The sequence below is a fragment of the Streptomyces sp. NPDC030143 genome (assembly GCF_055573695.1).
Genome location: NZ_JBVIAY010000009.1, coordinates 67,692 through 122,068 on the forward strand (window position 1 = coordinate 67,692; position 54,377 = coordinate 122,068).

The 54,377-nt window shown below is 73.6% G+C and carries 54 protein-coding genes and 1 pseudogene (1 of these 55 only partly in view); 25 read left to right on the plus strand and 30 right to left on the minus strand.

From position 1 onward, the window contains the following. A protein-coding gene (locus ACZ4YY_RS17645) for a cholesterol oxidase substrate-binding domain-containing protein (protein WP_468290370.1) crosses the window boundary here: on the plus strand, window positions 1-1,540 show its 3' portion. It extends 182 nt beyond the left edge of the window; only the last 1,540 of its 1,722 coding nucleotides appear in the window; its start codon lies off the left edge, out of view; it ends in the stop codon at window positions 1,538-1,540. 137 nt (window positions 1,541-1,677) lie between these two features. On the opposite strand, the gene ACZ4YY_RS17650 is transcribed toward ACZ4YY_RS17645, so the two are convergent. Continuing rightward, a complete protein-coding gene (locus ACZ4YY_RS17650) occupies window positions 1,678-2,889 on the minus strand; it encodes an FAD-dependent monooxygenase (RefSeq protein ID WP_468290373.1) in 1,212 nt (403 codons plus the stop codon). Window positions 2,890-3,242: 353 nt separating this feature from the next. Between ACZ4YY_RS17650 and melC1 the strand changes: the two genes are divergently transcribed. The 3 genes from melC1 (at window position 3,243) to ACZ4YY_RS17665 (ending at window position 5,047) form a co-directional block, all read left to right on the plus strand. Then, window positions 3,243-3,659, plus strand: coding sequence for an apotyrosinase chaperone MelC1 (melC1, locus tag ACZ4YY_RS17655; protein ID WP_468290377.1), 417 nt, complete (start codon window positions 3,243-3,245; stop codon window positions 3,657-3,659). 33 nt (window positions 3,660-3,692) lie between these two features. Next, window positions 3,693-4,517, plus strand: a complete 825-nt coding sequence (gene melC2 / locus ACZ4YY_RS17660; protein ID WP_468290380.1) for a tyrosinase MelC2 — start codon at window positions 3,693-3,695, stop codon at window positions 4,515-4,517. Between the two features lie 77 nt (window positions 4,518-4,594). Further along, window positions 4,595-5,047, plus strand: a complete 453-nt coding sequence (locus ACZ4YY_RS17665; protein WP_468290383.1) for an SRPBCC family protein — start codon at window positions 4,595-4,597, stop codon at window positions 5,045-5,047. A gap of 27 nt (window positions 5,048-5,074) precedes the next feature. Here ACZ4YY_RS17665 and ACZ4YY_RS17670 read toward each other — a convergent pair whose 3' ends face one another. The 3 genes from ACZ4YY_RS17670 to ACZ4YY_RS17680 form a co-directional block, all read right to left on the minus strand. Then, window positions 5,075-5,785: a ribonuclease H family protein gene (locus ACZ4YY_RS17670; protein ID WP_468290385.1), complete on the minus strand. Its 711-nt coding sequence runs from the start codon at window positions 5,783-5,785 to the stop codon at window positions 5,075-5,077. A gap of 49 nt (window positions 5,786-5,834) precedes the next feature. Then, window positions 5,835-6,632 carry a VOC family protein gene (locus ACZ4YY_RS17675; protein WP_468290387.1) on the minus strand — a complete coding sequence of 266 codons (798 nt, stop codon included), beginning with the start codon at window positions 6,630-6,632 and terminating at the stop codon, window positions 5,835-5,837. Between the two features lie 126 nt (window positions 6,633-6,758). Beyond that, on the minus strand, window positions 6,759-7,241 hold the full coding sequence (locus tag ACZ4YY_RS17680) for a VOC family protein (RefSeq protein ID WP_468290390.1): 483 nt from the start codon (window positions 7,239-7,241) through the stop codon (window positions 6,759-6,761). 123 nt (window positions 7,242-7,364) lie between these two features. Here ACZ4YY_RS17680 and ACZ4YY_RS17685 point away from each other — a divergent pair, with 123 nt between their 5' ends. The 3 genes from ACZ4YY_RS17685 to ACZ4YY_RS17695 all read left to right on the plus strand — a co-directional run bounded on the left by ACZ4YY_RS17685 (window position 7,365) and on the right by ACZ4YY_RS17695 (window position 9,945). After that, window positions 7,365-8,573, plus strand: coding sequence for an epoxide hydrolase family protein (locus ACZ4YY_RS17685; protein ID WP_468290393.1), 1,209 nt, complete (start codon window positions 7,365-7,367; stop codon window positions 8,571-8,573). A 114-nt stretch (window positions 8,574-8,687) separates the two neighbouring features. Beyond that, complete coding sequence (locus ACZ4YY_RS17690; protein ID WP_468290396.1) at window positions 8,688-9,341, plus strand: ATP-dependent Clp protease proteolytic subunit; 654 nt, start codon at window positions 8,688-8,690, stop codon at window positions 9,339-9,341. 1 nt (window position 9,342) lies between these two features. Beyond that, a complete protein-coding gene (locus tag ACZ4YY_RS17695) occupies window positions 9,343-9,945 on the plus strand; it encodes a ClpP family protease (RefSeq protein ID WP_468290399.1) in 603 nt (200 codons plus the stop codon). 176 nt (window positions 9,946-10,121) lie between these two features. On the opposite strand, the gene ACZ4YY_RS17700 is transcribed toward ACZ4YY_RS17695, so the two are convergent. Beyond that, window positions 10,122-10,532 carry a helix-turn-helix domain-containing protein gene (locus ACZ4YY_RS17700; protein WP_468290402.1) on the minus strand — a complete coding sequence of 137 codons (411 nt, stop codon included), beginning with the start codon at window positions 10,530-10,532 and terminating at the stop codon, window positions 10,122-10,124. 165 nt (window positions 10,533-10,697) lie between these two features. Here ACZ4YY_RS17700 and ACZ4YY_RS17705 point away from each other — a divergent pair, with 165 nt between their 5' ends. Next, window positions 10,698-11,477, plus strand: a complete 780-nt coding sequence (locus ACZ4YY_RS17705) for a class I SAM-dependent methyltransferase (protein ID WP_468290404.1) — start codon at window positions 10,698-10,700, stop codon at window positions 11,475-11,477. A gap of 129 nt (window positions 11,478-11,606) precedes the next feature. Next, entirely contained in the window at window positions 11,607-12,491 is an 885-nt protein-coding gene (locus ACZ4YY_RS17710; protein WP_468290407.1) for an RNA polymerase sigma factor SigF, read from the plus strand. Between the two features lie 36 nt (window positions 12,492-12,527). Here the strand turns inward: ACZ4YY_RS17710 and ACZ4YY_RS17715 are convergent, their stop codons facing one another. Both ACZ4YY_RS17715 and ACZ4YY_RS17720 read right to left on the minus strand, forming a co-directional pair. Further along, window positions 12,528-12,995: an ATP-binding protein gene (locus ACZ4YY_RS17715; RefSeq protein WP_468290410.1), complete on the minus strand. Its 468-nt coding sequence runs from the start codon at window positions 12,993-12,995 to the stop codon at window positions 12,528-12,530. A 108-nt stretch (window positions 12,996-13,103) separates the two neighbouring features. Beyond that, the gene (locus ACZ4YY_RS17720) at window positions 13,104-14,348 is read right to left on the minus strand and encodes a DUF6777 domain-containing protein (RefSeq protein WP_468290413.1); all 1,245 of its coding nucleotides are present in this window, start codon (window positions 14,346-14,348) and stop codon (window positions 13,104-13,106) included. Between the two features lie 213 nt (window positions 14,349-14,561). On the opposite strand from ACZ4YY_RS17720, the gene ACZ4YY_RS17725 reads away from it, so the two are divergent. Next, window positions 14,562-15,797, plus strand: coding sequence for a streptophobe family protein (locus ACZ4YY_RS17725; RefSeq protein ID WP_468290925.1), 1,236 nt, complete (start codon window positions 14,562-14,564; stop codon window positions 15,795-15,797). Between the two features lie 140 nt (window positions 15,798-15,937). On the opposite strand, the gene ACZ4YY_RS17730 is transcribed toward ACZ4YY_RS17725, so the two are convergent. From ACZ4YY_RS17730 to ACZ4YY_RS17745, 4 genes are all read right to left on the minus strand, one after another. Next, window positions 15,938-16,939, minus strand: coding sequence for a serine/threonine-protein kinase (locus ACZ4YY_RS17730; protein WP_468290415.1), 1,002 nt, complete (start codon window positions 16,937-16,939; stop codon window positions 15,938-15,940). Next, window positions 16,939-17,484 carry a hypothetical protein gene (locus tag ACZ4YY_RS17735; protein ID WP_468290418.1) on the minus strand — a complete coding sequence of 182 codons (546 nt, stop codon included), beginning with the start codon at window positions 17,482-17,484 and terminating at the stop codon, window positions 16,939-16,941. The genes ACZ4YY_RS17730 and ACZ4YY_RS17735 overlap by 1 nt, the downstream gene beginning before the upstream one ends. A gap of 8 nt (window positions 17,485-17,492) precedes the next feature. Then, window positions 17,493-19,853 carry an FHA domain-containing protein gene (locus tag ACZ4YY_RS17740; protein ID WP_468290421.1) on the minus strand — a complete coding sequence of 787 codons (2,361 nt, stop codon included), beginning with the start codon at window positions 19,851-19,853 and terminating at the stop codon, window positions 17,493-17,495. Between the two features lie 72 nt (window positions 19,854-19,925). Continuing rightward, entirely contained in the window at window positions 19,926-20,336 is a 411-nt protein-coding gene (locus tag ACZ4YY_RS17745) for a hypothetical protein (RefSeq protein ID WP_468290424.1), read from the minus strand. Window positions 20,337-20,627: 291 nt separating this feature from the next. Here ACZ4YY_RS17745 and ACZ4YY_RS17750 point away from each other — a divergent pair, with 291 nt between their 5' ends. Further along, window positions 20,628-20,768, plus strand: a complete 141-nt coding sequence (locus ACZ4YY_RS17750) for a hypothetical protein (protein ID WP_468290427.1) — start codon at window positions 20,628-20,630, stop codon at window positions 20,766-20,768. A gap of 111 nt (window positions 20,769-20,879) precedes the next feature. Here ACZ4YY_RS17750 and mgrA read toward each other — a convergent pair whose 3' ends face one another. Further along, complete coding sequence (mgrA, locus tag ACZ4YY_RS17755) at window positions 20,880-21,872, minus strand: L-glyceraldehyde 3-phosphate reductase (RefSeq protein ID WP_468290429.1); 993 nt, start codon at window positions 21,870-21,872, stop codon at window positions 20,880-20,882. A 125-nt stretch (window positions 21,873-21,997) separates the two neighbouring features. On the opposite strand from mgrA, the gene ACZ4YY_RS17760 reads away from it, so the two are divergent. Together ACZ4YY_RS17760 and ACZ4YY_RS17765 are read left to right on the plus strand one after the other, a co-directional pair. Next, window positions 21,998-22,879, plus strand: a complete 882-nt coding sequence (locus ACZ4YY_RS17760; protein ID WP_468290432.1) for a LysR family transcriptional regulator — start codon at window positions 21,998-22,000, stop codon at window positions 22,877-22,879. 25 nt (window positions 22,880-22,904) lie between these two features. Then, complete coding sequence (locus tag ACZ4YY_RS17765) at window positions 22,905-23,420, plus strand: mycothiol transferase (RefSeq protein ID WP_468290435.1); 516 nt, start codon at window positions 22,905-22,907, stop codon at window positions 23,418-23,420. Here the strand turns inward: ACZ4YY_RS17765 and ACZ4YY_RS17770 are convergent. Together ACZ4YY_RS17770 and ACZ4YY_RS17775 are read right to left on the minus strand one after the other, a co-directional pair. After that, on the minus strand, window positions 23,402-24,472 hold the full coding sequence (locus ACZ4YY_RS17770; protein ID WP_468290438.1) for an adenosine deaminase: 1,071 nt from the start codon (window positions 24,470-24,472) through the stop codon (window positions 23,402-23,404). The genes ACZ4YY_RS17765 and ACZ4YY_RS17770 overlap by 19 nt on opposite strands. Before the next feature lie 38 nt (window positions 24,473-24,510). Further along, complete coding sequence (locus ACZ4YY_RS17775; RefSeq protein WP_468290441.1) at window positions 24,511-24,906, minus strand: VOC family protein; 396 nt, start codon at window positions 24,904-24,906, stop codon at window positions 24,511-24,513. A gap of 303 nt (window positions 24,907-25,209) precedes the next feature. On the opposite strand from ACZ4YY_RS17775, the gene ACZ4YY_RS17780 reads away from it, so the two are divergent. Further along, complete coding sequence (locus ACZ4YY_RS17780) at window positions 25,210-25,668, plus strand: pyridoxamine 5'-phosphate oxidase family protein (RefSeq protein WP_468290443.1); 459 nt, start codon at window positions 25,210-25,212, stop codon at window positions 25,666-25,668. 36 nt (window positions 25,669-25,704) lie between these two features. Here ACZ4YY_RS17780 and ACZ4YY_RS17785 read toward each other — a convergent pair whose 3' ends face one another. Beyond that, window positions 25,705-26,637, minus strand: a complete 933-nt coding sequence (locus ACZ4YY_RS17785) for an aldo/keto reductase (RefSeq protein WP_468290446.1) — start codon at window positions 26,635-26,637, stop codon at window positions 25,705-25,707. A 402-nt stretch (window positions 26,638-27,039) separates the two neighbouring features. After that, window positions 27,040-28,395, minus strand: coding sequence for an aldehyde dehydrogenase family protein (locus ACZ4YY_RS17790; RefSeq protein ID WP_468290448.1), 1,356 nt, complete (start codon window positions 28,393-28,395; stop codon window positions 27,040-27,042). 225 nt (window positions 28,396-28,620) lie between these two features. Here ACZ4YY_RS17790 and ACZ4YY_RS17795 point away from each other — a divergent pair, with 225 nt between their 5' ends. Beyond that, window positions 28,621-29,649: an acyl-CoA dehydrogenase family protein gene (locus tag ACZ4YY_RS17795; protein ID WP_468290450.1), complete on the plus strand. Its 1,029-nt coding sequence runs from the start codon at window positions 28,621-28,623 to the stop codon at window positions 29,647-29,649. On the opposite strand, the gene ACZ4YY_RS17800 is transcribed toward ACZ4YY_RS17795, so the two are convergent. The 6 genes and pseudogenes from ACZ4YY_RS17800 to ACZ4YY_RS17825 all read right to left on the minus strand — a co-directional run. Next, a complete protein-coding gene (locus ACZ4YY_RS17800; RefSeq protein ID WP_468290452.1) occupies window positions 29,630-30,706 on the minus strand; it encodes a hypothetical protein in 1,077 nt (358 codons plus the stop codon). The two genes, ACZ4YY_RS17795 and ACZ4YY_RS17800, sit on opposite strands and share 20 nt — an antisense overlap. Before the next feature lie 154 nt (window positions 30,707-30,860). Further along, a complete protein-coding gene (locus ACZ4YY_RS17805; RefSeq protein ID WP_468290455.1) occupies window positions 30,861-31,301 on the minus strand; it encodes a peptidoglycan-binding protein in 441 nt (146 codons plus the stop codon). Window positions 31,302-32,033: 732 nt separating this feature from the next. Beyond that, complete coding sequence (gene ssuE, locus ACZ4YY_RS17810; protein ID WP_468290457.1) at window positions 32,034-32,588, minus strand: NADPH-dependent FMN reductase; 555 nt, start codon at window positions 32,586-32,588, stop codon at window positions 32,034-32,036. A 234-nt stretch (window positions 32,589-32,822) separates the two neighbouring features. After that, a complete protein-coding gene (locus ACZ4YY_RS17815; protein ID WP_468290928.1) occupies window positions 32,823-32,906 on the minus strand; it encodes a putative leader peptide in 84 nt (27 codons plus the stop codon). A 240-nt stretch (window positions 32,907-33,146) separates the two neighbouring features. Further along, a complete protein-coding gene (locus ACZ4YY_RS17820; protein ID WP_468290459.1) occupies window positions 33,147-33,314 on the minus strand; it encodes a hypothetical protein in 168 nt (55 codons plus the stop codon). A 128-nt stretch (window positions 33,315-33,442) separates the two neighbouring features. Then, window positions 33,443-33,767, minus strand: a pseudogene (locus tag ACZ4YY_RS17825) (hypothetical protein); the annotation flags it as partial. Between the two features lie 117 nt (window positions 33,768-33,884). On the opposite strand from ACZ4YY_RS17825, the gene ACZ4YY_RS17830 reads away from it, so the two are divergent. Continuing rightward, window positions 33,885-35,411, plus strand: a complete 1,527-nt coding sequence (locus ACZ4YY_RS17830) for an SDR family oxidoreductase (protein ID WP_468290462.1) — start codon at window positions 33,885-33,887, stop codon at window positions 35,409-35,411. A gap of 146 nt (window positions 35,412-35,557) precedes the next feature. Continuing rightward, a complete protein-coding gene (locus ACZ4YY_RS17835) occupies window positions 35,558-36,940 on the plus strand; it encodes a cryptochrome/photolyase family protein (RefSeq protein WP_468290466.1) in 1,383 nt (460 codons plus the stop codon). A 271-nt stretch (window positions 36,941-37,211) separates the two neighbouring features. Here ACZ4YY_RS17835 and ACZ4YY_RS17840 read toward each other — a convergent pair whose 3' ends face one another. After that, complete coding sequence (locus ACZ4YY_RS17840; RefSeq protein WP_468290469.1) at window positions 37,212-38,021, minus strand: SGNH/GDSL hydrolase family protein; 810 nt, start codon at window positions 38,019-38,021, stop codon at window positions 37,212-37,214. An 85-nt stretch (window positions 38,022-38,106) separates the two neighbouring features. After that, window positions 38,107-39,048, minus strand: a complete 942-nt coding sequence (locus ACZ4YY_RS17845; protein WP_468290931.1) for a LysR family transcriptional regulator — start codon at window positions 39,046-39,048, stop codon at window positions 38,107-38,109. A gap of 97 nt (window positions 39,049-39,145) precedes the next feature. On the opposite strand from ACZ4YY_RS17845, the gene ACZ4YY_RS17850 reads away from it, so the two are divergent. Further along, window positions 39,146-39,841, plus strand: coding sequence for a type 1 glutamine amidotransferase domain-containing protein (locus ACZ4YY_RS17850; protein WP_468290471.1), 696 nt, complete (start codon window positions 39,146-39,148; stop codon window positions 39,839-39,841). Between the two features lie 316 nt (window positions 39,842-40,157). On the opposite strand, the gene ACZ4YY_RS17855 is transcribed toward ACZ4YY_RS17850, so the two are convergent. Continuing rightward, entirely contained in the window at window positions 40,158-41,165 is a 1,008-nt protein-coding gene (locus ACZ4YY_RS17855) for a MerR family transcriptional regulator (protein ID WP_468290474.1), read from the minus strand. A gap of 354 nt (window positions 41,166-41,519) precedes the next feature. Here ACZ4YY_RS17855 and ACZ4YY_RS17860 point away from each other — a divergent pair, with 354 nt between their 5' ends. The 3 genes from ACZ4YY_RS17860 (at window position 41,520) to ACZ4YY_RS17870 (ending at window position 43,091) form a co-directional block, all read left to right on the plus strand. Beyond that, complete coding sequence (locus ACZ4YY_RS17860; protein ID WP_468290477.1) at window positions 41,520-41,960, plus strand: SPW repeat protein; 441 nt, start codon at window positions 41,520-41,522, stop codon at window positions 41,958-41,960. Window positions 41,961-42,070: 110 nt separating this feature from the next. Beyond that, window positions 42,071-42,655, plus strand: a complete 585-nt coding sequence (locus tag ACZ4YY_RS17865; protein ID WP_468290480.1) for a GNAT family N-acetyltransferase — start codon at window positions 42,071-42,073, stop codon at window positions 42,653-42,655. Window positions 42,656-42,698: 43 nt separating this feature from the next. Beyond that, the gene (locus ACZ4YY_RS17870) at window positions 42,699-43,091 is read left to right on the plus strand and encodes a nucleoside/nucleotide kinase family protein (protein WP_468290483.1); all 393 of its coding nucleotides are present in this window, start codon (window positions 42,699-42,701) and stop codon (window positions 43,089-43,091) included. Between the two features lie 118 nt (window positions 43,092-43,209). On the opposite strand, the gene ACZ4YY_RS17875 is transcribed toward ACZ4YY_RS17870, so the two are convergent. Continuing rightward, window positions 43,210-43,986, minus strand: coding sequence for a GNAT family N-acetyltransferase (locus ACZ4YY_RS17875; RefSeq protein WP_468290486.1), 777 nt, complete (start codon window positions 43,984-43,986; stop codon window positions 43,210-43,212). 195 nt (window positions 43,987-44,181) lie between these two features. Continuing rightward, window positions 44,182-44,889, minus strand: a complete 708-nt coding sequence (locus ACZ4YY_RS17880) for a chaplin (protein WP_468290489.1) — start codon at window positions 44,887-44,889, stop codon at window positions 44,182-44,184. Window positions 44,890-45,184: 295 nt separating this feature from the next. Between ACZ4YY_RS17880 and ACZ4YY_RS17885 the strand changes: the two genes are divergently transcribed. Beyond that, complete coding sequence (locus ACZ4YY_RS17885; RefSeq protein WP_468290492.1) at window positions 45,185-46,780, plus strand: alpha/beta fold hydrolase; 1,596 nt, start codon at window positions 45,185-45,187, stop codon at window positions 46,778-46,780. A gap of 141 nt (window positions 46,781-46,921) precedes the next feature. On the opposite strand, the gene ACZ4YY_RS17890 is transcribed toward ACZ4YY_RS17885, so the two are convergent. After that, a complete protein-coding gene (locus ACZ4YY_RS17890; RefSeq protein ID WP_468290495.1) occupies window positions 46,922-47,692 on the minus strand; it encodes an alpha/beta fold hydrolase in 771 nt (256 codons plus the stop codon). Between the two features lie 199 nt (window positions 47,693-47,891). Between ACZ4YY_RS17890 and ACZ4YY_RS17895 the strand changes: the two genes are divergently transcribed. Together ACZ4YY_RS17895 and ACZ4YY_RS17900 are read left to right on the plus strand one after the other, a co-directional pair. Then, window positions 47,892-48,986 (plus strand): baeRF3 domain-containing protein, encoded by a 1,095-nt coding sequence (locus tag ACZ4YY_RS17895; RefSeq protein WP_468290498.1) that lies wholly within the window; start codon window positions 47,892-47,894, stop codon window positions 48,984-48,986. Between the two features lie 224 nt (window positions 48,987-49,210). Beyond that, window positions 49,211-50,224 carry a Gfo/Idh/MocA family protein gene (locus ACZ4YY_RS17900; protein ID WP_468290500.1) on the plus strand — a complete coding sequence of 338 codons (1,014 nt, stop codon included), beginning with the start codon at window positions 49,211-49,213 and terminating at the stop codon, window positions 50,222-50,224. Window positions 50,225-50,272: 48 nt separating this feature from the next. Here the strand turns inward: ACZ4YY_RS17900 and ACZ4YY_RS17905 are convergent, their stop codons facing one another. Next, complete coding sequence (locus ACZ4YY_RS17905) at window positions 50,273-50,695, minus strand: SsgA family sporulation/cell division regulator (RefSeq protein ID WP_468290503.1); 423 nt, start codon at window positions 50,693-50,695, stop codon at window positions 50,273-50,275. 418 nt (window positions 50,696-51,113) lie between these two features. On the opposite strand from ACZ4YY_RS17905, the gene ACZ4YY_RS17910 reads away from it, so the two are divergent. Next, window positions 51,114-52,523, plus strand: coding sequence for a PP2C family protein-serine/threonine phosphatase (locus ACZ4YY_RS17910; RefSeq protein WP_468290506.1), 1,410 nt, complete (start codon window positions 51,114-51,116; stop codon window positions 52,521-52,523). 236 nt (window positions 52,524-52,759) lie between these two features. On the opposite strand, the gene ACZ4YY_RS17915 is transcribed toward ACZ4YY_RS17910, so the two are convergent. After that, the gene (locus ACZ4YY_RS17915; protein WP_468290509.1) at window positions 52,760-54,259 is read right to left on the minus strand and encodes a DNA-binding protein NsdB; all 1,500 of its coding nucleotides are present in this window, start codon (window positions 54,257-54,259) and stop codon (window positions 52,760-52,762) included. Between the last annotated feature and the right edge of the window lie 118 nt (window positions 54,260-54,377).

The window sequence follows — 54,377 nt, forward strand, 5'->3', positions numbered from 1 at the left end:
CAACTGGGACGGCGAGATCACCGTCACCGGGCTGTGGGCGTGCGCGCCCGACGGCCCGGGTCAGGTGGTCGACGTCGTCAACTGGGCGTGGCGGCACGGCTGGACCGTGCGGGCCCGGGGCGCCGCGCACGGCTGGTCGCCGCTGACGGTTCCGGAGGGGACACCGGCCGAGGCCCGCGTCCTGCTCGTCGACACCACCCCGCACCTGACCGGGCTGACGCTGGAGTCGGACGACGCGGTGCGCGCCGGCACCGGGGTCACGCTGGAGGCGCTGCTCACCTTCCTGGAGGGGCGCGGCCTCGGCGTCACGGCCTGTCCGGCCCCCGGGGACCTCACGCTGGGCGGCGCCCTGGCCGTCGACGCGCACGGCACCGCGGTGCCGGCGCGGGGCGAGGAACGGCCGGCGGGGCACACCTACGGCTCCCTCAGCAACCTCGTGCTGTCCCTGACGGCCGTGGTGTGGAACGCGGAGCGCGGCGCGTACGTGCTGCGGACGTTCACCCGCGCCGAGGCCGACTGCGCGCCGCTGCTCACCCATCTGGGGCGCTCGCTGGTCACCGAGGTGGTGCTGCGGGTGGGGGCCGACACGAACCTGCGGTGCGTGAGCCGTACGGACATCCCGGCGAGCGAGTTGTTCGCGGCGCCCGGTGCCGGCGGGCGGACCCTGGCGAGCTTCCTGGAGTCGGACGGGCGCGTCGAGGCGATCTGGTTCGCGTTCACCGAGTTCCCGTGGTTCAAGGTGTGGTCGGTGCAGCCGACGAAGCCGCTGACCTCGCGGCGTGTGGCGGCGCCGTACAACTACCCCTTCTCCGACAACGTTCCGAGGCCGGTGGCGGACCTCGCCGGGCGGATGGTGTCGGACGGCGCCTGGTACCTGGCGCCGGTGCTCGGCAACGCGCAGTCCGACGCGGCCGCGCTCGGGCTGGTGGCGACCCTGTCGGCGGACATCTGGGGGCCGTCGAAGAACACCCTGCTGTACCTGAGGCCGACGACGCTGCGGGTGCACGCCAACGGGTACGCGGTGCTGACCACCCGGGACGGGGTGCAGCGCGTCGTCGCGGAGTTCGCCGCTTTCTACCGGGAGCGGCTGAACGCGTACGCGGCCCTCGGGCGTTTCCCCGTCAACGGCTCGGTGGAGATCCGCGTCACCGGCCTCGACGACCCGGCGGACGTCGCCGTGGCCGGTGCGCGGACGGCGTCGCTGTCCGCGCTGCGGCCCGACGGGGACCGTCCGCAGTGGGACACGGCGGTCTGGCTGGACGTCCTGACCCTGCCGGGCACGCCGCACGCCGAGGCGTTCTACCGCGAGCTGGAGCGGTTCCTGCTCACGGCCTACGACGGCACGCACGCCCTCACCCGGGTGGAGTGGTCCAAGGGCTGGGGCTACACCGATGAGGCCGCCTGGAGCGACGAGGAGGTGCTGGGGACGGTCGTGCCGGCGTCGTACGGTGCGGCCTGGGGCGAGGCCGCGGACACCTTGGAGCGGCTGGACCCGCACCGGGTGTTCCGGGCGCCGTTGCACGGGCGGCTGTTCGGCTGAGGGGTCCTTGCACCATGCCCGCCCGGACCGCGCGGCCTGGCACCGCACCTCGCAAGGCGCCGGACCACGCGGCCTGATCAGGCGCTCATGGTGCAAGGACCCCTGAGGCTCGAACCGGCCGCGCCGCCGGGCGTCGCTCACCTGCGCGAGGCCAGGGTCCGGGCGTGCGTGGTGCGTGCGATCCTCGGGCCCAGCCAGCGCTTGAGGCGGCGCAGGGCCTCGAGCTGCCCCGCGGCACGGTCGAGCCGGTAGTAGAGCTGGGGCGGGACGTACGGCAGCAGGGGCGAGTGGCGCTGGCCGAGCAGGGCGAACATCTGCTCCGGGGGCAGGTCGATGTAGCGGGTCAGGCTCTCGTACCACCGGGCACTGTGGCGGGCGGCGCTCTGCGGGGACAGCAGGGCCGACCGGCGCTGCCGCTCGTAGCGGGCCAGGGCCTGCGGCAGGTCGGCGGCGCCGCGCAGGGCGTCGGCCAGCGCGAAGGCGTCCTCCAGGGCGAGGGTGGTGCCGGCGCCGATGGAGTAGTGGGTGGTGTGGGCGGCGTCGCCGAGGAGGACGAGGTTGTCCCGGTACCAGGTGCGGTTGGTGAGGGTGCGGAAGGTCAGCCAGGGGGTGCCGCCGTCGGCGGACGGGCGGCCGAGGAGCGGGTGACCGTCGAGGACGTGCGCGAAGAGCTTCTCCAGCCGGGCCGGTCCGTCGGCCTCCTCCGCCCGGTCCAGACCGAGTCCGGTCCAGGTATGCGGCGCGCACTCGATGACACAGGTGCTGCGCTCGTCGCTGAAAGGATAGCCGTAGCACCAGATCCAGCCGTGATCGGTCTCGACGAAGGCGAAGGTGAAGGAGTCGAAGACCCGGGTGGTGCCGAGCCATACGTAGGGGTTGCGGCCCTCCGTGAGCTCGGTTCCGAAGTGCTCGGCGTGGCGGGCGCGCAGGGCGCTGTGGACGCCGTCGGCCGCGACGACGAGGTCGGCGTCGGGCAGGTCGTCGGCGGTGACCTCGTGCTCGAACTCCAGGCGTACGCCCAGGGCTCGGGCCCGGTCGGCGAGGATCTCCAGCAGGCGGTGGCGGCCGATGCCGTGTCCCTCGTCGCCGGGCTGACGGGTGGACAGGTCGCGGATGTGGGCCACGCCGCGGTTCCAGCGGACGGAGCTCTCGTCGACGGCGCGCGCCGACTCGGGGTCGCGGGCGTGGAGTTCGTCGAGGAGGGCCCGCCAGTAGGTGACGCCCCAGCCGTAGGTCGAGCCCTCCGGGTTGCGCTCGTGGACGGTGATGTCGTGGGACGGGTCCTGCCGCTTGAGCAGGATCGAGAGATACAGGCCGGCGGGCCCGCCGCCGACGCAGGCGACCTTCACGCACACCCCTAGGAGTTACCAGTCGTGGTCAGTTGACGACGCAGGGTAGCAGTCGACGGGAGTCGCTTCGGGCACCCCGTCTTCAGAATTCCGTCACTTTCTCCACGTGAGCTGCACCACCGGCCACGCGGCCGCACGCCAAAGACCACCGGAAGGATCGATCCCAGGGCAAGGAATTGCCCGTTCCGGCTCACCCGTGCCCTCTCCGCGGCAAGATCATCTTCGTTCAACTTTGCATGACATGTGATTGATTGTCCGGATCACAGCCAACCCGAAGGGAGGGATTTCTCCGCCCGTTCGACGGGCGGATAGGCATGCGGGGTCGTCAACCCCACGGACCCGGGAGGTCCCGCATGTCCCCACTCACCCGTCGCCGTGCGCTCACCGCCGCGGCCGCCCTCACGGCCGCGGCCGGCGCCCAGACCGTCGCCACGTCCGCCGCCACCGCCGCGCCGCCCACCGCCGCGCCCACCGCCCCCGCGGCCGAGGGCCACCACCACGGCTCCCCCGCGTCCTTCGACGAGGTCTACAAGGGCCGCCGGATACAGGGCCGCCCCACGAGCGGGGGCGGCGACCACGGGGGCGGTCATCACGGCACCGGCTACGCCGTGTTCGTCGACGGTGTGGAGCTGCACCTGATGCAGAACGCCGACGGCACCTGGATCAGCGTCGTCAGCCACTACGACCCGGTGCCCTCGCCGCAGGCGGCCGCGCGCGCCGCCGTCGACGAACTCCAGGGCGCCAGGCTGCTGCCCTTCCCCGCCAACTGACCACCGCCGCACGCACACCGGGAGCACCCGCACATGACCGTCCGCAAGAACCAGGCGTCCCTGACCGCCGACGAGAAGCGCCGCTTCGTCGCCGCCGTCCTCGAACTCAAGCGCAGCGGCCGTTACGACGCCTTCGTCACCACGCACAACGCCTTCATCACGGGCGACACCGACAACGGCGAGCGCACCGGCCACCGCTCGCCCTCCTTCCTGCCCTGGCACCGCAGATATCTGCTGGAGTTCGAGCGGGCGCTGCAGTCGGTGGACGCGTCGGTGGCGCTGCCGTACTGGGACTGGTCCGTGGACCGCACGGCGCGGGCGTCGCTGTGGGCGCCGGACTTCCTCGGTGGCTCTGGGCGCAGCCGGGACGGCCGGGTGACGGACGGCCCGTTCGCCGCGTCCACCGGCAACTGGCCGATCAACGTGCGGGTCGACGGGCGGGCCTTCCTGCGACGCGCGCTGGGGGCGGGTGTCCGGGAGCTGCCGACGCCCGCCGAGGTCGAGTCGGTGCTGGCCATGGCGACGTACGACATGGCGCCCTGGAACAGCGCCTCCGACGGTTTCCGCAACCACCTGGAGGGCTGGCGGGGCGTGAACCTGCACAACCGGGTGCACGTCTGGGTCGGCGGCCAGATGGCCACCGGTGTCTCCCCCAACGACCCGGTGTTCTGGCTGCACCACGCCTACGTCGACAAGCTGTGGGCCCGGTGGCAGCGCAGGCACCCGGGGGCCACGTACGCGCCGGCCGCGGGGACGCCGAACGTCGTCGACCTGAACGAGACCATGAAGCCCTGGAACGACACCTCGCCGGCCGACCTGCTCGACCACACCGCCCACTACACCTTCGACACCGACTGATCACCGTCGCGGTTCGCCCCGCAGGTCACGGGTACCCCGGGCGGCACGTACCCGAAGACAACGAAGAGGAGACGACCGTGACGCAGGTCGAGGAATCCATCGAGGTCGGTGTCCCGGTACACACCGCCTACAACCAGTGGACGCAGTTCGAGACGTTCCCTGAGTTCATGAGCGGGGTGGAGCGCGTCGAGCAGCGCACCGACACGCTCACGCACTGGGTCACGGACGTGAACGGTGTGCACCGCGAGTTCGACGCGGAGATCACCGAGCAGATCCCGGACGAGCGGGTCGCCTGGACGACGGTCGCCGGCGAGTCCCGGCAGGCCGGCGTGGTGACCTTCCACCGTCTCGACGACGACCACACCAAGGTGATGCTCCAGCTCGACTTCGAGCCGGAGGGCATCGCGGAGACCGTCGGCGACAAGCTGGGGTTCGTGAAGCGGCAGACGAAGGGCGATCTGAAGCGGTTCAAGGAGTACATCGAGGAGCGCGGCCACGAGACGGGTGGCTGGCGCGGCGCGGTCACCTGACCGCCACGGTCACCTGACCGACCACGGTCACCCGGCGGCCGCCGTGCGGCACTCCGGGTGGCCCCAGCCCTGATCGTTCTTGGCGATCGGCTCCCCGGCCGCGTACGCGCGCCCGCAGACACAGCGGCCGGGGAACTTGGCCTTGATCGTGCGGGCCGAACCTCCGCCGGACCGCCGGGGCGTCGTGCCCCCGGCGGTCCGGCGGCGTGTGCCACCGCCGGCGGACGGGGTGTCGGGCGAGGGCGGCGGCTCGGGTGAGCCGAGTTCGCTGCCCGCGGGCTGCTGGGCACTCGCCGCCTGGCTCGCGGCGCGGTCGGCGAAGTCGTTGAGCGGGTCGCCGTCCACCTGGTGGGCGGGGACGTACCGGAAGTCGACCTCGCGGCCGTCGAGCAGTTCGTCGATGCGGACGACCAGGTCCTGGTTGGCGACCGGCTTGCCGGCGGAGGTCTTCCAGCCGTTGCGCTTCCAGCCGGGCAGCCAGGTGGTGACGGCCTTCATGGCGTACTGCGAGTCCATGCGGATCTCCAGCGGCACGTCCGGTTCGGTCGCCGCCAGCAGGCGTTCCAGCGCGGTGAGTTCGGCGACGTTGTTGGTGGCCCGGCCGAGCGGGCCCGCCTCCCAGCGGCCCGGGGCCTCCCGGCCGTCGGAGATCACCCAGGCCCAGGCCGCGGGTCCGGGGTTGCCCTTCGAGGCCCCGTCGCAGGCGGCCACCACACGTTCACGCATGCGCACGATCATGCCACGGTCCGACGGTGCGCCGGCCACGGTCCCGGTGCCGGGCGCTCCCCTAGGAGACGTCCGTGGTCTGCGGCATCTCGCCCTCGGTGGTACCCGTGTCGATCACGGAGAAGTTCGCGCCCTGCGGGTCGGTGAGGGCGGCGAACCGGCCGAACGGGGTGGTCATCGGACCGAACTGCACGGTGGCGCCGAGCTTGGTGGCCCTGGCGACGGCGTCGTCGCAGTCGGGCACGGTGAAGTAGACGTTGATGAACGAGGGGACCTCGGGCGGGATGTCCTCGGTCATCCTCATCCGGCCCAGCAGCGGGCGCTCGCCGAGGTCGTAGAGGCGGAAGTCCATCTGTCCGTCCTCCATCGTCTTCTGGCCGTAGCCGAACACGGCGGCGAAGAACGGGTCGGCCTTCTCGGGCTCGCGGGTGAAGACCTCGGCCCAGGCGTACGCGCCGGGAGTGCCCATCGTGTCGAAGCCCTCGTGGGTGCCGGCCTGCCACACGCCGAAGACCGCACCGCTGGGTTCGCGGGCCAGGCACATGGAGCCGAGGTCGCCGACCCGCATCGGTTCCATCAGCACCTCGCCACCGTTCTCGCGGATCTTCGCCGCGGTGGCGGCGGCGTCCTCGGCGGCCAGGTAGAGGCACCACTGGGACGGGCCCTCCTGCCCGGGCATCGGCGGGACGACGGCGGCCACCGCCTTGCCTTCGGCGTAGGCCTGGGTGTAGTTCCCGTACTCCGACGACGCCTCGCCGAAGGTCCAGCCGAGGACGTCGCCGTAGAAGCTCTTGGCCCCCTCGACGTCGCCGAACATCGCGTCGGCCCAGCAGGGGGATCCCTCAGGTTGCACGGCCATGGCGGCGGCCCTTCCGGTGAGTCGGGTGGTCCGTTTCCTCACGCTAGCCACCCCCGCGCGGCCGCGCGCGCCGAAGGCCGCGGCGCCCTGGGCGGGCGCCGCGGGCAGCTTCCGGCGCCGGCTCTCCTACTCCCCCTCGTAGGCCTTCTCCAGGGCGGCGATGTCGATCTTTCCCATGGAGAGCATGGCCTTGGTGGCGCGGGCGGCCCTCTCCCGGTCGGGGTCGCTGACCATCCGGATCAGCGCCGTGGGGACGACCTGCCAGGACACGCCGAACCGGTCCTTGAGCCAGCCGCAGGGGCCGGGCGTGCCGCCGCCCTCGGTGAGCCTGGCCCAGTAGTGGTCGATCTCCTCCTGGTCGGCGCAGTCGATCTGGAAGGAGATCGCCTCGGTGAAGGTGAACTCCGGGCCGCCGTTGAGCGCGACGAACGTCTGGCCGTTGGCGGTGAAGTCCACGGTCACCACGGACCCGGCGGGGCCCGGGCCGGCCTCGGTGTAGCGGACGACGTCGCCGACGGCGGAGTTGTCGAAGACCGACACGTAGAAGTCGGCCGCCTCCTCGGCCCGGCCGTCGAACCAGAGGCAGGTGGTGAATCCGTCGGTCATCATGGGTTCCTCCTGGAACGGGGAGCGCGGTCGTAGGTGTCGACCGGCCGGAGGCCCGGAACTCATCGCTGGGGCCGCCGGATCATCCGAACGGCCCGACGGCGGCGCCCCACTAGCATCCGGACCATGACGTTCTCCACCGCCGACCGCGGCATCCGGCCCTTCCGCATCGACGTACCGCAGGCCGACCTCGACGATCTCCACGATCGCCTCGACCGGACCCGGTGGCCCGAGGGACTGCCCGCCACGGGCTGGGCGTACGGCGTGCCCACGGACTACCTGCGCGAGCTGGTCCGGTACTGGAGGCACCGGTACGACTGGCGGGCGGCCGAGGCGCGGCTGAACGCGTGGCCGCAGTTCACGACCACGATCGACGGGGCGAACGTGCACTTCGCGCACATCCGCTCGCCCGAGCCGGACGCCACGCCGCTGGTGATCACCCACGGCTGGCCGGGGTCGGTCGTGGAGTTCCTGGACGTCGTGGGCCCCTTGGCGGACCCGGCGGCGCACGGCGGGGATCCGGCCGACGCCTTCCACGTCGTCGTGCCGAGCATTCCGGGCTTCGGGCTGTCCGGGCCTGTCGCGGACAGCGGCTGGGAGGCGGGCCGGGTCGCGGACGCGTGGGCGGAGCTGATGGCGCGGCTCGGCTACGAGCGGTTCGGGGCGCAGGGCGGTGACTGGGGTGCGGCGATCTCCCGCGAGCTGGGGCGGGCCCACCCCGACCGGGTCGTCGGCGTCCACCTCAACCTGCTGCCCGGGGCACAGGCCACCCGGGAACCCACGGCCGGCGAACTGGACGCGCTGAGCCCCGGGGAGCGGGAGCGGACGCTGACCTCGTGGCGCCGGTGGGCCGCGTTCTCGGCGGAGGGCATCGGCTACTACCACCAGCAGGCCACCCGGCCGCAGACCCTGGCGTACGGGCTGAGCGACTCGCCGGTCGGTCAACTCGCCTGGATCGTTGAGAAGTTCCGGGAGTGGACGGACAGCGAGGAGCTGCCGGAGGAGGCCGTCGACCGGGACCGGCTGCTGACCAACGTGATGCTGTACTGGCTGACCGGGACGGCCGGGTCGTCCGCGCGGATCTACTACGAGCGGCAGCACACGACCGCCGGACGGATCGCCGCGCCGCGGGAGCCTTCGCGCGTGCCGACCGCGCTCGCGCTCTTCCCGGCGGAGCCGCAGATCCCGCTGCGCCGCAACGCGGAGCGCACGGAGAACCTCGTCCGGTGGACGGAGTTCGACCGCGGCGGGCACTTCGCGGCGATGGAGGAGCCGGACCTGCTGGTCGGCGATGTCCGGGCGTTCTTCCGGCAGGTGCGCGAGGCGGGGGCCTGACCGCTCTGCCCTCGGCGAATCTGCCGAGGGCAGGGAAACCCGCCGAGCGGCAGCGTCCGGGCCGAGGGTGGGGACAGCGCGATCGCGCCCCCACCGTCTCGACAAGGAGCGTCCATGTCCCCGTTCGCCGCCGGCCTCGTGTCGGCCCCGCCGCCCCGGGCCGAGGAGGGCGACACCCCTCCCTCCCGGTTCGACGACCACCTCGCCGCCCAGCTGTTGAACCAGCGGATCGTGCTGCTCGGCACCCAGGTCGACGAGGTGTCCGCCAACCGGGTCTGCGCCCAGTTGCTGATCCTGTCGGCGGAGGACCCGCGCACCGACATCAGCCTCTGCATCAACAGCCCGGGCGGGTCGGTCCACGCGGGCCTCGCCATCTACGACGTCATGCGGCTCGTGCCGAACGACGTGTCCACGCTCGCCCTGGGTTTCGCGGCCAGCATGGGCCAGTTCCTGCTGAGCGTCGGCGCGCCCGGGAAGCGGTACGCGCTGCCGAACGCGCGGATCATGATGCACCAGCCGTCGGCCGGGATCGGCGGCACCACGGCCGACATCGAGATCCAGGCGGAGAACCTGGAGTTCACCAAGCGGACCATCGAGCGGATCACCGCCGAGCACACCGGCCAGAGCCCGGAGACCATCTCCCGCGACGGCGACCGGGACCGCTGGTTCACGGCCGAGGAGGCCCGGGAGTACGGCATGGTGGACCAGGTCGTCCGGTCACTGGCCGACATCCGCCCCGCCGCCTCGAAGCGACGGATGGGGCTGTGACATGGGGACGTACACGATTCCGAACGTGGTCGAGCGGACCCCGCAGGGCGAGCGGTCCTACGACGTGTACAGCCGGTTGCTGGCCGAGCGGATCGTCTTCCTCGGCACCGAGATCGACGACGGCGTCGCCAACGTGGCCATCGCCCAGCTCCTGCACCTGGAGTCGGCGGCCCCGGAGAGCGAGATCGCGATCTACATCAACTCCCCCGGCGGCTCGTTCACCTCGCTGATGGCGATCTACGACACGATGACGTTCGTGCAGGCGCCCGTCGCGACGTTCTGCGTGGGACAGGCGGCGTCGACAGCGGCCGTACTGCTGGCCGGCGGGGACCCCGGGCGGCGGTTCGCGCTGGAACACGCCCGGGTGCTGCTCGGGCAGCCGGCCAGCGGCGGCCGCCAGGGCACGGTCTCCGACCTGGCGTTGCAGGCCAGGGAGATGGTGCGCATCCGCGCCCAGGTGGAGGAGGTGCTCGCCCGGCACACCGGTCACGACCCGGCGACGCTGCGCGCCGACATGGATCGCGACAAGGTGTTCACCGCCCAGGAGGCGGTGGCCTACGGTCTGGCCGACGAGGTGCTGAGCCGGCGTCCCGTGCGGGGCTGAGAGCTCCGAACACAAGGGAAGGCCGATCAGCTCGCGGCGTCCGGTGCGTCCGATCGCAAGGCGCCGGAACAGCGGAGCCACCAGGGGCGTTCGGCAACGCGGCGAGCGTGCCTGCCGGGCGTCGCGAGCCGGGCGCCCCGTGTGTTCGGAGCTCTTACCCCGGCCCGCGCCGTTCCTCAGGCGGCCAGGCAGAGCCCGTCGTACGACGAGGTGGTCGTGGCACGGCTCCTGCCGGGAGGCCGGCCGGCGAGCCGGACGAGTTCACCGTGGGCCCGGGCCAGCAGGTCGCCGAGGCCCAGCCCGAGGGCGTGGGCGGCGGCCGCCAGAACCTCCGAGGAGGCCTCCTTACGGCCGCGTTCCACCTCGGACAGATACGGCATGGAGATGCGGGCGGCCTCGGCGACCTCCTTCAACGTCCGTTCCTGCGCCTGGCGTTCGCGGCGCAGGACGTCCCCGACGAGGTCGCGCCAGAGCGGCTCCCTGTCCCTGGGGGCGGGCGGCCGTTCGGCGGGGCGGGCGGGTCCGGGCCGCTCGCCGGAGGGACGCAGCGGGATCACGCGGGCGTGGTTCAGCGCTTGGTTGCTCACCCTCCCAGCCTAGGAGGACGTGCCGTCACGGGAAGGGCGCGGCGTTCCGCCCTCAGGGAAATCCCGACCGGAACCCGAACCGGGGGAAGCCGGTCGGCCTCGACGACGCGAGGGGAGAGACTCGGGTCCGGAACGGCCACGGACGAGGCGGGAGTTGAGGCCTGGATGCTGCGGGACACCTTCGACGGAGTCGCGGAACGGTACGACCGGGCCCGCCCCTGCTATCCGGCGCCGCTCGCGGAGCGGCTGACCGCGCTCGCCGGACTCGGGCCGGACCGCCGGGTGCTCGAGATCGGGCCGGGTACCGGTCAGTTGACGCGCCCGCTGGCCGGCACGGGGTGTCGGCTCATCGCGGTCGAACTGGGGACGTCACTGGCGGCCGTGGCCCGACGCCACCTCGCCGCGTTCCCCCGCGTGGAGGTCGTCGTCGCCGACTTCGACCGCTGGCCGCTGCCCGCCGAGCCGTTCGACGTCGTCGCCTGCGCCACCGCCTGGCACTGGCTCGACCCCGCGCTGCGCGTGGCGAAGGCCGCGGACGCGCTGCGCCCGGGCGGTCTGCTGGCGCTCGTGACCACGCACCACGTGGCGGGCGGCACGGCGGACTTCTTCGCCGACGTGCAGGAGTGCTACGAACGCTGGGATCCGTCGACCCCGCCCGGCCTGCGGGCCCGCGGCGAGGAGGAGACGGCCACCGACATCCGGGAGCTGACCGCCGGGGCACGCTTCAAGGACGTCGACGTGCACCGCTGCTCCCAGGAGATCACCTACACCACGGACGCGTACATCGAGGTGCTCCTGACGTACTCGGGGCACCTGGCGCTCGACGAGCCCGCCCGGCGGGGGCTGCTCACGTGCGTCCGCTCGCTCCTCGACACGCGGTACGGCGGACGCGTCACCAAGCGCTACTTCCACGAGCTGATCACCGCCCGGCGCACGGCCGGGTGACTCTTCCGACTTTCATGTGCATGCCTCGGCGAAGTCGGGGTAGTCGGGCGGAGAGCGGACTCTCGCGCGTTCGGTCCGCTCACGGAACGAGACCGCAGGACGTCGAACCGTGACTTCGTGGGAGAGGGAATGCACACCGCCGTGATCGGGTCGCAGGCACAGGTCGTCGAGGACACCGCCGGGACCGGCACGGGCGGCGGGCTGCCGGGCGTCCCGGACCCGCGGAGCGTGGCCCCCCGCGACGCCCGGGAACTGTCCCGTCAGTTCTTCCAGCGCCTGACGGAGCTGGAGGAGGGCACGCACGCGTACCAGTACGCGCGCAACACCCTCATCGAGATGAACATGTCCCTCGTGCGGTTCGCGGCCGGCCGGTTCCGGGGCCGCGGCGACGACATGGAGGACATCGTCCAGACCGGCATGATCGGCCTGATCAAGGCCATCGACCGGTTCGAGGTCTCGCGCGAGGTCGAGTTCACCTCCTTCGCGCTGCCCTACATCGTCGGTGAGATCAAGCGCTTCTTCCGGGACACGACGTGGGCGGTGCACGTGCCGCGCCGGCTCCAGGAGCTGCGCGTGGAGCTGGCCAAGGCCCGCGACGAGCTCGCCAGCCGCCTGGACAGGGAACCGACGGTGGCCGAGCTGGCCACGCTGATGAACCTGTCGGAGGCCGAGGTGATCGAGGCGCAGATCGCCTCCAACGGCTACAACTCCTCCTCGCTCGACGCCGCGCTCACCGGTGACGGTCCGGAGAACGGCGAGGCGGTCCTGGCCGACTTCATCGGGGTGGAGGAGGACGGGCTGCGACTCGTCGAGGACTTCCAGTCGCTCGCCCCGCTCATGGCCGAACTCAGTGACCGCGACCGGCAGATCCTCCACCTGCGGTTCGTTGAGGAGGCCACGCAGGCGGAGATCGGCGAGCGGCTCGGCTGCTCCCAGATGCACGTCTCCCGCCTCATCAAGCGGATCATCGCCCGGCTGCGGCGGGGCATGCTGGGCGAGCTCGGCTGCGCCTGACACGGGCGGCGTCGGGGGCGGCGACGCCCCCGGGGCTCACTGCGCGGAGCGCTGTTCGCCGAGCCCGAGGACGGCGCGGACGCGCTTGCCGACGGGCACGCGCTCGGCGGTGACCTCCACGGCGAGTGCGTGCACGATCTCCAGCCCGTGCCGGCCGATGCGCTCGGGGTCCTTCGGGAACCGCAGGGGCAGCGCGTCGCTGCTGTCGTAGACGGAGACGGCGACCGAGGCGTCGGTGCCCTCCAGCTCCAGGATGTACGGGCCGTTGCTGTGCCGGTCGGCGTTGGTGACCAGCTCGCTGACGACGAGCATCACCGCGCCGCTGACGCGCTCGTCGACGGCCGCGCACCATTCCGTCCTGAGCTGCTCGACGAAGTGCGCGGCGAAGGCGCGTGCCTCGGCGATCGAACCCGATTCGCCGGTGTAGTGCGCCGCTCGCCTCAGGGGTTCCACGGGTACATCGAAACCAGTCGGTATCACTGCCCCGTCCAGGTGCTCGATCATGCGTTTCTCTCTAGGAGGCCGGACTGGCCGGACGCTGCTGCACCAGTGCTCGTACCCCGTGCCGCGCCGAGCAGTCCCCCGCCTTCGCCGCCCCGGCCATGGGGTGGCTCACACGGCGGGTGAGCCGCTCGGGGCCGGCGGGGTGTCGGAGGGTTCCTCCGGCGGGGACGGCGGGGACGGCGGAGGCGAGGGGGCGGGACTCTCGGGCTGGTCGCCGGTGCCGGGCGACGACGGCTGTTCGGGGCTGGGGGGCGGCGGGGACGGGCTGGACGTCGGCGGACAGGGGACGGGCGCACCGCCCACGTCGCGCGGGGACACGCACGCGGTGCCGGAGCTCGGAGGGGCCTCGGGGCTCGACCGCGAGGTCGGCGGGGTGACGCTCGCGGACGGCGTGGGCTCGGCCGTCGGCGGCTCGGTGGGACGGTCCTTCCCGCCGGTGTCACCGCGGGGGCGGGCGAACCAGCCGCCGTGGTCGGGGTCGAACAGCACGAAGACCTTCACCACGGTCCTCGACGGCGTGACCACGACGACGTTCTCGGGCCGGTACGACGGCCAGGAGTCGCCGGTGAGCCTCGGCGTGGTCGGCAGGGCGACCGGCGGGGTCAGCGGGTTGCCGCAGGCGCAGCGCACCCGGGGTTCGCCGCGCGCGTCGACCAGCACGGCCGTGCCGGACTGCAGGACGGCCTGGTACGGGACGGCGGCGCCGTCGCGGTAGCCGTGGTTGGTGACCCGGGTGTCCAGGCGCAGTTGGACGGGCGTCAGGGAGCGCAGGTAGCCGGGGACCTGGCCGGGTTCGATGTCGACGACGGAGGCGAACGCCCGGTTCTTCGCGGGCTCCGCTCCCAGGTAGTCGATCTGTTTCTCCACGTCGCAGGCGGCGACGTTGCGGGTGCCTCCGTACAGTCCGGCGGTACCGCCGTCGACGCCCCGCAGGGTGTTCGCGTTCGCGGGGGTGGAGGCGGTGGCCGAGGCGGCGGGGGCGGGCGGGGCGGAGCTGTCGGTGGCGGTGGACTCGGTGAACGGGTCCGGGCCGGGCTTGCCCGCGGCCTGGAGGAAGACCTCGCCGCCGCCGGCGGAGCCGCCACCGTCGCCGCCGCCGTTGCGGGTCAGAACCACCACGAGGGCCACCACGACCAGGAGGGCGGTGGTGAGCAGTGCGATGCGCGGGGCGGACCGCCACCAGGGGCGGTCCGGCCCGGGCGGGCCGTCCGGCGGCGTGCCCCCCGACGAACCGCCGGGCGGAACGCCGCCGGGTGGCTGGGAGGGCGGTCCCGAGGGTGGCTGGGAGGGGCCGGACAAGGGGCCGGAGGGCGGTCCCGTGGGGCGGCCGGAGGGCGGCGGTTCGACGCTCACGAGCACTCCCGACATGGAATCTGTTCAGCCCTGCGCTTCTTCGTGCTTCACACCGGTTCAGCACTTTCTCTCGCTTTGCCCGCGACATCCCCATTGTGTGCCGGGGGCGGGCGCCGCCCGCAAGCGCACGCGGACGGACGTCCCGGCGGGCGCGCGGCCCCGGTGGTGCTTAGCGTGGGCAGGGTGAGCTGGCACTCCCCCTCCGGTCGGGCGATGGCCCGTCACGGCTGGGCGCAGGCGCTCGCCACGGCACTGGCCGCACTGGTCGCCATGGGTGTCGTGGCCGCGCTGGGCCTGTGGGCGGCCGGGGCCGCGGACCTGCCCGACGGCGCGTTCCCCCGGGTGGTGGCGGCGACGGTGGTCACGGCCGTCGGCGGCACCGTCGAGCTGTCGGGCGACGCCGGCGGCCTGGCCGACACCCGTGGGGGACTGACCGTGATCCCCCTGTCGGTCACGCTCGTCGGCGCCCTGGTGACCGGCGCCGGCTTCCTGCGGCCGCTGCGGCACCGGGCGGTCGCCGGGGCGGCGGAGCTGGCGGGCTGGGCGGGCCGGATCGCCCTGCTCTGGCTGCTCGCCCTGCTCGGCCTGGCCCTCGCCGCGCGGCAGACCTTCGCCGTACCCCTCGGCGACGACGCGCTGAGCGACCTCGGTGACCTGTTCGGGGTGCGCCCTCAGGTCGGCTTCACCACGGACGTGCCGGCGACGCTCGCATGGGGATCGCTGTGGCTGGCCGGCGTGCTGGTGCTGGCGCTGCTGGTCTCGCGCGGGGCGCCGTTGCCGGGGCGTCTGCTGCGCTTCCAGGAGTCGGTGCGGCCTGCCGCGTTCGCGATGGTGGCGCTGCTGCTCGCGTGCGTCGTGGTGGGTGTCGTGACCGCCCTCGTGGTCGCCGCCACGCGCGGGCACGCCGTGGAGACCCTCGCGGTGGTGCTGCTGGGGCTGCCCAACCTGGTGTGGCTGGCGTTCACGATCGGCCTCGGCGCCGGTTGGGAGGGGCGGGTGGAGGGGCCGTTCGGGCTGCCGATGCCGCACGTGCTGGACGAGGTGCTGCGCGGTTCGGACACCGCCACGCTGAATCTGGGCACCCTCGCCGAACACGACGGACGTGTGTGGTGGCTGGTCGCCGTGGACGCCGTCCTGCTGCTCGCGGCGGCCTTCGTGATGGCGGCCCGTTCACCGGCGCGGACACCCGCCTGGCGGCACGCGGTGCGCATGGCGGTCGCCCTCGTCCTCGCCGTGCTGATGATCTGCCTGGTCGGCAGGGTCTCCGCGCGGTACGGGCTGTCGTTGCTGGGCATCGGCGACCTGGGCGGCCTCGGCCTGTCGGGAGAGCTGTTCCTGCGGCCCGTGCTGGGGACGGCACTGGGCTTCGCGGCGCTGTGGGGCCTGGTCACCGGCTTCCTGGGCGGGCTGCTGGCCCGCGGGACGAGGGGGCGGGGCCGGGCGCCCTAGGGGGTGTTTCGAAAGTCCTGTGCGGTGCCCGCGGTGTCCGGTGCGTGCTCTCGGCGTGCCGGGCGCCGTGGGTGCTGTGCGGGACTTTCAAAACACCCCCAGGTCTGGGACAGGGCACCGCCGCCGGGGGCTGGTCGGGTTCAGCCGTGCCGGCCCTCTGGGCGGCGCCGGAAGACCGGTGCCGCCCAGTCCGGTGGCGGTGTCGGGCGTCCCGCACCGGCGCCCGCGGTGTCGACCTCCGTCGGCGCGTGAGCCGGCCGCGGTCCGCCCCGGCCCGCCGCCCTGAGGTCGGCGACGAACGCCAGACAGGTGGGGTGGCGGGACTCCGGACTCTTGGCCAGGGCCCGCGCGAAGACCTCGTCGACGCGGGCGGGCAGGTCGGGGCGGGCCTCGGTGAGCGGCGACGGTTCGTCGTACTGGTGGGCCCACAGCAGGGCCATGTCGTCGTCGCGGCGGAACGGCGGGCGGCCGGCGAGGGTCTCGTGGACGACGCAGGCGAGACCGTAAACGTCGCAGCGGCCGTCGACGGGGCGGCCGGAGATCTGCTCGGGGGCGACGTAGTCGAGGGTGCCGACGAACTGGCCGACCGTGGTGAACCCGGTGAGGGACAGCGACTTCTTCGTCAGACCGAAGTCGGTGAGGTAGACGTGCTCGGGGTGGTCGCTGTCGGTGCCGCGGGCGACGAGGACGTTGCCGGGTTTGACGTCCCGGTGGACCAGGCCGTGGTCGTGGGCGGCGTCGAGCGCGGAGGCGACCTGCCCGGCGATGCGGACGGCCGTGGTGAGGGGCAGCGGGCCGCGGCTGTCGAGGAGGTGGCGCAGGTCGCTGCCGGGGACGTACCGCATGGCGATGTACAGGACGCCGTCGGTCTCGCCGGCCTCGAAGATCGGCACGATGTGGGGGTGGTCGATCGCGGCGGCCACCCGGGACTCGTGGGTGAAGCGGCGGCGGAAGGTGTCGTTGCGGGCGAGTTCCGGGGCGAGCAGTTTCAGCGCGACCGTGCGCTCCAGGCGCAGGTCGCGCGCGCGGTAGACGACGGCCATGCCGCCGCGTCCGATCTCGTGCTCGATGCGGTAGCCCGCGATCTGCCGGCCGACCGGTTCGGAGGGGCGGCCGGAGAAGAGGCCGGTGTCCCGTGCCATCAGGGCTCACCGTCGGGGGTGACGACCTGGGTGGGGGCGTGGTCCTTCCGCTCGGCCGTGTCGGGCGGCTCGTCGGCCGCGTAGGTGCTCAGGCGGGTGCCGTCGCCGTACGCCCAGCGGTTGCGCGCGGGGTCGTACAGCCACATCGACTCGCCGTCGACGACGACGCCGATGCGCAGGCCCCGGGTGCGCCGACGGAAGGTCTCGCCGTCGAGGCCGCCGGCGGCGAGGTCCTCGACGGCGGCCCGGTAGCGGGCGAGGGCCTCCTCGGCGCGGCCGAGCAGGGGGCGCGGGTCGGAGGCGGTGGCGAGGGAGCCGTCCGCGACGGGCGGGTCTTGGGGCACGGCGACGAGACAGCGGCCGTCCACCCATGCCGACCAGCCGTTGGAGCACAGCACGTGCCCCCAGTCGCCGCGCCGCTCGACGAGCTGGACGGGCAGCAGCGGGTCGAGGGGGACCGTGGGCCGGGCGGCGTCGGGGGCCTCCCAGGCGGGCATGCCCTGTTGGGGGACCACGTGTGTGGGCCGGAAACCGGGGGTCGTCATCACACGCCCTACTTCCGCATCACGGCGGGTTCGTGCCGGCGCAGCAGCCGGGAGACGACGAACCAGAAGAGCGCCGAGAGCACCACCAGCATCCCCACGTCCAGCAGCCACACGCCCGCCGTGTGCGCGAACAGGGGATCGCCGGTCAGGTCGCCGGGGACGATCCGCGCCAGGTCGAGGGTGCCGGCCATCGCGCCGAGCGCCCACCGGGAGGGCACCAGCCAGGCCAGCTGCTCCAGTCCGGGCACCCCGTCGAGCGACAGCAGCGCACCGCAGAAGACCACCTGGACGATGGCGAGCAGCACCAGCAGCGGCATCGTCACCTCCTCCTTGCGCACGAGCGCGGACACGAGGAGACCGAGCATCATCGCCGTGAAGGCCAGCAGGGCGACGGCGACGGTGATCTCCACCAGCGGCGGCAGCAGCACGCCGTCCCCGCCGGGTGCGCCGAGGTCGACGCCGAGCAGGGCGACCAGGGTCAGCACGACCGCCTGCACCACGGTCACCGTGCCGAGGACCACCACCTTCGACGTCAGGTACGCGGATCTGGACAGGCCGACGGCCCGCTCCCGCTGGTAGATCACGCGTTCCTTGACGAGTTCGCGCACGGCGTTGGCGGCGCCGGTGAGGACGCCGCCGACGCACAGGATGAGCAGCGCGTTCATCGCGGTGTCCCGAGTCAGCGCGCTGCCGGCGAGGGCACGGGCCATGGCACCCATCACGAACGGCAGGGCGATCATGATGGCCAGGAAGGTGCGGTCGGCGGCGAGCGCGGCGGTGTAGCGGCGGACGAGGGTGCCCAGCTGGGCGGCGCGGCTGCGGGGCCGGGGCGGCGGCGGCACGGCCACCGGCTCCCGGCGGTCCAGCGGCGGCTGGGCGCTGGAGTTGACGACGTACTGGCGGTGGAAGGGCGAATCGGCGTACTCCCCGGCCCAGTCGCGGTCCTGGTCGCGTTCGAACGCCTCGAAGGCCTCGGGCCAGTGCTCGAAGCCGAAGAAGGCGAGGGCGTCGCCGGGCGGGCCGTAGTAGGCGATCCGGCCGCCGGGGGCGAGGACGAGGAGGCGGTCGCAGACGTCGAGGCTGAGGACGCTGTGGGTGACGACGACGACCGTGCGTCCGTCGTCGGCGAGGCCGCGCAGCATGTGCATCACCGAGCGGTCCATGCCCGGGTCCAGGCCGGAGGTCGGTTCGTCCAGGAAGAGCAGGGAGGGCTTGGTCAGCAGCTCCAGGGCCACGCTGACGCGTTTGCGCTGGCCGCCGGAGAGGCTGTGCACGGGCTGGTCGGCGCGCTGCTGGAGACCGAGCTCGCGTATGACCTCGTCGACGCGCGCGCGGCGCTCGGCCCTGGCGGTGTCCTGCGGGAAGCGCAGCTCCGCGGCGTAGGCGAGGGCGCTGCGCACGGTGAGCTGGGCGTGCAGGATGTCGTCCTGCGGGACCAGGCCGATGCGCTGGCGCAGCTCGGCGTAGTCGCGGTAGAGGTCGCGGCCGTCGTAGACGACGGTGCCGCGGTCGGCGGGGCGCTGTCCGGTGAGGGCGTTCAGCAGGGTGGACTTGCCGGCGCCGCTCGGTCCGACGACGGCGAGCAGGCACTTCTCCCCCACCGGGAACGACACGTCGTCGAGCAGGACCTTGCGGCCGCGGTCGACGGCGACGGTGAGGCCCTGGACGTCGAGGGAGACCTCGCCGGTGTCGACGTACTCCTGGAGTTCGTCGCCGACCAGGGAGAACGCGGAGTGGCCGATGCCGACGATGTCGCCGGGGCCGATCGGGGCGACGGTGACGGGGAGGCCGTTGAGGTAGGTGCCGTTGTGGCTGCCGAGGTCGGCGATCTCGTAGCTGCCGTCGGGCAGGGCGCGCAGCTCGGCGTGGCGGCGGGAGACGACCAGGTCGTCGAGGACGAGGTCGTTGTCGGCGGCGCGGCCGATGCGCACGGTCCGGGCGGGCAGCGGGCGCACGCTGGTGGGCCGGCGGAACGTTCCCGTCACGCCGGGGTTGGACACCTGGGAGGGGCGGTTCGCGAGCGCGGGGGGACGGTCGGGGAGCGGCGGCGGGCGGACGGCGAGGACGGCGCAGGGCCCGTCGTGCGGACTGCCGAAGCGGATGACGGTGCCGGGGCCGACACCCCGCTCCCGAATGCGGTGGCCGTCGGCGTAGGTGCCGTTGGTGCTCCGCTCGTCCTCGAGGATCCAGTGGTCGCCGTCGGGGCGCAGCACCGCGTGGTGCCACGAGACGCGGGCGTCGTCGAGGACGATGTCGCTGAGCGGGTCCCGGCCGACGTGGTAGGCGTGGCTCGGGGTCATCACCGTGGAGCCCGTCTCGGTCTCCAGCACGAGTTCGGGCGCAGTCGAGACGACAGGCCGCTCCGCCATGACCGAATTCTATCGATTCCCTCCCTTGTGTGCCGTGCGTGCGACGAGCGCGGGGACCAGGGGCGGGGCGGGTCAGCCGACGGGGAGGACGAGCGCCGGGATGGTCCGCTGCATGCGCAGGGCGTCGACGGACTCGGCGAGCAGTTCGTACTCGGTGGTCTCGTCGCTGGCGGCGATCCGCACCAGACGACCCCCGGCCAGTTCGTCCGCGACGAGCTCCTGCCGCTCCACGTCGGCACACCAGGCGCGCAGCAGAGCGGGCACGTCCGGCACGGTGTCGGCGACCGGCACCAGGGCGCCGGGCGGGAAGCGGGTGCCGTCGGGCTGCGGGTCGAGCCGCTCGGCGATCCAGGAGGCGCGGTCGCGCAGCCACCACAGGGCGAGGGCGAGCGTCGGTGCCCGGTAGGTGCCGAGCGGTACACCGATGCGTCGGCCGTCACAGACGCCGTACGCGGTGACATGGCACAGGAATTCGTCGTGCACGCGCTTCTCCCCCGTCGCTCGCTGCCGGTGCGGCCTCGCTTTCGTGCGGCTCCTGAGGGGCGAACTGTCCCCTGTCGTTCGAGTATGTTGACTACTGAAACACTGTCACCACGACTTTTTGGCCAGTCTCCTGGCATATTCCGTGCCGTTCTTGGCCGAAAGTCAACGGGTGTGCCCGCGCCCGGAATGTCCCCGCCCGACAGGCTGGAACCGGCGTCGGCGAGGGCGCTGCACGAATCGCGGCGGCCCATCCAGGCAAGACCCGGGAGACCGCCGCGAAGAGGGACCGTCATGACCGTCGGTGACGACGCGGAAGCGGAACGCACGGCCGCCGGCGCGGGCAAGGTCGACGACCGACCGTCCACCGACCGCCGACCGGCCGTCGTCAGGCCATTGGCAGGCCGTTGTCATGTCGTCGGCCGGTCGGCGTGAGGCCGTCGCCGTGAGACCGTCACCGGGCCGTCGTCATGTCGCCGACCGGTCGGCGTGAGGCCGTCGCCGTGAGACCGTCACCGGGCCGTCGTCAGGTCGTCGGCCGACCGTTCAGGCCTTGATCACCGCGTCGATGCGGGCCAGCTCGTCCGCGTCGAAGTCGAGGTTGTCCAGGGCGCCCACGCTGTCCTCGATCTGGCGGGCGCTGCTCGCGCCGACCAGGGCGGAGGTCACCCGGCCGCCGCGCAGCACCCAGGCGAGGGCGAGCTGGGCCAGCGACTGGCCGCGGGCCCGGGCGATCTCGTCGAGGGCGCGCAGCTTGGCGACCAGCTCCCCGGTGAGACGGTCGGAGTTCAGGAAGGGGCTGTCGCTCGCGGCGCGGGAGTCCTCCGGGATGCCGTCGAGGTAACGCGAGGTGAGCACGCCCTGCTCCAGCGGGGAGAAGACGATGGAGCCGACCTGGAGCTCGTCCAGCGCGTCGAGCAGGCCCCCGCTCTCGGGGCGGCGGTCGAGCATCGAGTAGCGCGGCTGGTGGATGAGGAGCGGGGTCCCCAGCTCGCCGAGGATGCGGGCGGCCTCACGGGTCTGGTCCGCCGAGTAGTTGGAGACGCCGACGTACAGTGCCTTGCCCTGCTGCACCGCGCTGTGCAGGGCGCCCATCGTCTCCTCCAGGGGCGTCTCCGGGTCGGGACGGTGCGAGTAGAAGATGTCGACGTGGTCCAGGCCCATCCGCTTCAGGCTCTGGTCCAGGGAGGACAGCACGTACTTCCGCGAACCCCACTCGCCGTACGGACCGGGCCACATCAGGTAGCCGGCCTTGGTGGAGATGACCAGCTCGTCGCGGTAGGCCGCGAAGTCGGACTTGAGGAAGCCGCCCAGCGCCGACTCGGCCGCACCGGGCGGCGGGCCGTAGTTGTTGGCCAGGTCGAAGTGGGTGATGCCGAGGTCGAAGGCGCGGCGCAGGATGGCCCGCTGGGTCTCGACCGGGCGGTCCGGGCCGAAGTTGTGCCACAGCCCGAGCGAGAGCGCGGGGAGTTTCAGGCCGCTGCGTCCGGTGCGCCGGTAGGGCATGGCCGAGTAGCGGTCGGGGTGTGCGGTGTACAACGCGACTCCATGGGGGGTTGGCACGGACGATCGGTTCACGGGAACCGCTGTCCACTCTGGCCCGACCTGCGAGTAGAGGTCCAACAGAAGAATCCGATGGAATTCAGCGGATACGCTTCTCAATCATGGAACTGCGCCACCTCCAGCACTTCGTCGCGGTCGCCGAGGACCAGCACTTCACCCGGGCCGCGGAACGCCTGATGGTGTCCCAGTCGGGTCTGTCGGCCTCGATCCGGGCCCTGGAGCGGGAACTGCGGGCGCCGCTGTTCGTCCGGACCACCCGCCGGGTGACGCTCACCGAGGCGGGGCGCGCGCTGCTGGCGGAGGCGGAGCGGATCCTGGCGCAGGTGCGGGCGGCGCACGAGGCGGTGGCGGCCGTGCAGGGCGTGGTGCGGGGCACCCTCGCGGTGGGCACCGAGCAGTGCATCGCGGGCGTGCACGTGGCGGGGCTGCTCACCGCCTTCCGCCGCCGCCATCCGGACGTGGAGATCCGGCTGCGCCAGTCCGGCTCCGCCGCGCTCGCCGGGGAGGTGGCGGCCGGACGGCTGGACCTGGCGTTCGCCTACCGCACCCAGGCCGACGACGACCAGCTGCGCTCGGCGCCGCTGGCAGGGGAGCCGATGTACGTGCTGTGCCATCCCGACCACCGGCTCGCCACGGCGGCGGCCGTGACCCCGGCCGACATCGCCGACGAGGTGTTCGTCGACTTCCACCCGGACTGGGGTCCGCGTCCGGCCACCGACGCGGCCTTCGCGGCGGCGGGCGTCCGCCGGACCGTGGCCCTGGAGGTCAACGACGTGCACAGCCTGCTCGACCTGGTGGACGAGAACCTCGGCGTCGCCGTCGTGCCCCGGCATTTCCGGCACAAGCGGGAGGCGCTCACCGCGCTGCCCCTCAAGGGCACGGGCGAGGTGGTGTACGAGACGGTCGCCCTGCTGCCGCCCGTGCGGGCGACCAGTCCGGCGGCCAGGGCCCTCATGACGCTGCTGCGATCGGGGGGCGACTGAGCGGCGGGTGCGCGATGGTGGACGTATGCATGCCAAGGACATCCTCATCGACGGCTACAGCCGTATCCGGGAAGAGGTCCACGCCGCGGTCGAAGGCCTGGACGTGGACGACCTGAACGCCCGGCCGACCGCCGAGACCAACTCGATCGCCTGGCTGGTCTGGCATCTCACCCGCGTCCAGGACGACCATGTGGCTGACGCCTTCGGGCTCGAGCAGGTCTGGCTGTCCCAGGACTGGGCGAAACGGTTCGACCTGGGCCTGTCGCGCCACGACACCGGGTACGGGCACAGCGCCGCGCAGGTCGCGAAGGTGCGGGTCGCCGAGGGCGCCCTGCTGACCGGCTACCACGACGCCGTCCACGACCGGACGCTGACGGCGCTGCGCCAGGTGACGGCGGCGGACCTGGAGCGCGTCGTGGACGAGCGCTGGGATCCGCCGGTCACTCTGGGCGTACGGCTGGTCAGCGTCCTGTCCGACGATCTGCAGCACGTCGGACAGGCCGCCTATGTGCGCGGGCTGCTTCAGAGCGCGGCCGCGTAACCCGGCAGGACGACGTCCTCGATGAGGGCGTTGCGCTCGTCGAACGGGATGAAGGCGCTCTTGAGGGCGTTCACGGTGACGGTGCGCAGATCCTCGACGCCCCAGCCCGCCTCCTCCACCAGCAGCGACATCTCGCGGGTCATCGTGGTGCCGGAGACCAGGCGGTTGTCGGTGTTGAGGGTGACCCGGAAGCCGAGGTCCTTCAGCGCGGTGATGGGGTGCTCGGCGATGGAGCCTGCGGCACCCGTCTGGAGGTTGGAGGTGGGGCACATCTCCAGGGCGACGCGGCGGTCGCGGACCCAGCCCGCGAGACGGCCGAGCTTGCCGTCGACGATGTCGTCGGTGATGCGCACGCCGTGGCCGATGCGCTGGGCGCCGCACACCTGGAGGGCCTGGTGGATGCTGGGCAGGCCGTGGGCCTCGCCGGCGTGGATGGTGAACGGCACGTTCTCGCGGCGCAGGTGCTCGAAGGCGTCCAGGTGGTCGGCGGGCGGGAAGCCGTCCTCGGCTCCGGCGATGTCGAAGCCGACGACGCCCGCGTCGCGGAAGGCCACCGCGAGGTCGGCGGTGGCGCGGGTGCGGTCGAACATGCGCATGCCGCACAGCAGGGTGCCGACACGGACGGGCGTACCGGCCGCGGCCGCCTTCGCCATGCCGGCCGCGAGGCCCTCCTGGACCGTCTCGACGACCTCGGACAGGGCCAGTCCGCCGCTGATCATCAGCTCGGGGGCATAGCGGACCTCGCCGTAGACGACGCCGTCCGCGGCCAGGTCGAGGACGTACTCCTCGGCGGTGCGCAGCAGGCCCTCTCGGGTCTGCATCACGGCGAGGGTGTGCTCGAAGGTGGCTATGTAGCGGACCAGGTCGCCGGAGTCGGCGGCCTCGACGTACCAGGCGGCGAGCTCGTCCGGGTCGGTGGTCGGCAGGGCGTGCCCGACCGCCTCCGCCAGCTCGACGACGGTGGCGGGGCGCAGGCCGCCGTCGAGGTGGTCGTGCAGGACGGCCTTGGGGAGGCGGCGGAGGGTGTCGGTGTCGATGCGGGGCGCGCTCATGTGGTGGTTCGTTCCTCGGCAGGGGGTGGATCGGTGGTTCAGGCGGTGGCGGGCTGGAGCAGGTCCCAGTGGTTGCCGTAGCGGTCCTGGAAGACGGCGACCGAGCCGTAGGGCTCGCGGCGGGGTTCCTCCAGGAAGGTCACGCCGGCGGCGAGCATCCGGGCGTGGTCGCGGGCGAAGTCGTCGGTGTGCAGGAAGAAGCCGACGCGGCCGCCGGTCTGGTCGCCGATCCTGGCCCGCTGGGCGTCGTCCTTCGCGCGGGCGAGGAGCAGTGCGGTGCCGGCGTCCCCGCCGCCCGGCCGCACGACGACCCAGCGGGAGCCGTCGGGCCGCGGCTCGTCCGCGACGAGGCGGAAGCCGAGGGCTTCGGTGTAGAAGCGGATCGCCTCGTCGTAGTCGTCGACGACGAGGGTGACCAGGGCGATGTGTGCCATCGGGGCCTTTCGAAGCGTTCGATTGACGGGTGAGGTTATACGTAAAACTCCCGGGGCGCCAGTCCGGGCCGACGGCTTGCGCAGGGGCTGAGAGCTCCGATCGGCTCGCGGCGGCTGGTGCGTGCGACCGCAAGGCGCCGGAAGCCCCTCGTGGCGGAGCTGCCGGGGACTCTCGGCAACGCGGCGAGCGTGCGTGCCCGCCGTCGCGAGCCGGACTCCCTCCGAGACCTAGGACCGGCGTCGGTGCGTCCACCGGTCCGCAGACCGAGGCGCGGGCCTGGTCGTCCGGTTAGCGTTCCGGACATGGAGATCACGAGGCGGCCCCGCACCGGAGCCGAGCGCAGGCGCGACGTCGCGGACCGTCTGGAGCGCGAGACGGACGTATGGGTGGCCACGGCGGACGCCGACGGCCTGCCGTGTCTGGTCGCGCTGTGGTTCGTCTGGCACGACGAGGCCCTGTGGCTCTCCACCCGTCTCACCAACCCCACCGGCCGCAATCTCCGCGACGGCGGCCGCACGCGCCTGGCGTTCGGGGACACGCGGGACGTGGTGCTCCTCGACGGGGACGTGGACACGTTCACGGCGACCGAGGTCCCCACCGCCGCGGCGGAGGCGTTCCGCGCGAAGACCGGCTGGGACCCGCGCACGGACGCCGCGTCCTACGCGTTCTTCCGGGTGCGGCCGCGGGCCGTGCAGGCATGGTGCGAGGAGCGGGAACTGCCGCGTCGGCACCTCATGGCGGACGGGGTGTGGACCTCGTAGGCCTGCGGTCCGGGCGCGGGGCGGGGGTCGGTCCGGTCAGTCCGTCGGCCCCGGCGGGGCGGGGAGCGCCGCCTTGCGGTGCGCCTCGTCCAGCCGGCGCAGTTCCTCGGGGGTGAGGCGCAGGGCGGCCGCGGCCACGTTCTCGGTGAGGTGGTCGGGGTTGCCGGTGCCGGGGATGGCGAGGACGTGCGGGCCGCGGGCCAGGCTCCAGGCCAGTCTGACCTGGGCGGGGCCGACGCCGTGGGCTGCGGCCACCGCGAGGACCGCCTCGTCGTGGGCGGACGTGGCGCCCTGCGGTCCGGCCTCGCCGGCGATGGCGTAGAAGGGCACGAAGGCGATGCCCAGTTCGCCGCAGAGACGCAGCAACTCCTCGGTCCCGGGCCGGTGGTCGCCGAGGCCGTAGCGGTTCTGGACGCTCACCACCGGGGCGATGGCCCGGGCCTCGGCGAGATGGCGGGGCTCGACGTCGGAGACGCCGAGGTGGCGGATCAGGCCGGCCTCCCGCAACTCGGCGAGGGCACCGAAGTGTTCGGCGATCGAGTCCTGGCGCATCCGCCGCAGGTAGACGAGGTCGAGGTGGTCGCGCCCGAGCTGCCGCAGGTTCTCCTCGACGTGACCGCGCAGCTCCTCGGGGCGGGCCGAGGCGCCCCACTCCCCCGCGTACGTGCGGAACGGTCCGACCTTCGTGGCGATCAGCAGGTCCTGCGGGTACGGCGCCAGCGTGCTGTTGATCAGTTCGTTGGCGGAGCGGAGGGAGGAGAAGTAGAAGGCGGCCGTGTCGATGTGGTTGACGCCGAGGTCGATCGCCCTGCGCAGGACGGCTGCCGCCTGCCCGCGGTCGCTCGGTGTACCGAGGTGGAAGGCGGCGCTGCCCGTCAGCCGCATCGCGCCGAGTCCGACGCGGTGGACCGTCAGGTCGCCCAGGGTCCAGGTGCCCGCGGCGTCCGCGGTGATCGTCGTCGTGGTCATCCGCGGAGTCTCGCACGCGCGGGCGGCGGAGCGGCCTGCGCCGACGGTCGACGGGAGCGGGGTGGCGTCGCACCGACGGTCGACGGGAGCGGGGCCGGGTCGCGCCGACGGCCGACGGGAGCGGGGCCGGGTCGCGCCGACGGCCGACGGGAGCGGGGCCGGGTCGCGCCGACGGTCGACGGGAGCGGGCCGGGTCGCGCCGACGGTTCACGGGAGTGCTGAGGACCTGTGCCCGACGGTCCGGCGGAACGAAGCGGGTCCGGGCCGACGGTTCGACGGGAGTGGGCCGACCGGTGCCGACCCCCTACCACGGGCCCGGAGCCGACCGGTGCCGACAGTCCCACGACCGCGGAACCGAACGGTGCCGACGGTTCGGTGAGAGCCGTCGGCGCCCGGCGCGGGTCAGTGGAGCGGCTTGTCGAGGACCGCCTTGCGGTGGCTGAAGGTCTCCAGGGAGTAGCGGCCGTGGTAGTTGCCCATGCCGCTCTCGCCCACACCGCCGAACGGCAGGTCGGAGACGGTGAGATGGGCGAGCGGCAGGCCGTGCCCCAGACCGCCGGACGAGGTCTCGGCGGCGATGCGGGCACGGGTCTCCTCGGACTCGGAGAAGACGTAGAGGGCGAGCGGCTTGTCGCGGTCCACGATGAAGGCGATGGCCTCGTCGAGGCCGTCGACGGTCACGATCGGCAGGATCGGGCCGAAGATCTCCTCCCGCATGACCGGCGATGCCGGGTCGACGTCGGCCAGGACGGTCGGCGCGAGGTACCGGTCGTCGCGGTCACCGCTCCCGCCGACCACCACGCGGCCGGAGTCGAGCAGGGCGCTGAGCCGGTCGAAGTGGCGCTCGTTGACGATCCGCCCGTACGCGCTCGAGGTCTGCGGGTCGGTGCCGTAGAGCGTCTCGACGGCGCGGGCGAGCAGGGGCTCGAGGGCCGTCGCGGTCGCGGGGTCGGTGAGGACGTAGTCAGGGGCGACGCAGGTCTGGCCCGCGTTGAGGAACTTGCCGCGGGCGAGCCGCTCGGCGACGACGTCGAGGTCGGTGTCGCGGTCGACGAACACCGGGGACTTCCCGCCGAGTTCCAGGGTCACTGGGGTCAGGTGCTCGGCGGCGGCGCGCATGACGATGCGGCCGACGGTGCCGTTGCCGGTGTAGAAGATGTGGTCGAAGCGCTCGGCCAGCAGGGCCGTGGTCTGCGGCACCCCGCCCTCGACGACCGCGACCGCGTCGGTGTCGAGGTACTCCGGCAGCAGCCTGGCCAGGGCCGCGGAGGTCGTGGGGGCCAGCTCGCTGGGCTTGACGACCACGGCGTTGCCGGCGGCGAGCGCGCCGACGAGCGGGGCGAGCAGCAGCTGGGCCGGGTAGTTCCAGGGGGCGATGACCAGGACGACGCCGAGGGGGTCGTACTGCGTCCAGGCGCGGGCGTCCGAGCCGAGGTGGGCGGGTACCGGGGCGGGCTCCGGGCGCAGCCAGGCGTCCAGGTGGTCGAGGGTGTGGTCGATCTCGCGGACGGTGAAGTCGATCTCGGTGCGGTAGGCCTCGGTGGTGCTCTTGCCGAGGTCGGCGCGGAGCGCGGCTGCGAGGTCGTCGCCGCGCTGCGTGAGCAGGTCGCGCAGGCGCCGCAGCTGGTCCGTGCGCCAGGCTGCGGGCTTGGTGCGGCCGGTACGGAAGGTGGCGCGCAGCCGGGTGACGACGTCGGCGGGCGGCTCGGTGGCGACGAGGGGGCCGGTGGACGGCTCGGGGGTGGTGGCGGTGGTCACGGTGCCTCGCTGGGGTGTGCGGGCCCTCGGGGCCCTGGGTCGTAGGGCGAGCGATCAGCTCGGTGTATATGCCAACCTTTCACGGACCAAAATACATTCCCCGGCCGAGGCCGTGTGGCGCTCAGCGGGTGCGTGCGCGCCTGCGCCTGTCCGGGTAAGCGCGCTCGGCCGGGTTCTCGGCCCCGGATCGACACCCCTCACCGGCGAGCCGCGAGAATTCCGCTCATGACCGCGCCCCACCCCCTCGTGACCCGCGCCCGCCGCCTCGCCGACGGGCTGCTCGCTCCGCACGCCGACCTCGTCGACCGCACGGAGGTGCCCGTCGGTCATCTGGCGGAGATCAGGCGGTCGGGTCTGCTCGGACTGCACGCGCCGAAGGAGTACGGCGGGGCCGCGGCACCCGCCGCGGTGGTGCGCGAGACGGCGGAGATCCTGGCCGGGGCGTGCTGCTCGACCTGGTTCGTGCAGACCCAGCACCACACCCCGGTGCTGACCCTGACGAAGAGCGAGGGCCCGGTACGTGAGCGTCTGCTGGGCCGGATGGCGAGCGGTGAGCTGCTGTCGGGGGTGGCGTACGCCCATCTGCGCGCCCACCCGCGCATCCCCGTCCGGGTCACCCGGGAGCGGGGCGGCTGGCGCTTCGACGGGACGGTGCCCTGGTACACCGGGTGGGGCCTGAACGACGTGATGCTGCTCGCCGGGGTGACCGACGGGGACGAGGCGCTGTTCGCCTTCGCCGAGGCACGGGAGCAGCCGGGCCTGCGGGCGTCGGACCCGATGCGCCTGGCGGCCCTCACCGCGGCCCGGACGGTCTCCCTGACCCTGGACGGCCTGTGGCTCCCCGAGGACGCCGTGGCCCTGCGCGCCCCGTACGCGCGGTGGGCGGCCGGGGACCGCCTCAGGACCGTGAACACCAATCCGGCCGTGTTCGGCATCACGGAGGCGGCCCTGCTGCTCCTGGACGACGTCACGGCGGCACCCCTGCGCACGCGCCTGACCGAGGTGCGCCGCCGCGCCTATGCCCTGGCCGACCACCCGGCACCGCACGAGCACGCCGCGGAACGTCTGAGCCTGAGGACGCAGGCCCACGAGCTGATGCGGGCGGCGACCACCGCGGCGGTGGTGGCGGGCGGCGGCCGGACGATGCTGCTGACGCAGCGGGCCCAACGGCTGGCGCGGGAGGCGTTGTTCCTGCTGGTGCAGGGGCAGACGCGGGAGTCGCGCGCGGCTCACCTCAGGACCCTGACCGGCTGACGTCACCGCGGTGCTCCCCGCCCTCGCCGTCCGCGGCGGGCCGGCCGTGGCTCCCCGTCGCCGCCCCTCCGCCGCCCTCCCGGACGGCGGCGCTCTCCGAGTCGATCGTCGCCTCGGTGGGTCGGCCCACCTCCGACAGCGTCATCTGCGCGCGGTCGTCGACCAGACGGGTCACCAGGTGCTGCGCGGCGCCGAAGACCGCGGCCCAGCCGAGGACCTGCGCCCGGCTGTCCAGGTCGCTGAGCCCGGGCACGAAGGCGCCCCTGATCAGCAGCACCCCCAGGAAGGCCGACAGGGCGCCGGTCGGGAACTTCAGCACCGCCGACGCCAGGGGCAGCATGTAGGGGGCGCTGGTGCCCCGGATGCGGCGCAGTGAGGCGATGACGGTGAGTGCCGCGCCGGCGAGACCGGCGATCTCGACGGTGAGGATGTCCCTGGACCGGGCGAAACGGCTGGGGACGCTGTCCGGCGGCACGTTGTGGTACTCTATGCTCGGGCACACGACGTCCAGCCGGCCGGGGTCGCCGGGGCCCGTCTTGGGCGCGAAGCACAGGCTCAGCGAACCGGGGAAGAACCAGCCGTACAGCGCGAGGCCCGTCGCGCCGATGAGGACGCAGAACGTGGCGGTCCACAGGATGTTGCGCAGGCTCCGGACCCGGGCCAGTTCCGCGTCGAGAGCGTTGTACGAGCGGTCGAGCGCCCGGACCATGAGGTCCCGGTCGCTCGGGGTCATGTCACCGTTGACGATGGGGCCGATCCGCTCGGCGAGTCTGAGGCGCAGCGGGTCGTACCTGTCCAGGTGTTGCTTGACCAGGGCCATGACCTCGCCGGCGCGGCCGACGGCCTCGGCGTCGGGCACCAGCTGGAGCAGCAGCACGTCGGCGGTGCGCAGGTTCGACCAGACGCCTTGGCGGGAGGTCGAACCCGACCACGGCCGCCGCCAACCGAACGTCTCGTCCGCCGCGCGGCGCGCCGCGTCCAGGTGGTGTCGCATGCCGTCGAGGAGGGCTCTGCGGTCGTCGGGGCAGGGCCTGACCTCCTCGCGTCCGAGCTGCACCTCGAGATAGGTGCGACGCGTGTCGGCCCGTGCCCGCCACGGCGACCGCGGCGGTCGGGGACGCAGGGCGACTGCGAGCCGCCGGCGCGCACGGTCCGCAGAGCCCTGGCCGACCGCCGGGGACGTGGCCATCACCGGTTCCCGTGAACGCCCGCTAGTGGGTCAGGTGCAGCGCGGGCACATGGAGTCTCTCCCACGACGTCCGCCCCGGGATGCCGTCCGCGTCGCGGCCCCGGAAGCCGAGCTTGTGCTGCCATTTGGCGTAGGACTTCCGGTCCGCCTCGCTCCACTGCACATCGGGTCCGTCGGCGTAGGCGGAGCAGCCTTCGTCGATGAGCCGGAAACCCATGGCCTCGATGATCGGGCTGCTCACGGTCGACTGGAAGAAGTCCTTACCCGGGAAGGGCTCGTCGTCGAAGACCGGCGACGCGCTCGGCGCAGTCACCCGTACCCGCTGATTCGGGTGAATGAGATTTGGATTCTTGATCTGGGGGTTCCACTTCTTGATCTGGGCCAGCGTCACATGGAATCTGGCCGCGATGGCGGAGAGCGTGTCGCCCTCCCTTACCACATAGAACTCCGGTGTCGCGTTCATACGTTCCATGCTAAGGACGGGTCGGAAAATATTCGACACGGGAAAATCCGTCACCCCGTAGCCAGTTGAACGTTGATATGTTTAATTCCTCACCAGTTTCCTTCAGCCTTTTCCTCGACCCTTTCCCGCAGCCGTTTCCTCAGCCGTCTCCCGTAGGTCGGGGTGCGAGTGTCACGCCGATGGCGCTGCGGGGTGCGAGAGTTGCGGGCGGACCGGGGGCCGGACGCCTCGGACCGGGTGCTCGCCGCCCGCGCGACCCGCCTGCCCGGCAGCCCGCGCCTCCGCGGCGGGGTTCGCGAGGGACGCCTCGGCCGCCGGCCCGTCGGCGGGACGGCTCCGGGCGGCGGCCACCACCGGTGGGGTCGCGCGGCAGCGCGTCCGACATCCGTCATGAACGCCGGTACGGGTAGGGCGAGTCGGCCGAACCGCTGGATCGGCCGTCATGAACGCCGGTACGGGTAGGGCGAGTCGGCCGAACCGCTGGATCGGCAGCCGGTCCTCGGCGGTCGTCTCGACGCCGCTCTCGACCCGGGGACGGCTCTTCGCGCGCCCGCACTCCGCCGCCGCGGACGAGGGCTCCCGCGGCGGCCCCCGGGTCGATGACGGTGGGCAGCAACCGGGCGACACCCCTGGGGAGTCGGCGCCCGCTCGTCGGCCGGGGCGGCCGGGGCGGCCGGGACGCCGAGGGCCTCGCCGTCGTCGGCGCTCACCTGCGCGGCAACGGCGGACGCCTCAGCTCGCCGCGGCCAGGAGCGGGGTGCGGCCCAGGGCGGTCGAGAACTGGTCGACGACCCGGGTGAGCGCTTCGGCGGCGGCCGGGGCGACCGTGAGGGAGCCGTCCTCGTGGGCGGTGATGTCCGTGTCGAGGGTGAACCAGCCCTGCACGATGTGGGCCGCGCCCATGGAGTTCAGCACAGGCCGCAGCGCGTAGTCGATGGCCAGGACATGGGCGACGGATCCGCCGGTGGCGAGCGGCAGCACCGTCTTGCCGGTGAGCGCGTACTGCGGGAGCAGGTCGAGGAGCGCCTTGAGGACTCCGGAGTACGACGCCTTGTAGACGGGCGTGGCGACGACGACGCCGTCGGCGCGTGCGAACAGCTCGGTGGCCTCGACGATCGCGGGATGGCGGAAGTCCGCGCCGATCAGGGCCTCGGCCGGAACGGTGCGCACGTCGAGCGGGAGCACCCGGTGTCCTTGGGCGACCAGCCGCTGGTCGAGGTGGCGCAGCAGGCGGCCGGTGCGGGAGGTGACGGAGGGGCTGCCGGAGACGGACAGGACGGTGGCCATGGGTTCTCTTTCGGGGAGGCGGACGCCCGCGCGGGCGAGGCGAAGCACCTCTGCCGCGGTGCCGTGCGGAAGTCGCGGGAACGGTCAGCGGGGTGCGGGGGTCGTCGCGGCCTCCGTGTGCGGGAGTCCGGAGACGACGAGCAGCGCCGCATTCGGGCGTGACGGTGAAAGGGCACGGCACACGACTGCCCGGGCGGCGAAGTGGCGGGGCCGGGGCGGCGGACCGGGAACGGTTCAGGCCGCGGTGAGACAGGAGGCGCTGGAGACACGCGCGAGGTCGACATGGCGTCGCCGCGTGAGGTCCAGTCGCATCGTCATGCCGTCGATCGTGGCAGCCGCCGATCACGGCAGTCAAGGAAAACCGGACCGGTCTCGTATCGCGGACCCTGGCATGGCACGGGAATCCTACGGGGTAAGACCCGGCGGGGGCCGCGACGAGTCCTGCGGCCGCGAACTGCCCTCCCGGTTCCGCGGGCGGCGTACGACCCGCACGAGGTGTCCGTGCGGACGGAACGGGGGCTGGACCCGGCCGGCGCCCGAGGTGCGGCCCCCGGTGTGTCAGTCCTCCTCGCCCGACGGCACCACGACGAGGAAGGCGTCCGACTTCAGGTCCATGACGACGGTCGCGGGCTGTCCCTCGGCCCGCCGCCGCGCCGCGTACTCCTCCGCCGGCCACGATCCGCGCGGAGCTCCCGCAGGAAAACGCTCCAACACCTTCGCGCCCATAGCGGCAGACACCTCCTGTCTCGACACGGACAACTTCCCTGGGATGCGGCTTCCCTGATTCGGCGCGACCATGTTCACCCGCGCGGGGACCCCTCCCACCCGGACCCCTCCGACCCGCCGCGGCGGGGTCACGGCCCGGCCGCCCCGGCCAGCAGGCCCGCTCTCGGGCGACCCGCGGGCGTGATCTCCGAGAGTTCCGAGAGTTTCCCGCTCGTCGCCGTGAGGCAGCGCAGCTCCACCGACAGCTCGTCCTCGGTGAAGCGAGCGCGGACGGCCCCGGTCGCCGCGGCCGGCGGCCGGAAGGAGGGCGGCCGACCGGGCGTCGGCGGCGTAGTACAGGTGGGCCACCCGACGGTCGGCGCCCTCCCGGACGCGGCGGATGTGTCCCGCCCGTTCCGACCGGTCCAGGCGGGCCGTGGCGGCGCCGGAGGTGATGCCGAGGTGTTCGCGCAGCCCGGTCGCCGCGCGTGATCACCCGTTCGTGCGCCGCACGCCGTCCGACGCATCCGCGACGCCCTCCCGGGTGGAAGCGATATCCGGGGGGCCGTCGACGCGAAGGACCGAGGACACATGACCACGAACGGCCCGAGCGGGCCCGCGGAACGGGCGCCGCTGTGCCTGGTGACCGGGGCCACGGGGTACATCGGCGGCCGGCTCGTGCCGGAGCTGCTGGACGCGGGATACCGGGTGCGCTGCCTGGCCCGCTCGCCGCAGCGGCTGCGCGACCATCCGTGGGCGGGCCGGGCGGAGGTGGTGCGCGGGGACGTGACGGACGCCGCGTCGGTCGCGGAGGCGATGCGCGGCGTCGACGTCGCCTACTACCTCGTGCACGCGTTGGGCAGCGGCGGCGACTTCGAGGCGACCGACCGGCGGGCCGCGCGGATCTTCGGGGAGCGGGCCCGCGCCGCCGGCCTGCGCCGCGTCGTCTACCTGGGCGGTCTCACCCCGGCGGGCGTGGCGGAGCGGGAGCTGTCGCCGCACCTGCGCTCGCGCGCGGAGGTCGGGCGCATCCTGCTCGACTGCGGCGTCCCCGCCACCGTGCTGCGGGCGGCGGTAGTGATCGGCTCCGGCTCGGCCTCGTTCGAGATGCTGCGCTACCTCACCGAGCGGCTGCCCGTCATGGTCACCCCGAGCTGGGTGCACACCCGCATCCAGCCCGTCGCCGTCCGGGACGTGCTGCGCGCCCTGGTCGGCAGCGCGGCCATGCCGGCCACCGTCAACCGGGCCTTCGACATCGGCGGTCCTGACGTCCTGACGTACCGCGACATGATGATCCGTTACGCCGCCGTCGCGGGTCTGCCGCGCAGGTTCATCTTCCCGGTGCCGGTGCTCACACCCCGCCTGTCCAGCCTGTGGGTGGGTCTGGTGACGCCCGTGCCGGCGTCGATCGCCCGGCCACTGGCCGAGTCGCTGCGGCACGAGGTGGTCTGCCGCGAGCACGACATCGCCCGGTACGTGCCCGACCCGCCCGGCCACCCGGTCGGCTTCGACGAGGCGGTCCGGCTGGCCCTGCGGCGCGTGCGCGAGGCGCGGGTCACCACCCGCTGGTCCTCGGCCTCCCTGCCCGGCGCCCCCAGCGACCCGCTGCCGACCGACCCCGGCTGGGCCGGTGGAAGCCTGTACGCCGACTGCCGCGAACTGCCGGTGGCCGCCTCGCGCGAGGCACTGTGGCGGGTGATCGAGGGCATCGGCGGCGACAACGGCTGGTACTCCTTCCCGCTCGCCTGGGCGGTGCGCGGGTGGCTGGACCGGCTGGTCGGCGGGGTGGGGCTGCGCCGGGGACGGCGGGACGCGGCCCGGTTGCGGGTCGGCGACTCGCTCGACTTCTGGCGCGTCGAGGAGATCGTGCCCGGCAGCCTGCTGCGCCTGCGGGCCGAGATGCGGCTGCCGGGCCTGGCGTGGCTGGAGATGTACGCGGAGACCGACGACGCCGGCCGCACCCGGTACCGCCAGCGCGCCCTGTTCCATCCGCACGGTCTGCTCGGGCAGGCGTACTGGTGGGGCGTCTCGCCCTTCCACGCGGCGGTGTTCGGCGGCATGGCCCGCAACATCGCCCGGGCCGCGGCGGCGTCCCCCGTGCGGACGACGGCCGGCTGAGAGCTCCGGACGAAAGGGCAGGTCGATCGCACGCACCAGGCGCCGCGAGCCGGGCCCTCTGTGTTCGGGGCTCCGAGGGCGCATCCGTCGGGCGCGCCGCCCCGGAACCACCCGGTGGCCCCCTCACCTCACCCGGAGTCAGCGTCATGAACGTCTCGGTCGTCCTGTTCACCGCCGATCTGCGTCTGCACGACCATCCGCCGCTGCGCGCGGCCCTCGACGGGGCCCGGGAGGTGGTGCCGCTGTTCGTGCGCGACCGAGGCGTGGACGGTGCCGGATTCGCCGTCCCCAACCGGCTGGCGTTCCTCTCCGACTGTCTGCGCGACCTCGACACGGGGCTGCGGGAGCGGGGCGGGCGGCTGGTCGTCCGCTCCGGCGACGTGGTCTCCGAGGTGTGCCGGGCGGCCGCCGAGACGGGCGCCGACGAGGTTCACCTCGCGGCCGACGTGAGCGGATACGCGCACCGCCGGGAGGAACGGCTGCGGCACACCCTGGAGGCCGAGGGGGTGCGGCTGCACGTCCACGACACGGTGACGACGGCCATGGCGCCCGGCACGGTGACCCCGTCCGGCTCGGACCACTTCGCCGTCTTCACGCCGTACTATCGCCGCTGGTCGCAGGAGGCCCCGCGCGAGCCGCTCGGGGCACCCCGGACGGTACGCGTGCCGGAGGGGGTCGGCTCACAGGAGCTGCCCGCGTACCGGGGTGTGTCCCAGGGGCTGGCCCGGGGCGGCGAGGCGGAGGGCCGCCGCCGACTGACCGCCTGGCTGCGCCGCGGGATCGCCGCCTACGAGGACCGGCACGACGCCCTGGCGGACGACGCGACCTCCCACCTCTCGCCCCACCTGCACTTCGGCACCCTCTCCCCCGTGGAGCTCGTGCACCGGGCGCGCGCCGTGGGCGGCCCCGGCGCCGAGGCGTTCGTGCGGCAGCTCGCCTGGCGCGACTTCCACCGCCAGTTGCTGGCGGCCCGTCCGGACGCCGCCCACGCGGACTACCGCACCCGGCACGACCGATGGCGTACGGAGCGGACGGCCCGCGCGGACATCGAGGCCTGGCGGGAGGGCCGTACCGGCTACCCGGTCGTGGACGCGGCGATGCGGCAACTGCGCCACGAGGGCTGGATGCACAACCGGGGCCGGCTGCTGACCGCGAGCTTCCTCACCAAGACGCTGTACGTCGACTGGCGCGTCGGCGCCCGGCACTTCCTGGAGCTGCTGGTGGACGGGGACGTGGCCAACAACCAGCTCAACTGGCAGTGGGTCGCCGGAACGGGCACCGACACCCGGCCCGACCGGGTCCTCAACCCCGTCACCCAGGCGAGGCGCCATGACCCGGACGGGGCGTACGTGCGGCGCTGGGTGCCCGAGCTGGCGGATATCGAGGGCCCGGCGGTGCACGAGCCGTGGACGCTGCGGGGCACCGGCCGGGAGGCGGTCGGCTATCCGGAGCGGATCGTCGGGCTGTCGGAGGGACTCGCCCGTTTCCGGCGGGCCACGGTCCTGCGGGCGGGCACCAGGACGGGCTGACGGCAGCGGCGTCCGCCGGTCCCCTCCCGCCCGCCCCGGCCGCCGCCCCCTGGGCCCGGTGCCGTGGAGCACCGTACGGAGCGTGTCACGAGTCCCCGCCCCGCGCGGTGCCCTGATGGACCGTCAGGGAATCACGGTCACCGTCTCTCCCGGCGCTCCACCTGGACTTCACCTCCGGGATCGGCACGGCCACCGGCGCCCTCAAGGCCGGGGAGCCCAGCGCGGCGCTGGAAACCTCCCACCCGTCGCGCCCGCGGTGGGCGGAACGCCGTCACACCGGCGACGGGTCTTGGACGGCCGGCCCGGGACGGGGGTCGACGGGCAACAGCGCCGGACGTTTGGCCGTACGGCCGTCACCGGAGGAACGGCCCCGCAGGCGCCGTCCGAGCCAGGGTCCCAGGAAGCCGGCGACCCAGCGCAGTTCGTCGAGTCCGGCCCGCCGGCCGGCCGGGGCGGGCAGTGGGTGGGTCCAGGAGTCGTCGCTGCCGGGCAGGTCCAGGGCGTGTGCCACGGCGGCGGCGATGCGGGCGTGGCCGAGCGGGGAGGCGTGCAGCCGGTCCGGGCTCCACAGTCTCGGGTCGGTGACCACGGCGTGGCCGTGGGTCTCCGCCACGACGACACCGTGCCGGCCGGCCGCTTCCCGGATGCGGGCGTTGAGGACGAGGACCCGCGGGGCGAGGGGGCGGGCGAGCGGGGTCACCCGGGCCACGTCGGGGAAGGTCATGGTGGCGACGCGGGCCCCCTGCGCGGTGAGCGCGGCGAACACGGCCTCCAGATGACCGGCGACCTCGTCGGCGTCGAAACGCGGCCGCAGCAGGTCGTTGACGCCGGCGACGACGGTGGCGAGGTCGGGGCGCAGGGCGAGGGCGGGCGCGAGCTGCTCGCCGTGGACCTGGCTCGCGAGCCGTCCTCGGACGGCCAGGTTGGCGTAGCGCAGGCCGGGGCTGTGACGGGCGGCCTCCTCGGCGAGGCGATCGGCCCAGCCGCGCAGACCGGTGACGTCGTCGCCGTCGCCGAGCCCTTCGGTCTGGCTGTCGCCCAGGGCGACGTACCGCGTGTAGCCGATGACCGCGCCGGACATGGAAACCCCCTGGTCGCCGAGTGGACGAGCAGGCAGCATACTAACTTTTTTGATTACTCGCACAGACGACCACCCGTGGCCTCCTTCACCACGCACGCCCCGCACCCAGCAGCAGCTCGCGCACACGTGCGACGTCCGGGTTGTCGACGCCGCCGGGCCGCGAGACCAGGAAGCCGGTGTTGATCGGCGGATCGTCCGGTTCGTGCAGGGCGACCAGGGCTCCGCGGGCCAGCTCGTCCGCACAGAGGTAGCGGGGCAGTACCGTGAAGCCCGCTCCGGCGACGACCGCGTCCCGCACCCCGCGCAGGTCGGGCACGGTCACGGCGGCGGGACGCGAGAGCCGCCGCCCGAAGACGTGCCTCCAGTAGCGGCGGGCGATCGGCAGGTCCTCCGCGTACGTCACCAGCGGCACGGAGTGCAGCGCGCCGGGCAGTTCGGCGACCGGCCGACCCCGCACCCGCTCGGCCCACACCGGGGCGGCGACCAGCACGAACTCCTCGTCCGTCAACGGCGCCGAGACCAGGGCACGGCCTCGCGGGCGGCTCGTGGCGATGACGAGGTCGTGGCGCCCGGCCCGCAGGGCGTCGAGGAGCGGCTCGGTCAGACCCGTCGCCACACGCAGCCGCACGCCGTCGGCCACCAGCGGCGCGAGTGCGGGCAGCACACGGGCGCACAGCAGCTCGGCGGGGCCTGCGAGGTGCACCGGGCCGGCCCTGCCGACCGCCGACGGGCCCGGGCCGGCCACCACGGCGAGCTCGTCGAGCGGGGCGGCGACCCGGGCCGCGAGTTCGTCCGCGACGGCCGTGGGCGCGACACCGCGCGGGAGCCGCTCGAACAGTTCCCGCCCGGCCTGCCGCTCCAGGGCGCGCATCTGCGTCGTCACCGTCGGCTGGGAGAGGCCCAGCAGGTGCGCGGCGCCGGTGAACGAGCCCGAGCGGTACACCGCGAGGAACGTGCGCAGGAGGTTCAGGTCGAGGTGAGGGGTGTGCTCCACGCCGACAGTATTCCGGGGGCAGCCCATCAACATTCCAATGACGGCCATTTGATTCCCCATTGGAATTCTATGGCTGGGCGGCCTAGGTTCTGGTACCTCGAAGTTTTCCCACACCCCTCGGAGAACCACCATGGCAAGGATCCTCTTCGTGATGACCGGCGCCGACCACTGGACGCTCGCCGACGGCACCCGGCACGCCACCGGCTTCTGGGCCGAGGAGGCCGTGGCCCCGTACGAGGCCTTCCGGTCCGCGGGTCACGAGGTGGTCGTCGCCACACCGGGCGGTGTCGTGCCGCCGGTGGACAAGGGCAGCCTCGCCGCCGAGGCCAACGGCGGTCAGGAGCGCGCCGACCGGATCGCCGCCGCGCTCGACGCCATGACCGAACTGAGCCGGCCGATCCGCCTGGAGGACGTCCGCCTCGACGACTACGCGGCCGTCTTCTACCCCGGCGGGCACGGCCCCATGGAGGACCTGGCCGTCGACGCCGCCTCCGGACGACTGCTGGTCGAGATCCTGGAGTCGGGCAAGCCGCTCGCGGTGGTCTGCCACGGCCCCGCCGCCCTGCTGGCCGCGGTCCGGGAGGACGGCTCGAACGCCTTCGCGGGCTACCGGGTCGCCGCCTTCACCAACGCCGAGGAACTCCAGGCGGGCCTCGGGGACAAGGCCCGGTGGCTGCTCCAGGACCGGCTGACGGAGGCGGGCGTCGACGTGCGGGCCGGCGAGCCGTGGGCACCGCACGTGGTCGTGGACCGCTCCCTGGTCACCGGCCAGAACCCGGCCTCGTCCGAGCCGCTCGCCGCCGAGCTGCTGAAGAAGCTGGGCTGACCCCGGCCGGGCCGCTGCCAGGGCCGGCCTCCCGGTCGGCGAGCGCGCCGGCGCGGCCCACCCAGGCATGATGCCGGGCCGACCCTGGCGGAGCGGCTACCCGGGCCTCCCGGGACGGCTCACCCCGGTCGGCGAGCGCGTCGACGCGGCCCACCCAGGCACAGAGCCGGGCCGCCCCGGACAGGACCGCTCCCGGGGCGACCTTCCGGTCGGCGCGGCCACCGCGGCATGGAGCCGCTGACGCCGTCGGCGCGGCCCACCGTGGCGTGGTGGGCCGACCCCGGCGGGACGGCTGGGGCCGCCTTCCCGGGACGGCTCACCCGGGCGGCTCCGGGCTGCCGGCCGTCGGGACCGGCAGCGGGGTCCCGGACAGCATCTCCAGCGCCTCCCGCAGCCCGGCGGGCCGGGGCATGCCCTGCGCGGAGCGTCCCGCCCAACCGGGACCGCCGAGCACGACCGCCGGCCGACGCCGGGCGCCGCCCACGCCCCACCGGGTGTCGGCCACGTGCCGGGCGAGGGCCGGACTCGCGGTGGAGCGGGCCTGCGCCCACAGGACGACCGCGACCGGCCCGAGACGCCGGACCGCGGCCGTCAGGGCCTCCGCCGGCACGGCGGCGCCGAACATCCGTGCGGCGAGGCCGAGTCGGTTCAGTCCCGCGTTGAGCGCCTCCAGCGGCAGCGTGTGCTGCTCTCCGGGCACACAGGCCAGCACGACCGGCCCCACGGCCCCCGGCCCCTCCCCCGCCGCGGTCGGCCTGGTGGCCCGGCGCAGGGCGGTGGAGACGTGCCAGGACAGCAGGTGCTCGACCTCGACGTAACGGTCACCGGACGACGCCCACTTGCGCCCCACCGCGTGCAGGGTGGGCACCATCACCTCCTGCCAGGCGACGACCAGCCCGTGCCGTTCGACGGCCGCGTCGAGGTGGTCCTCGACGGCCGGCGCGTCGAGACGCACCGCGGCGCGGGCCAGCCCCCGGCACTCCTGCCGCACGTCGCCCCCGAAGGGCAACGCACCGGCCGCGCGGGACCGGCCGCCGTCGGCCGCAGCGGCGTCGTCCCGGGCCGGAGAGCCGTCCTCCGCCCCCGCTCGGGCGGCCCGCGCGGCGTCGGCGGGCGGCACACCCGCCGCCGTCAGCCGGCACATCGCCTCCAGTACGGCCACGTCGTCCGGACGCCACCGGCGGTGTCGCCCGTCGGCGCGGACCGCGGGTCCGATGCCGTACCTGCGGTCCCAGGAGCGCAGCGTGGTGGGCGCGACCCCGAGGCGGCGGGCGAGGGCCCCCGTCGTCAGGCCGGGGCCCTCGGGGCTGCGGTGCTCGGGCATGCCTCGACGATACGACGTCGGAAGCGACGCATCTCGAGGAATCGACGCACCCACCCGCGCCCCCACTGGTCGGCCCGTGCGCCGTCCTGGAGCGTGACCCCTGTCCCCCTGCCCCCGGAGAGGCTCGGCGCCCTCTGGGGGCAGGCCCCTGGCGGACCGGGCGGTCGGCGTGCTGCTCCACGGCAAGATCGTCGGCCGGATCAACGGCCAGGCCCTCGGCCCATCCACCGCATACCGCAGCAATCCCTCCCACCTCTACACATAAAGGCGAAATAAGCGCAGAATGAGGATGCGCGGCGCCCACCGCACACCGCACCAGACGCGGTCAGGCCTGCAAGTCGAAGGAGACGAGTCATGGCCAACGTCTCGCCCACCAGAGGCGACATGTCGACTCACCCCGATGTGTCCGAGATGCAGTCGCGGTACGACCGCATGCTCGGCGGTCGTGATGTGGCGCTCGTGGACGGACCGGTGTTCCTGCTCGGTCTGTACTGCGCCGTGTCACCGTGGATCCTCCACTACACCACCAGCCAGCCCGCGCTCATGACGCACAACCTGATCGTCGGCATAGCGATCGGGATGCTGGCACTCGGGTTCACCGCGGCCCCCGCTCGCATGTACGGCCTGAGCTGGGCGATGTGCGCACTGGGCATCTGGATGATCATCGCTCCGTGGGTCGTCGGCGACAGCCCGGACGCCGGTGTCATCGTCAACAACATCATCATCGGCGCCCTGGCCCTGGTCCTCGGACTGGTGTGCGCCGGCACCGCGGCCAAGAGCGTCCCCAGGTCGTAGCCCTCAGCCCGCGGGAAGGCGGCCCGTCCGCCCGTACACGCGGCCCGGACGGGCCGTTCACGCGGCCCGGACGGCCCCGCGGCCGTGACCACCGGTGGCAGGATCGGCGCATGGACACCGACGGAGGTTTCACCCTGCCCGCCGCGCTGCGACTCGAAGGCCACGGCGTCACCCTGCGCCCGTGGTCGGACGACGACCTCGACGACCTGGTGGCGGTGTACGACGACCCGGAGATCGCCCGCTGGACGCCGGTGGTCTCGCCGTTCGACGCGGGGGCGGCCCGTGCCTACCTCGACCGGGCCCGCGCGGGACTCGCCGAGCGGCGCACGGTGCAGCTCGCCATCACGACCGACGGCGGACGCCCGTTGGGCGAGGTGCTGCTGTTCCGCAGCGCGGCCGACGGACGGGACGCCGAACTCGCCTACGGTGTCGGCGCCGCACACCGGGGACAGGGTCTGGCCGGGCGGGCCGTGCGGCTGGTCGCCGAGCACGCCCTCGGCGCACTGCGGCCCCGCCGCGTGGTGTTGTGCATCGAGGCCGGGAACGCGGCGAGCGAGGGCGTGGCGCGCTCGTGCGGTTTCGTGCTCGCCGACGAACCACCCCTCCCGCGCGCGCAGAAGGGCCGCGAGATCCGGCTGCGCACCTGGTCCCTGGGCCGCGCCGGAGAACCGGGGCCGGTACGCGGCTCCGCGTGAAAAGCGTCGGCCGCGCCCGCGTGCGGCCTGTCACCCTGGCCCCATGGATCTTCCGGAAGCCCTGCTCATCGGCGGACGCGCGGGCGCGGGCAAGACGACCGCCGGCTGGGAGGTCTCGGCCCGGCTTCGCGCCCTCGGCGTGCCCCACGCGGTGATCGAGGGCGACTACATGAGCCAGGTCCACCCGGCACCCGGGGGCGACCCCTCGCGGGCCGCCCTCGCGGAGCGCAACCTGACCGCCGTGTGGGGCAACTACGCCGACCTCGGCTACCGGCGCCTCGTCCACACGAACACGGTCTGCGTCCTGGACGACCTGGCGGCCTCCTTCCACCGGGCCCTGGGCGGGCGCGCCCGTCTGATCCGGGTACTGCTGACCGCCACCGACGAGACCGCCCGCCGGCGGCTGGCGGAGCTCCAAGGGGTCCTTGCACTATGAGCGCCTGATCAGGCCGCGTGGCCCGGTGCCTTGCGATGCACGGCGCCGGACCACGCGGCCCGGGCGGGCACAGTGCAAGGAGCCCTCAGCCTGTCGACGACCCTGCGGGTCTCTCCAGTCAGGGCCCGTACACGTACGGCGTCGTCGTGCTCAGCGCCGCGAAGCCGAGCCGTTCGAGGATGGGGCGGCTCTGGTCGGAGGCGTCGACCTGGAGGTAGCGGTAGCCGCGGTCGGCGGCGACGCGGGCGCGGTGGGCGACCAGGGCGCGGTAGATGCCCTGGCCGCGCCGGCCGGGGACGGTGCCGCCGCCCCACAGTCCGGCGAAGGGCGTTCCGGGGACCAGCTCCATGCGTGCCGAGCTCACCGGCTCGTCCCCGGCGAGGGCGACGACGGCGACGACCGTGTCCGGGTCGGCGGCGAGCCGGGCGAGCATCTGCCGGCGCAGCCGCGAGGCGTCGGTGCCGAACGCCCGCTCGTGGACGTCGGCCACGAGATCCACGCCGTCCCGGTCGGTGACCGGCACGACCCGGACGCCGTCGGGCAGGTCGACGTCGAAGAGCAGCTCACGCGTCTCGCCGATCATCAGCGTCTCCTCGGGCTCGGCCGTGAACCCGGCCGCGAGGAGCCGCTCCGCCATGTCGGCGGGCCGGTCGTGGCCGTAGATCTTCCACTCGAACCCGAGGCCCAGCCCGCCGAAGTGGGCGATCTGCGCGGCGATCTCCGCGTCGGCGTCGGCCGCGTCGAGGCCGTACCAGACGATCCCGTTCCAGCCTTGCGCGGAGGCGGTCTGGCGCACCACGTTCCCGCTGCGTTCGACGCGGGCGTCGGGACCGTCGGGTCGGGCGCCCAGACGCATGTCACGGTCGTAGAGGCTGAGGACAGCGGCATGATCCATGCGCCCACCCAACACGCGATCAGCGGGCCCCTCAACGCATTTACGTCGGTGGCCCGCCGCCCTCCGCGACGGGCCACCCCCGCCGGCCGGCCGAGGGACCGGTCGGCCTACGCCACGCACCCGCGGACCCCCGTCCTGCGACGGGAGGCTGCGGGTGCGTGGACCTTCGGGCGTGTCAGGCCCGTCGGGAGCCGCTCAGCTCTGCGCCCCCGGCCGGGAACGCCGGTACAGGACCGCTCCGCCCAGGAGCAGCGCCGCGCTGCCCGCGACGGCGGGGAGCACGGCGTCCGACCCGGTCTCGGCCAGCGAGGACACCGTCTCGGTGGCCGGAGCCGGGGCCGGGGCCGCCGGGGCCGGAGCCGGGGCGGGCGCCTGCTGCGCGGGGGCCGCCGGGAGGGGCTTCGACCCGGGGCCCGAGTCGGTGGGCGGCGCCGGGTACGCCGGCGGCTGCGCGGGAGGTGCCGGCTCGTGGTCGGAGTCGTTCACGGACTCGTTGCCGAACGCCGGGTTCAGGATGCCGACGACGTCCACACTGTTGCCGGTCGCGTTCACCGGGACGTCGACGGGCACCTGCACCCCGTTGCCCGAGACAACGCCCGGCGAGTTCGTGCTGACGGACGACGCGTCCGCGCCGCCGCCCGGCGCCTTGGATCCGGCGGATCCACCCTTGTTGACGCAGGTGTTGCCGAACGCCGGGTTCAGCGCGCCGACTACGTTCACGGTGTTCCCGCACAGGTTCACGGGAAGGTGCACCGGCACCTGGACACCGTTGCCGGAGATCACCCCGGGCGAGCCGGCCGCCAATCCCTCGGCCGCCGAGTCGGCGAACGCGGGAATCGTCATGGCCATCGCGCCCGAGGCGGCGGCGACGGCGATCACACCGTTTCGGGTAACCCGTCTCATGGGTCCCTGCCTTCCAGACATGGTCGCGGGCGCTCGCCCGCACCCCGTAGAACGCGGGCGAACCGTCCGAGTTATGGCCAACGGGTCTTTCACCCCATTGGGTGCCACACGAGTCGAACTAGTAGCAAAACCGGCTGATGCGGTGAGTGCACGGGCGCGCGGGGCGTGCGCCCGAGGGCGCCGAGCGGCGCCCGTCGACCCGCGCGCCCGTCCGGAGGCGGGTCCCGTACACCCCGCCTATCGTGGGCGGGGGCGCCGATCGACGGTCCGCTGGCGGGCGTCCCGGGAGGCATCGATGCTGGCCAAGCTGTCGACGCGGCCCGCGCTGCGGCGCTGGGCACTCGCCGCCGCCGCGCTGGCCCTGCTGGGCGCGGGACTGCCGACGGCGGTCGCGGAGCGGGAGACCGACGCCCGGGCGGCCCTGTCCCGGTACTACGAGCAGAAGGTCACCTGGAAGAAGTGCACGGGCGACGGGATGCCCGCCGATCTCCAGTGCGCCGAGGTGACCGTCCCCGTCGACTACGCGCGCCCGAAGGGCGCCACGCTCGAGCTGGCGCTCGCACGCTACCGCGCCACCGGCGACAAGCGCGGCTCGGTGCTGCTGAACTTCGGTGGCCCCGGCGGTCCGGGTGTCCCCGAACTGGCCTACGGCGGCAAGGAGTTCATGGACCTCACCGACCGCTATGACGTAGTGAGCTTCGATCCCCGGGGGGTCGGCCGGTCCTCGCCGGTGAGCTGCGGTGACGGGGAGGAGGAGGGGCTCGCCGCCGTCGACGACCGGCCGGAGGACCTCGCCGACCCGCGGTCGCTGCTGGAGCAGCTGAGGAAGGCCGCCGCCGCCTGCGCGAAGCACTCCGGGCCGGTGCTGCCGCACATCGGCACCGTCGACGTGGCGCGGGACCTGGACGTCATCCGCCAGGTGCTCGGCGACAGGAAGCTCACCTACCTGGGCTTCTCGTACGGCACCCGGCTCGGCGCGGTGTACGCCGCGCTGTTCCCCGGCCGGGTGGGCCGGCTGGTCCTGGACGGTGTGGACACGCTGACCGAACCGCTCACCGAACAGGGCATCGTCGGCGCCCGGGGACAGCAGGTGGCGCTGGAGGACTTCGTCGACTGGTGCGTGCGGGACATCGCCTGCCCGTTCGGACAGGACGCGCGCAGGGCGCGGGAGGAGGTCCTGCACCTGGTGCGATCGCTCGACGCGGACCCGGTGCCGACGGACTTCGGCGAACCGTTCACGGGCCAGGACCTCGTGGGCGCCATAGGGCAGGGCCTGTACAGCAGGGAGCTGTGGCCGTCCCTGGAGCGGGCGCTCGCCCAGCTCGTCGAACACGGCGACACCAGCGGGGTCATGGCGTTCGCCACCGGAGGACTCGGGCTGCCCGTCAAGGACCCGGGGGGCGGCGACCCCACCGGAGGCCTGGTCGACGAGGAGGACATCCCCCTCGACAACCTGCCGGCGGCGCTGATGGCGGTCAACTGCGCGGACGACCCCGACCGCCCCACGGCCGCCCGGATCGCCGCCGACCTCAAACGGCTGCGCGCCGCCTACGAGCAGGCCTCCCCCGTCTTCGGCCGCTACCGGCTCACCCAGGTCCTGATGTGTTACGGCCGCCCCGCGGGCACCGACTTCATCCGCGACGAGGTGCAGGACCTCGACACCCCGAAGATGCTGCTCGTCGGCACCCGGGGCGACCCGGCGACGCCGTACCGCTGGACCGTGGAGACGGCCGAGCGGCTCGGGCCGTCGGCCGTGGTGCTCGACAACCGGGGCGACGGCCACACCGGCTACGGCTCCTCCAAGTGCGTGCACCGCAAGGTCGACGACTTCCTGCTGTACGGCTCGCTGCCGCCGAGCGGCAGCTCCTGCGGGGCCGACCAGGAGGACTGAGGCGGGCACCCAGCGGGCCCTGGAGGCCGTGCGGTCGCCCGATCCGGCGCACCCGCCGGCCCCGGACGGCGCTCAGGGGTCCTCGCACCATGCCCGTCCGGGCCGCGCGGCCTGATCGGGCGCTCATGGTGCACGGACCCGTCAGCGCACGAACGCGTCGATGGCGGCGGTCAGTTCGGCCGGCTTCTCGACGGGCAGCTCGTGGCCGGCGTCGAGGACGCGGACGGTGGCGTCCGGGTACGCCTTCGCCATCCGCAGCATCTGCTTCAGCGGCAGCTGGACGTCGTGGTAGCCGTGGATCATCAGGGTGGGGGCGGGGATCTCCCCGACGCGGTCCAGGACGTCGAAGGCGCGCATGGCGCCGTACAGGGTCATGACGACCTCGCGCGGGGTGTCCGCCGAGGCCCTGACGTAGGCGCGGATCTCCTCGCGGGGATGGCCGGGGGCGAACGCGCGCCGGATGTTGGCCGCGACGAACAGTTTGAACGGGACGAGGGTGGAGGCGGCCATCAGCAGGCCCCTGCCCCGGCTGTAGCTCATGCGGCCGATCGAGTTGACCAGCACCATCCGCTCGACCCGGTCGGGGTGGGCGAGAGCGACGGTCTGCGCGATCATGCCGCCCATCGAGTGCCCGACCGGCACGCACCGCTCGACCTCGAGGTGGTCGAGGAGGGCGAGGACGTCCCGGGCCAGCCCGTCGATCGTCTTCACGCCCGCCCCGCCGCTCTCGCCGTGCCCGCGCAGGTCGAGCCGGATCACTCTGCGCGTCCGGGAGAAGTGCGCGATCTGGTGGTCCCAGCGGTGGCGGTTCGCCGTCCAGCCGTGCACGAACACCAGGGGCGCCCCGCCGCCGTCACGCGGGCCCTCGTCGTCGTACGTCAGGGCTGCGCCGTCGACTTCGAGCTGCGGCATGGGTGCCTCCTGCGGTGCGGTGCCGTCCGGTTACTGACGCGTAAGGTAACCGGCCGCCGGGGCCGCCGTCACTGCGGTGCGCCCTCAGACCGAGGCCGTGACCGGGTGCAGGGAAGGCGTCGCACCGGTCGGGGCCGCCACCGGACCGCCCCTCCTGCCCCAAATGCCCCGTTGGTGAATCCGGCCTATCGTGCTGTTCATGGAGCACGCACTCAGCCCCGCGACACTCTCCGAACTGCGCCGCCCGCGCCCCTATCCCGCGGTGTCCGTGCTGACGCCGACGCACCGCCGGGAACCCGACAACGCCCAGGACCGGGTACGGCTGCGCAACGTCGTGGCCGAGGCGAAGAAACAGCTGGAGTCCGACCCGTCGGTCACCCGGGAGCGGCGCGCCGACGTCAGCGCGCACCTCGACCGGGCCCTGGACGAGGTCGACCTCACGCACGCCGAGGACGGCCTGGTGATCTTCGCGGCCCCGGGCGAGCACCAGGTGTGGTCCCTGGCCCGCCCCGTGCCCGAGCGCGTCGTCCTGTCCGACACCTTCCTCACCCGCAACCTCGTCTCCGCGCAGGCCGCCGAGCGGCCGTTCTGGGTGCTGTCCGTCTCCGCGGACCGGGTGACGGCGTGGAACGGCGGCGGCGACCGGGTCACCGAGCTGCACACCGCCGGCTTCCCGATGACCAGGAGCCGCGACAACTTCGACGCCGAGCGCATGGAACGCGTCGGCGACCTGCCGAGCACCTTCCGCGACGAGGACACCCGCCACTTCCTCAAGGACGCCGACACCGCGATGGGGCGGCTGCTGCGCGCGGACCCGCGGCCGCTGTACGTCACCGGCGAGCAGGCGGCGCTGTCCCTCCTTCAGGAGCTGGGCGGCGTGGCCCGGGACGCCGTGCACATCCCGCACGGCGGCCTCACCCACGCCTCGTCCGAGGCCGTGTGGCAGGCGGTGCGTCCGCTGCACGACGCCGAGGCGCGCCGGGACACCGCCGCCGTGGCCCGGGAACTGGACTCCGCCCGGGGCCGCCACACCTTCGCCGCCGGCGTCGACGAGGTGTGGCAGAGCGCCCGGGAAGGCCGCGTCCGGCTCCTGGCCGTCGAGGAGAACTACCGGATCACCGTCCGCGACGACGGCGACCACCTGATCCCGGCCCTGAGCGGCGACCTGGACGCCCGCGACGACATCGTGGACGAGATCGTCGAACAGTGCCTGGAGACGGGCGCCGAGGTCCGCTTCGTCCCGGACGGCACCCTGGGCGACGCGGACGGCATCGCGGGCGTCCTGCGCTACTGAGGGGTCCGGACGAGGGGGAGGCCGATCGGCTCGCGGCATCCGGTGCCGTGCATCGCAAGGCGCGGGAGAGCCCTCGCAGCGGAGCTACCAGGGCTTCCCGGCGACGCGGCGAGACGCGGTACCGGGCCACGCGGCCCAGGCGGGCACGGTGCAAGGACCCCTGAGGGGGTTCCGCCCGGCGGCGTACGCTACGGCGTGATCGTCGGCCGGGAGGGAGAACGCGCGTGGGTGACGTGCTGGGCGTGGCTGTGCTGGGTGCCGGGCACATGGGCGCCGATCACATACGACGCCTGGATCGCGTGGTGAGCGGAGCCAGGGTCGCCGCGGTGGCCGATCCCGACGCCGAGCGCGCGAAGGAGGCCGTGGCAGGCCTCGGGGGTGTGTCGGTCCACACCGACCCGGTGGCCGCCCTGGACGCCCCGGGTGTCGAGGCCGTTCTGATCGCCTCCCCCGGGCCCGCGCACGAGGAGGCGCTGCTCGCCGCCTTCGCCCGCGCATTGCCCGTGCTGTGCGAGAAACCCATGGTGCCGGACTCCGCCGGAGCGCTGCGCGTGCTGGAGGCGGAGGCGCGCGGGGGCCGGCGGCTGGCGCAGATCGGGTTCATGCGCCGCTACGACACCGAGTACCGCAGGCTCAAGGCGCTGTTGGACGGGGGCCGGCTCGGCCGGCCGTTGATGCTGCACTGCACGCACCGCAACGCCTCCTCGCCGCCCGGCTTCACCAGCGCGATGCTGATCGACAGTTCGGTGTCGCACGAGATCGACGCGGCCCGCTGGCTGCTCGGCCAGGAGCTGACCGCGGTCACCGTCGTGCGCCCGCGTCCCTCGTCCGGCGCGCCGGAGGGTCTGCTCGACCCGCAGTTCGTGCTCTTCGAGACCGACGGGGGCGCCCTGGTCGACGTGGAGGTCTTCGTCAACTGCGGCTTCGGTTACCAGGTGCGCTGCGAGGCCGTGTGCGAGGCGGGCAGCGCCCGCATCGGCGACGACCGCGGGATGCTGCTGTCCGCGCACGGCACCGCCGGCACCGAGGTGCCGCAGGACTACCTGGTGCGGTTCGTGGACGCCTACGACCGGGAGGTGCAGGCGTGGGTCGACGCCACCCTCCAGGGCCGGGTCACGGGCCCGACCGCCTGGGACGGCTACGCGGCCTCCGCGGCCGCCGAGGCCGGGGTGCGGGCGCTCGAGGGCGGCACGCGCGTCGCCGTCGACCTCGCCCCGCGCCCGGACCTGTACCGCTGACCGCTGACCGCTGACCGCTGACCGCTGACCGCTGACCGCGCGAGCGTCTCAGACGTTGCCGAGCAGGGCGTGCAGCCCTTCGTCGACGGCGGCGCCGACGTCCTCCCGGCCCGCCGCCACCACGGCGTAGGTGCGGGTCAGGAAGCGGTGCAGGGCGGCCGTGTCGAACTGGAGCAGGGCCAGCCCGTACGGCGAGTGCAGTTCCATGACCGTACGGGCCCGTCCGCACGGCCACAGGTGCACGTCCCCGGCGCCGGCCCGGCCGCGCAGCCCCTCCTCCAGCAGCGCGCGGCCGAAGGTCCAGGTGACCGCCTCGCCCTGGAGGGCGGCCTCCGCCGGGAAGTCGAGGTGCACGGCGAGCGGGTCGGCCGCGGTGTAGCGGAGCGTGGCGGAGACGGGCAGTTCCCGCTCCTCCAGGGTGATGAGCTGGGCGCGGGCTGGCTGTCGGACGGTGACGTGGGCGAGGTCCATGGTCGGTCTCCGCGGCGGTGAGGAGGACTACGAAATTTTCGTCGTGATGCTTGTAGGACTTCGCGGAGGCGGTTTGCATTACGCGAAACCGGTGGCGAATTCGTGTGAGCTGCGTCACGGGAGCAGGGGTCGGCCCCCCGCACCTCCCACCTCAGGGAACACACAGCCGTCGAACAGGTGGCTGGACCCGCTCCGGGCACGCGCGGCGTCCGCCAAGTCACGTACACCGCCTACGACTTGACCCGGCGACGAGGTACGTCGTTCAGGCCCCGCGATCTCCCCTTGGAGACCCTGGCATATGCCAGGTGCACCACCGTATCGTGTGTTGCCAAATCCCTTACACGGAGTCGCGGGCTGTGCAACAGTCGTAACGACCCTTCCGTCCCTGGCCGTTCCCGTCCCCGCATCGGAGTGCGTCATGCCGCCCCATCTCTCTGCGGACCGCCCGGCCGCCCAGCCGCCGGGATCCGGCTCGGTCGACGCGCTGATCACGCAGACGAGGCGGCTCAAGGGCGACGTGGACGCCGTACGGCGGGACGCACAGGGCGACGGAACGGACCCGCAGGACCGCTGGCAGCGCGCGGTCTACGACCTGGCTCTGCATCAACTCAACGACCTGGACGCCCACTTGGCGCAGCTGCGGGACGGTCAGGAGCCTGCCGCGCCCGCCTCGCCGGCGCCCACGACCGCCCGGCGGAGCGCACTGCTCGGCCGGGTCGGCACCGCGGAGTGGGACCTGCTCAACGACGAGGCCGTCTGGTCCGCCGAGCTCTGCCGCATCCTGGGCCGCGACCCGGCCGCGCCCCCGCTCACCCTCGACGAACTGCCCTCCCTCGTCCTGGAGGAGGACCGCCCGCGTCTGACGGCGATGGTCACGGGCTGCCTCATCGACGCCCGACCCATCGACGGGGAGTTCCGCGTCGTCCGGCCGGGCGGCGAGATCCGCACGGTGCACATGATGGGCGAGCCGGTCCTCGACGCCGACGGCAGCACCGCCTCGATGTGGGCCGTGCTGCGCGACGTCAGCGAACTGCGCCGCAGCCAGCGGATGGTGCGCGAGACCCGTGACTCGCTGCACCGCGACCGGCACGTGGCACAGACCGAGCACCGCATCGCCATCGAGTTGCAGGAGGCCGTTCTCCCGCCCCGGCACGGCTCCTTGCGACTCCCGCAGCGCAACCCCCGCGCCCTCGACCTCGCCGCCCACCACCTGCCCGCCCCCACGACCTCGCTCCTCGGCGGCGACTGGTACGACGCGCTGGAACTGCCCGGGGGCGAGACGCTGCTCGGCGTCGGCGACCTCACCGGGCACGGCACGGCGGTCGCCTCCACCCTGGCGATGACGCTGGGTGCACTGCGCGGCTTGGCGATGGCGGGCACCCGACCGGCCCACCTGCTGTCCCTGCTCAACCAGTTACTCGACGCAGGAGCCCAGCCCGCCCTCGCCAGCGCCGTCTGCTGCCGCTACCTCCCCGGCACCCGCACCCTGGTGTGGGCGCAGGCCGGACATCCCGCCCCGCTGCTCTTCCGCGACGGGACGGGACGACGGCTGGACGCACCCGACGGCGTCCTGCTCGGCGCCACCTCGGGCGCCGCATACGGGCAGGCCGAGGAGAGCCTCGAAGCGGGCGACCTGCTCCTGCTGCACACCGACCGACTGGTGCCCCACACCGACGGACCGGACACGCCCCACCCCCTGCTGGACCTGGCCCCCCGCCTCACCGGGGACCTCACCGCGCAGGACTGCGTACGACTGGTCGTGGAGGAGTTCGGCGCGCGGGAACGCCAGGACGACGCCTGCCTCCTCGTCGCCCGGGTCACCGCCTAGGGTGTTCCGAATGTCCTGCGCGGTGCCCGCGGTGTCCGGTGCGTGCTCTCGGCATGCCGGACGGAAGCGCTCGTACTGGGTGTACTCGGGCCTTTCGGCCGGTGCGGCTTAGAGGGCGTGCCATGCGCCGTGGGTGCTGTGCGGGACTTTCGAAACACCCCCTGGCCCGGATCACCGCGGCCGGCGCGCCACCGGGCCCGCATCACCGTCCGATCCGGCCCACCGCCCGGTCCGCATCACGCCTGGGCGGAGGTGCCCGGCCGTCCCCCCTTCTGCTTCGGCAGCGCCTGCCGGATCTGCTCGCGCAGTTCGCTGATCCTCGGGTAGTCCGCGTACTCCGCGGTCAGCCGGTACATCTGGCGCAGCCGGTCCCAGGTGCGGCGGGAGGAGTTCGACCCCATCGACATCAGGGCCAGCCGGGCGTACCGGTCCGCCTGCTCGGGGTCGTCCGCGATGAAGCAGGCCGAGGCCATGGACAGGTGGTCGAAGATCTTCGACCGCTCCCGCCCGTCGACCCGCAGGGCGAGCGCCTTCTCCGCGTAGTACTGGGCGTGCGCGGCCGCCCCCGGCTCGAACTCGGCCAGCGTCCGGTAGGCCAGGGCCTGCATGCCGTACAGGTCCTCGTCCCTGAACGTCTGCATCCAGGGGGGCGGTTCCACGTCGCTCCGGTCGGAGACGAACAGGTCCTCCGCCTGGCCGAGGGTGCGGCGCATGGCCTGGCCCTTGCCCATGGACGCCTGCGCCCAGGCCTCGATGGTGTGGAACATGGCGCGGGTGCGCGGCAGCACCTCCTCGCCGGAGCCGGACTGGGCGAGCTTCATCAGGTCCAGGGCGTCGTCGGGCCGGCCGAGGTGGACCATCTGACGGGCCGCGCGCGAGAGCGCCTCCCCGGCCCGCGGCCGGTCACCGCCCTCCCGGGCGGCGTGGGCGGCGATGACGAAGTACTTCTGCGCCGTGGGCTCCAGACCGACGTCGTGCGACATCCAGCCCGCGAGGACGGCGAGGTTGGCGGCGACGCCCCACAGGCGCCGCTGGAGGTGGGGTGGGTGACGGTAGGCGAGCATGCCGCCCACCTCGTTGAGCTGACCCACCACCGCCTTGCGCTGGAGCCCGCCGCCACGGGCGGCGTCCCAGGCCCGGAACACCTCCACCGAGCGCTCGAGTTCGTCGACCTCCTCCGCCCCGACGGGGGCGGCCTCGTAGCGGTCGAACCCCGCGGATTCGGCGTGCACGAGAGAGTGGTCGATGACGGGAGCGTCGGCGGAGAGGGTGGGGTCGGAGTGCAGCCAGTCGTACATGGCGCTGCTGAGTGCTGATCCCGCGGCGAGCGCGACACCCGCGCCCACCAAGCCGCGTCGGTTGAGCATGAGGTCCATTCCCGTGAATTCGGTGAGGACCGCGGCAGTCCGTTCGGGCGCCCACGGCACGCCGTCGGGAGGTTCCGCACTCCCGCCGCGTGGCCGTTTCCCCGCACGCCCGTGCCGGACCAGACCGAGGTCCTCCATGGTCACGACACGGCCGAGACGCTCGGTGAACAGGGCCGCCAGCACCCGCGGCACCGGATCGCGCGGGATCTCTCCCGTGTCGATCCACCGCCGCACCCGGGAGGTGTCCGTCGCCAGCTGGGGATGGCCCATGGCCGCCGCCTGCCGGTTGACCAGCCTCGCGAGTTCACCCTTGGACCAGCCGGCCAGGCCGAACAGATCCGCGAGTCGGGTGTTGGGTTGTCCGCTCACGTCAAGCCCCCAGGTTCTCGGCTGAGTTGACAGTAGCCCGGTGCAGGTTGCCGGGCGACTATTCGCCAGGGTTCGCCAGGGTGCGCCACATGGTGTGCCACCGGGCGACGGGTGTCAG

Bases quoted from the DNA above. Each gene is read 5' to 3' on its own strand.
- ACZ4YY_RS17835 (WP_468290466.1), top strand. From the start codon at position 35,558: ATGAACGTCTCGGTCGTCCTGTTCACCGCCGATCTGCGTCTGCACGAC.
- ACZ4YY_RS17895 (WP_468290498.1), top strand. From the start codon at position 47,892: ATGGAGCACGCACTCAGCCCCGCGACACTCTCCGAACTGCGCCGCCCG.
- ACZ4YY_RS17820 (WP_468290459.1), bottom strand. From the start codon at position 33,314: ATGGGCGCGAAGGTGTTGGAGCGTTTTCCTGCGGGAGCTCCGCGCGGA.
- ACZ4YY_RS17850 (WP_468290471.1), top strand. From the start codon at position 39,146: ATGGCAAGGATCCTCTTCGTGATGACCGGCGCCGACCACTGGACGCTC.
- ACZ4YY_RS17905 (WP_468290503.1), bottom strand. From the start codon at position 50,695: ATGGACCTCGCCCACGTCACCGTCCGACAGCCAGCCCGCGCCCAGCTC.
- melC1 (WP_468290377.1), top strand. From the start codon at position 3,243: ATGTCCCCACTCACCCGTCGCCGTGCGCTCACCGCCGCGGCCGCCCTC.
- ACZ4YY_RS17870 (WP_468290483.1), top strand. From the start codon at position 42,699: ATGGATCTTCCGGAAGCCCTGCTCATCGGCGGACGCGCGGGCGCGGGC.
- ACZ4YY_RS17780 (WP_468290443.1), top strand. From the start codon at position 25,210: ATGGAGATCACGAGGCGGCCCCGCACCGGAGCCGAGCGCAGGCGCGAC.
- ACZ4YY_RS17675 (WP_468290387.1), bottom strand. From the start codon at position 6,632: ATGGCCGTGCAACCTGAGGGATCCCCCTGCTGGGCCGACGCGATGTTC.
- ACZ4YY_RS17680 (WP_468290390.1), bottom strand. From the start codon at position 7,241: ATGATGACCGACGGATTCACCACCTGCCTCTGGTTCGACGGCCGGGCC.
- ACZ4YY_RS17695 (WP_468290399.1), top strand. From the start codon at position 9,343: ATGGGGACGTACACGATTCCGAACGTGGTCGAGCGGACCCCGCAGGGC.
- ACZ4YY_RS17670 (WP_468290385.1), bottom strand. From the start codon at position 5,785: ATGATCGTGCGCATGCGTGAACGTGTGGTGGCCGCCTGCGACGGGGCC.
- ACZ4YY_RS17855 (WP_468290474.1), bottom strand. From the start codon at position 41,165: ATGCCCGAGCACCGCAGCCCCGAGGGCCCCGGCCTGACGACGGGGGCC.
- ACZ4YY_RS17725 (WP_468290925.1), top strand. From the start codon at position 14,562: ATGGCCCGTCACGGCTGGGCGCAGGCGCTCGCCACGGCACTGGCCGCA.
- ssuE (WP_468290457.1), bottom strand. From the start codon at position 32,588: ATGGCCACCGTCCTGTCCGTCTCCGGCAGCCCCTCCGTCACCTCCCGC.
- ACZ4YY_RS17805 (WP_468290455.1), bottom strand. From the start codon at position 31,301: ATGAACGCGACACCGGAGTTCTATGTGGTAAGGGAGGGCGACACGCTC.
- ACZ4YY_RS17890 (WP_468290495.1), bottom strand. From the start codon at position 47,692: ATGCCGCAGCTCGAAGTCGACGGCGCAGCCCTGACGTACGACGACGAG.
- ACZ4YY_RS17735 (WP_468290418.1), bottom strand. From the start codon at position 17,484: ATGACGACCCCCGGTTTCCGGCCCACACACGTGGTCCCCCAACAGGGC.
- ACZ4YY_RS17760 (WP_468290432.1), top strand. From the start codon at position 21,998: ATGGAACTGCGCCACCTCCAGCACTTCGTCGCGGTCGCCGAGGACCAG.
- ACZ4YY_RS17775 (WP_468290441.1), bottom strand. From the start codon at position 24,906: ATGGCACACATCGCCCTGGTCACCCTCGTCGTCGACGACTACGACGAG.
- ACZ4YY_RS17770 (WP_468290438.1), bottom strand. From the start codon at position 24,472: ATGAGCGCGCCCCGCATCGACACCGACACCCTCCGCCGCCTCCCCAAG.
- ACZ4YY_RS17910 (WP_468290506.1), top strand. From the start codon at position 51,114: ATGCCGCCCCATCTCTCTGCGGACCGCCCGGCCGCCCAGCCGCCGGGA.
- ACZ4YY_RS17785 (WP_468290446.1), bottom strand. From the start codon at position 26,637: ATGACCACGACGACGATCACCGCGGACGCCGCGGGCACCTGGACCCTG.
- ACZ4YY_RS17750 (WP_468290427.1), top strand. From the start codon at position 20,628: ATGACCGTCGGTGACGACGCGGAAGCGGAACGCACGGCCGCCGGCGCG.
- ACZ4YY_RS17875 (WP_468290486.1), bottom strand. From the start codon at position 43,986: ATGGATCATGCCGCTGTCCTCAGCCTCTACGACCGTGACATGCGTCTG.
- ACZ4YY_RS17690 (WP_468290396.1), top strand. From the start codon at position 8,688: ATGTCCCCGTTCGCCGCCGGCCTCGTGTCGGCCCCGCCGCCCCGGGCC.
- ACZ4YY_RS17840 (WP_468290469.1), bottom strand. From the start codon at position 38,021: ATGTCCGGCGCGGTCATCGGCTACACGCGGTACGTCGCCCTGGGCGAC.
- ACZ4YY_RS17885 (WP_468290492.1), top strand. From the start codon at position 45,185: ATGCTGGCCAAGCTGTCGACGCGGCCCGCGCTGCGGCGCTGGGCACTC.
- ACZ4YY_RS17765 (WP_468290435.1), top strand. From the start codon at position 22,905: ATGCATGCCAAGGACATCCTCATCGACGGCTACAGCCGTATCCGGGAA.
- ACZ4YY_RS17880 (WP_468290489.1), bottom strand. From the start codon at position 44,889: ATGAGACGGGTTACCCGAAACGGTGTGATCGCCGTCGCCGCCGCCTCG.
- ACZ4YY_RS17740 (WP_468290421.1), bottom strand. From the start codon at position 19,853: ATGGCGGAGCGGCCTGTCGTCTCGACTGCGCCCGAACTCGTGCTGGAG.
- ACZ4YY_RS17830 (WP_468290462.1), top strand. From the start codon at position 33,885: ATGACCACGAACGGCCCGAGCGGGCCCGCGGAACGGGCGCCGCTGTGC.
- ACZ4YY_RS17865 (WP_468290480.1), top strand. From the start codon at position 42,071: ATGGACACCGACGGAGGTTTCACCCTGCCCGCCGCGCTGCGACTCGAA.
- ACZ4YY_RS17705 (WP_468290404.1), top strand. From the start codon at position 10,698: ATGCTGCGGGACACCTTCGACGGAGTCGCGGAACGGTACGACCGGGCC.
- ACZ4YY_RS17730 (WP_468290415.1), bottom strand. From the start codon at position 16,939: ATGGCACGGGACACCGGCCTCTTCTCCGGCCGCCCCTCCGAACCGGTC.
- ACZ4YY_RS17860 (WP_468290477.1), top strand. From the start codon at position 41,520: ATGGCCAACGTCTCGCCCACCAGAGGCGACATGTCGACTCACCCCGAT.
- ACZ4YY_RS17845 (WP_468290931.1), bottom strand. From the start codon at position 39,048: ATGTTGATGGGCTGCCCCCGGAATACTGTCGGCGTGGAGCACACCCCT.
- ACZ4YY_RS17815 (WP_468290928.1), bottom strand. From the start codon at position 32,906: ATGACGATGCGACTGGACCTCACGCGGCGACGCCATGTCGACCTCGCG.
- ACZ4YY_RS17710 (WP_468290407.1), top strand. From the start codon at position 11,607: ATGCACACCGCCGTGATCGGGTCGCAGGCACAGGTCGTCGAGGACACC.
- melC2 (WP_468290380.1), top strand. From the start codon at position 3,693: ATGACCGTCCGCAAGAACCAGGCGTCCCTGACCGCCGACGAGAAGCGC.
- ACZ4YY_RS17715 (WP_468290410.1), bottom strand. From the start codon at position 12,995: ATGATCGAGCACCTGGACGGGGCAGTGATACCGACTGGTTTCGATGTA.
- ACZ4YY_RS17685 (WP_468290393.1), top strand. From the start codon at position 7,365: ATGACGTTCTCCACCGCCGACCGCGGCATCCGGCCCTTCCGCATCGAC.
- ACZ4YY_RS17795 (WP_468290450.1), top strand. From the start codon at position 28,621: ATGACCGCGCCCCACCCCCTCGTGACCCGCGCCCGCCGCCTCGCCGAC.